The sequence below is a fragment of the Bradyrhizobium sp. genome (assembly GCF_016219575.1).
Lineage (GTDB): Bacteria > Pseudomonadota > Alphaproteobacteria > Rhizobiales > Xanthobacteraceae > Bradyrhizobium.
In genome coordinates this window covers 1-41,218 of the sequence record NZ_JACRMG010000026.1, presented here as the reverse complement: position 1 = coordinate 41,218, position 41,218 = coordinate 1, and the positions used below count along the sequence as shown (strand labels likewise).

The following is a 41,218-nucleotide window of genomic DNA, read 5'->3' as shown; positions in this document are numbered from 1 at the left end:
CGCAGCCCGTCTCGGCGGCTGGAATTGCTACTACAAGCCACCCGGGCCAAAAACCATGCGCGACGGCTGGACCCGTCTCGCCGCAACTCTCGAGGGCTATGCACTTGCCGCTCAATGCTAAAATCCGGGAATCCCCTAGCTCTCCCGAGAGAGGGACAAGGAGATCGCAAGACCCGGGCAGATCGTGCCGCGGGAACGGGAAGGTTTGCCCGGATGTGCCCTGTCCCGTGTCAAGACGTCGCAGAGCGATGAACCGGCCGCTATCGCGCCTGGCAAAACCCGCCCGATCGGGCCGGTTGCAAACGTCGAAGCCGGAACCGCTGGCTGCAGTTAACCCCTTGATGTCGATCGGTAACGCGGCAATCACGCTGGGATCACGATACCCCCACCACACTCCCCAAAACGAAGGGTGGCGCAGGACCATTTTCTTCATCTGGGGAACCCATGAGTGCCGAGTCGGTCATTTACTATCTGAAACGTCCGCCCGCGAACGATCCGGTCGACGAGGCGGAATGGCTTTTTTCCGCGCTAGGCCAGTTCACCGGCTCCGAATTGCGCGAGCTGCTCTATATCGCGCAGGAGCCCGAATTCTTCGAGACCATGCGGGCGGTGTTTGCGCTTCCGGAGCACAGCCGGTCGGTGTTGCAGGATTTTCTTGCGGATGCCGATCCGCGGCCGGTCAACGCGGTCATCGAGGCGGATGGAAGTTGCGTCCTCCGCCGCGGAGCGCCGAAGCTGCCGGAAAAGCCGCGGCTGAAGATCGTCGAATAGGGTTGTTTCGCTCTGGCGGCACAGGCCAATCACGGTCGCCCCTCCCGGGCGACCGCTGTCGTTTGAGCGCCTCAGGCGCTGACGCTCCAGATCTACGCGCTAACGCGGAGCGGCTCCCGCCGCTTCGATTCGCTGGCGGGAAAGAATTCGCCGATCCAGTTGTGCCTGATCGCTTCGATGTGCCAGGCCATCGCTTCGGCCGAGCCGGGCGCGGGATCCGGAATATCCTTGCGGATTTCCCTGCCATCCAGCCACCCGCAGCTGTGCGAATAGCGCGTCTCGCAGATCAGCCGGATGTCGTCGTGCTGCTGCAGCAACACATAGCCGTCGGCCGGAAAGAAGGTGCCGGCAAGCTCCATCTGCCGCGGCAATTGCCGCATCAGGAGGAATGTGGAGGTGTGCTGCCGTTCGGATTCCGACACCAGCACCGCGACCATGCTGTGAACGGGGCTGATCGCTTCCGGCGCAAACAGCCCGGGCGGCCCCAGCATCGGTCCGGCGGTCGCAATCGAGAGATATTCGCCCTCCGGGCCCCAGCGGCAGGCGATCAGCCATTCGTGGTCGCGGCTGCGCACCAGGGTTGGCTTGGCATAGTCCGACCGGGCAATATCGGCAACCATGGCTATGACAAAGGCTTTGGCGGGCATTGATTCCTCCGGCACGAGCGAGAACTACCCCGTGCCCGAGAATCCACTGTCCGACGTGAGAACACCGTGAACGGAGGCGATGAAAAACCTGTTTTCCAGTGCCGCTTCGTTACTGCTCGGTGAAGCGCCCGGGCCGAGCGTGATTCACGATGTTCATCGTCTGCTCGGGGAACTCGGCTATATCGGGCCGGTCGGCGCGGAAGTTGCTCACGCGGAACTTGCTCATGAGACGCAACATCGCGCGCGCCTGCTCCAGGCCGCGTCGCAATTTATTCGAATTTTCGAATTGTCTGCACCCGAGGCGCCGGCCCTGGTCGCATTCGGCGCCGAGGTCGATCCCGCGATCGCCGGCGAGCTGCATCGGGGCAGTCCCCCGGTCGGGGTCTCCGGCATCGGCGTGACGGTGCAGGAGGCGTTCCAGGGATGCGTCGGCGAAGGCATCGAATATCTCTCCCAGCTGCAGCGCGACGGCGACGTGCTGATCGCGGCCGACGGCATCCAACCGCTCGAGGCGCTCGACCGGCCCGCGCGCGAACTGGTGACGGCGTTGTTCCCGTCGCGCAACGGCGCCGGCCATTCATGGCATCGCGCCGTCCGTCTCTCCGATCGCCGCGAAATCCTGCTGCCCGCCGACCTCTGTTTGCGCCGGCCGCAGGCCGCCCGGGAATTCGCGCCGCCCTTTCCATTGAGCATCGGATCCGCCGCCGGCACGTCCTGGGAAGGCGCCGCTCTGCATGGCCTGCTCGAGTTGATCGAGCGCGATGCGGCGAGCCTGTGGTGGCGCGGCGGCAGGCGGGGCAGGGCGGTGCCATCGGATGTCGAGGCCGTCGCGCAAACCATGCTGCGCGAGCATCGCTCCGGCGCCGCGTCGGAGCGGCGCAGCTGGCTGCTCGACATCACGACCGACACCGGCATCCCCGCGGTGGCGGCGCTGTCCTGCCGGCCCGACGGGTTCGGCCTTGCCTTTGGGCTCGCCGCGCGGCGGACGTTGCAGTCAGCCGCGCGCTCGGCCGTGCTGGAAATGTGCCAGATCGAGCTCGCGCACGCGGTGGTCGAGGCCAAGCGCCGCGAGCGTGGCGAGGCCGCACTCAATGCGAAGGACTTGAGCCATCTGCAGCGCGCCACGTCCATCGATGCGTTCAGCTGCGCATTGCTGCATCCGGTCCGCGGAAGCGCGGAGCACGTCGCGCTTGATGCTGCGGCGGAAGCGCAAGCCGTGTTGCATCTGGTCGTGCGCCGGCTGGGAGAACTCGGGATCGAGACCTACGGCCTCGATTTGACACGGGCGCAGTTCGCCGTTCCCGTGGCGCGGATCATTGCGCCCGGCTTGCAGGCCGAGCCGTCTGATATCGTCACGTCACGGCTTTCCGCCATGATCGCGCAAACCGGCGGCGGGGAAACCCTGACCGGCGGCATCCCTTTGATCTAGTTGACTTTCATATGGCTTGACGCGGTTACGGCCCACGGCGACACTTTTCTCATGCGAGGCATTGCAACTGTCCAGACGGCGAGAGAGCCGGTCGCTGCGCCGCAAGGCGCGCGGCGGCTTTCGATATCGCTGGTCGGGCGCCTTGCGTTGCGCTTTGACGGCCGCCCGGTCGAACTGCGCACCCGCAAGGCAGCCGCGGTGCTCGGCTATCTCGCGCTCTCCGAGACCAAGGGCGAAAGCCGCGAGCGGCTGGTCGGACTGCTGTGGAGCCGGTCGGACGAGGAAAAGGCGCGCGCCTCGCTGCGCCAGGTGGTGCGCGAGCTGCGCCAGGTGCTCGAGGATGCCGGGTTTGGCGGCTTCAGTGCCGGGCGCCTCGCCATCGGCTTCGATCACGCGCAGGTCGAGGTCGACGTCGAGAGCATCCTGCAGCAGGCGGAAATCGCCCGGGTCCATCCGCTGCTGCTCGATATCCCGCGCCTCGATGAGCACTTGCTGGAGGGCATCGACGATCTCGATCCCTCGTTCCGTGTCTGGGTCCTTGCCAAGCGCCAGACCATCCATGAAAGGCTGATGCGGATCCTCGAAGCCGGGCTGGCGGCCGATGTCCCGGGCGAGCAGGCCAAGAAGATCGCAGCCGCCATCGTCAATCTCGATCCCACCCATGAGCAGGCCTGCTGCTGCCTGATGCGGGTGCATGCCGAAGAAGGAGACACGGCGGGCGCGCTTCGCATTTACAAGGCGCTGTGGGACCTCCTCGATCGGGACTACGGCATGGAGCCGTCGAAGGCGACGCAGGATCTGGTTGCGCAGATCAAGCTCGGCGACTTCGAGCCGACGGCCGACCGGCGCGCCCGCAACGCAAGGTCTGAGCCCGCCGCCGTCGTCCAGATCAACGATCCCGGCCACGATCGTCCGGGCCGCGCCTTGTCGTCGATGCCGGCGGCAAAACCCCGGCTCCTGCTCAGCCCGTTCGCGATGCATGGCGTCGACAGCAGCCGCGCCCACCTCGTGCAGGGATTCGGCCTGCACCTTGCGGCATCGCTGGTGCGTTTCCGCGAATGGAGCGTCATCGATCGCCCGGCCGTCGCCGTTGCGTTCCCGTTGCCGGATGCAGTGCCGCAATACTGCCTCGAGACGACCGCCTACCAGGCGGGCGCCGAGATCAACATGGTGATGGTGCTGCGGGACGAGACGACGGGCATCTTCGTCTGGAGCGAAAGCCTGCGGCTCGGCCTCGACAACTGGTTCGAGACCCAGCAGCGCATTATCCGCAGGATTGCGACGTCGCTGAACGTGCAGCTGTCGGCCGAACGGCTGCGGCGGCTGGCGGGCGAGCCCGACGTGTCGCTCGACGTCTACGACCGCTGGCTTCGCGGCCAGAGCCTGATGGCAAAGTTCGACCCGGAAAGCTGGCGCCGGGCGGTTGCCATCTTCCAGGATGCGATTCGCGACAATCCCACATTCTCGCCCTGCTACAGCAGCCTCGTGCAGATGAACAACATCGAGCACTTCGTGCATCCGGGCCTGTTTCTCGATTCCGGCAAGGCGAGGGAAACCCTCGAGCTCGCCAAGACCGCCGTCCAGCTCGACCCGGTCGATTCCAGGGCGCATCTGTGCTGCGGCTGGTCGCATGTTCTGGTGCAGCGGGAGGCCGACGCCGCGCCGCATATGGAGCTCGCCTGCGAGCTCAACGACAACGATCCCTGGACCTTGCTGTCGAGTGCCGCCTACTACGCCTTCTGCGGCTCAGTCGAGCGCGCGCGCCTGCGGGCCGATCAGGCGGCCGCGCTTTCGCCGGTGCCCTCCTATCTCGAATGGGGCTACCACAGCATCATCAGGTTTCTGTGCGGGGACTATACCGGCGCGATCGAGACCGGCGATCGGGCGCAGGGAGTCATCAAGACCCTGAGCGGATGGCGCGCCGCTGCGCTTTACCATCTCGGCTACGGGGAGTTGGCGCGGCAGGAGGCGCAACGTTTCCTGAACGGGACCCGTTCGTTCTGGGTCGGCGCCAGCGCGCCCACCGACGAGGAAATAGCGCGCTGGCTGCTGCAGGCGCATCCGATCGGCGTGACCGATCGATGGGAAGCCCTGCGCGACGGCTTGCGTGGCGCCGGGCTCCCCGTCGATGGCATCGTGCGGCCGTCCCGCTAGAGCTTTTTCAAGCGAACTGCAGGAGAGGCTCGTGTCAGGCGCAAATGCTGATCGTGTAGTCGCCGATGCGCTCGGCATGCACCCGGAGCCGCTCCTCTTCCGGAATCACCGGATCGAGGCCGTTGAACAGGCGCTTGTAGAACGGCGGAAGCGGATAGGTGGAGCCCGGCTTGTTGAGCAGCGATTCGGAGTCCTCGATCATCACCTTCGGCGGCAGGCGGACCAGGATGGTGTCCTGCTCGGAGGAAACGAATTCGATCTTGGTGAAGCGCTCCGGCACGGTGGCGAACACCTGCGCCCTGGCGAGTTGCTCCTTGAACTCTTCCATGGTCTGCGGCAGCGGATAGCTGTTCTCGTCGTCCATGTAGTTGACGCCGGTGGCCCAGGTCTTGACCAGCTTGCCCCAGCGCTCGTGGTTGGTGACTTGTAGCCTCTCGATCTGCATGACTGACACTCCTCCAGGTTGCGTGAAGCGGAACAATTTCCGTTCACAGAAAGGCAGGCACCGCCTGCCGCAGGCCGGCAATCTCGGCGGTGAATTCCGCCAGCCGGGCCATGCATTCGATGTCGGGCACTCCCTCGAAAACGTTGGCCGGGTAGTGCCTTGCGGAGAGCTCGGCCAGCGAACCGAATTCCTCTCCGGACCGGGCAGCCGCCAGCGCGCCAAAAATGACCTCGGCCACGACGATCGAGCCGAGCGGGCCGAGGTGAAAGCCTCTAGCCTCCGGCTGCTGCATGGCCTCGAACAGGACGAAGAACGGCAAGGGCGGATCGTTCGAAAGTGCTTCGATGTCCTCGGCCGTGAGGCCGCCATAGGCGGCGGAGGCCGACGACAGCCATTCGCGAAGCTGCCCGACGCGCCAGGCGCGGTCGCCAAGCAGGCGCGACAGCGCGATGAAGTCCGGCCGGCGCGCGGCAATCTCGGCAATCAGGGCATCCACCGACCACATCCCGGCAAGGGATGCGCCCAGCAGATCGCGATAGAGCAGGCCGACCCGCTCGGTGGCGTCGAAAGAGGGGAAGATGTGGTCGTTGCCGAGACCGTCGCTGAGATAGGGGCCGATGCGGCGGCTGAGGTTCGGCCGCGATCCGTCGATCTCGAAGAAGCGGGACCACTGCACCATCCACGTTTCGTCCAGCGGCATGTTGACCGGCTCGTTGATCGAGTTCTTCTCCAGCGTGTTGTTGAGGTCGTGCTCGGACAGATCGTTGATGCGATATTCCGGGCGCACCATGGCGTGCCCGAAGCGGAATGCGCCGTGCGAGAATTCGAAGGGAATCCGCCACTCGCCCGCAGCAGGCTGGTCCATGAAGCGCGGGTCCGATCCGGAATAGGCTGCATGGATCGCTGGATGCAGCACGCGCCGCATCGCGTCCTTGCGGATGACGTTGTGGTAGATCGACGTCAGCGCATCGCGTGCGCAGAGAAAGCGCCGGTAGGCGGCGCCGAAGCGCGCGCTGGCGTGGCTGACGGGCTCGCCACGGCGGACCAGGTCGACGAGGCCGTTATGCAGCAGCGCGAACATCGCGGTGAGCTGCGAGATGATGGCGTGGTCGTCGTTGCGGGCGTCGGCGACGAGCGCTTCCGTCAGCGCCGGACGCTGTCCCGCGATGCCGCGGTCAATCCCGGTGACGTTCTCGGCCTGGGCTCGCGCGATGTCGCGGAACGGGCAGCCGGCGGTGCGTGGCGTCTCCTTCCAGCGCATCCGCCCCAGCCGGAGCTTGGTGCGGCGATCGTCGCCCGGCGCATCCAGCGCATAGAGATGGGGAGAACTGACCGGGCCGCTGCCGTAGAGGCCCTCCAGCACGAGCGGCGCGCGGCGTGCGTTGCTCGTGCCCGCTCCCAGTCTGCCGGCGACCGAAAGCGGAATGGCGGAGCTCACCAGGTCGTGGGCGATGAATTGCAGCAGATAGGTGTAGCCCGACGGTATCGCCGGATTTTCCCAGCGATGCAGCGACGCGTCGCCATGCGCGGGCCAGGCAATCTCCGCGTCCATTCGCCGCGACAGGCGGTGCATCAGTCCGCGGATATTCGTCACATGCGCGGGGGATTCCAGCGGGTCGACGCCGTACGCGCGATAGCGCTGCGAAGCGCGCGGCGTGCCGAGGAAGTGACGAAAACCGGTCGCCTTATCGCCCTGCGCGGGGCATCGGGCTGGCTCGATCTCGTCAGCCCGCAGGGAGGTTGCATCGGCACCGCGTGTCGCCATCACAGTCTTCTCGCCCCTGATTGGAAAACGAGCCTGCTTGGCCTGCCGTGAAATTATCGTGATTTATTAGGGAGATTTTTACGTATTTTTGCTCGACGCAACCGTCGGATGCCTGCCGCTGCCGCACCTGCATTGTCGCTCTTTAATTGCAAACAGGGCGCGACGTCGATGTTTGATTGAGGAATCGTACCTCACGCAATCGTGCGTGACAAGTGCCGCCGATCGGTGTAAATACTTCGCATGCGAACTAAATGGAGGCGATGCTGAATTGGACCGCCGGCTGATCTTCCTGCTCACCGTGGCGCAGCGCCGCGTGCAACGCCTTGTCGCGACCCAGTCGCCAAAGGGTGTCACCGCGACGCAGGCCGGGCTGTTGTTCGTGCTGGGTCGGCGCGACGGCGTGCTGCTGGGCGAGGCGGGTGCTGCGCTCGATCTCGGCATGCCCGGCATCAGCGGCCTGGTGGAGCGGACAGTCGAGGCCGGCCTGATCGAGAAGCGCGCCGATCCCGACGACGGCCGCGCCTGGCGGCTCTGGCTGACGCCGCCGGGCCGGCGGGCGCTGGCGCGCGCGAAAGCCGGCGCCGCCGAGCTCAACGCGCGGCTGATGGAAGGCTTCACCGACGTCGAGATCGACATCGTCGCGCGCTGGCTCGCCAGCGTGCAGAAGAAATTTCCCAAAGGAGAGAACGAATGACCGAGCACATCAAGATCGAACGCAATGACGGCATCCTGACGCTCACCTTCGCGCGGCCGGACAAGAAGAACGCGCTGACCAACGCCATGTACGGCGTGCTCGCCGACTCGCTGGTTGCGGCGGAAACCGACCCGGCTGCGCGGGTGATCGTGATGCGTGGCGAGGGCGACATGTTCACGTCGGGCAACGACGTCGGTGAATTCGCGGCGATTGCCGCCGGCGCCCTCCAGGGAGAACGGCATGTCGCGCGCTTCGTGCGGGCGCTGGCGCAATCCACCCGGCCGCTGATTGCCGCCGTGCAGGGGCGCGCCGTCGGCATCGGCACCACCATGCTGCTGCATTGCGACCTGGTGGTGCTCGCGGATAATGCGCAGCTTTCGACACCGTTCGTCAACCTTGCGCTGGTGCCGGAAGCAGGCTCGACGCTGTTGATGCCGATGCGCATCGGCCATGCCCGCGCCTTCGAGATGTTCGCGCTCGGCGACACCATGGATGCGCAGGCGGCGCTCAATCTCGGCATTGCCAACCGCGTGGTGCCGCTTGACAGGCTGCATGCCGAAGCAGCCCAGATCGCCGCGCGGCTCGCCAAATTGCCGGCCGGCTCGCTCGCCGCCACCAAGCAACTGATGCGCAACCCGGCCGCACTCACGGCTCAGATCGATGCCGAGAGCGAGCGCTTTGCCGCCCGGCTGAATACCGCCGAGGCGCGCGAAGCCTTCATGGCCTTCGCCGAACGCCGTCAACCTGACTTCATGAAGGTCGCCTGAGTTCCCGATGCTCGCTGTTCGTTGCTCCGTGACGTGCTAGAAGTGGCTCGCTTGACGGGAGCCTCTCCGTGTCACCCTGGACCTGCGAACAATGCGGCGCGCAATTTCCGGACAGCGCTGCACCGCCGGCGGCCTGCCGGATCTGCGAAGACGACCGGCAATTCGTCAACTGGAACGGCCAGACCTGGTTGTCGCGCGAACAGCTGGGCGCAAGCCACAGGCTCATCCGGCGGGATGACCTCGGTCTGACCGGCTTCGCCGTCGAGCCGGGCTTTGCAATCGGCCAGCGCGCGCTGCTGATCCCTGAACCGGATGGCTGCGTGCTCTGGGATTGCGTGCCGCTGGTCACGCCGGAGGCTGTCGAGCACATCCGGTCGCTCGGCGGGCTGAAGGCGATCGCGGTGTCGCATCCGCATTTCTATGGCGCGGTCGCGGACTGGAGCGCGGCCTTCGGCGGCGTGCCCGTCTATCTGCACGGCGATGACCGGGAGTGGATCACGCGGCCTCATCGCTCGATCGTGGCATGGCCGGGGGAGAGCCGGCGCATCTCCGACGATATCCTACTTGTCCGCGCCGGCGGGCATTTTCCCGGCGGCACCGTCATGCACTGGCGGGCAGGGGCCGAAGGCCGCGGGGCGCTGCTGACCGGCGATATCGCCATGGCGACGATGGACCGTCGCTGGGTGAGCTTCATGTACAGCTTTCCGAATTACATCCCGCTCAACGCCGCCGCCGTCGCCGCGATCTGGCGGGCGGTCGAGCCGCTGGCTTTCGATCGCCTCTATGGCGCCTGGTGGGGCCGCAACATCGAGACCGGCGCCAGGGCGGCGTTCGAGGCGTCCGTCCGCCGCTATCTGGCCGCGATCGCGGGGTGACAAGGCGGCCTTGCCACTGCAGATAGCGGGGCTATATCAGGGCTTTCCCGACACCTTCATTTCGACCGAGCCCGCATGACCACCACCACTGCCGCCCCCGAATCCCAGCCGTTCCAGGCCGAAGTCGCAGAGCTCCTGCACCTGATGGTGCATTCGGTCTATTCGGAGACCGACATTTTCCTGCGCGAGCTGATCTCCAATGCGTCCGATGCCTGCGACAAGCTGCGCTACGAGGCGATCGCCACGCCCGGGCTGATCGCCGACGGTGCGCCGCCGGAAATCAGGATCGTTCCCGACAAGAAGGCGAACACGCTTGCCGTGGTCGACGGCGGGATCGGCATGGACCGCCAGGAACTGATCGACAATCTCGGCACCATTGCGCGCTCCGGCACCAAATCCTTTGTCGCCCGCCTGACCGAGGCCAAGGACGGCGCCAATCTGATCGGCCAGTTCGGCGTCGGTTTCTATGCCGCCTTCATGGTGGCGGAGCGCATCGTCGTCACCAGCCGCCGCGCGGGATCGGACCAGGTCTGGGTCTGGTCCTCCTCCGGCGGCAGCGGGTTCGAGATCGCGCCCGCGGATGACGAAGCCGAAAGGCGCATTGTCCGCGGCACCGAGATCGTGTTGCACCTGAAGAAGGATGCGGAAAAATATCTCGAAGCATACGAGATCGAGCGCATCGTCCGCGCCTGGTCCGACAACATCCAGTTCCCGATCTTCCTGGTGGGCGAGGAGGGCGAGCCGCGCCAGATCAATTCGGCAAGCGCGCTGTGGCAGCGGCCGAAATCGGAATTGTCGGCGGAGGACTACAAGCAGGCCTATCAATCGATCGCCGGCGCCTTCGACGAGCCGGCCATGACGCTGCACTACCGCGCCGAGGGCCGGCAATCCTACGCCGTGCTGCTGTTTGCGCCATCGACCAAGCCGTTCGACCTGTTCGACCAGGCGCGCAAGGGCAAGGTGAAACTCTATGTCCGCCGCGTCTTCATCGCCGACGATGCGGACCTGCTGCCGGCCTACCTGCGCTTCATCCGCGGCGTGATCGACAGCGAGGATCTGCCGCTGAACATCTCGCGGGAGATGCTGCAGAACAACCCGCAGCTCGCGCAAATTCGTAAAGCAGTGACCGGCCGCGTGATAGGCGAACTGGAAAGCCTCGGCGAAAAGGAGCCGGAGGGTTTCGCGAAGATCTGGGATGCGTTCGGCGCCGTCATCAAGGAAGGCATCTGGGAAGATTTCGAGCGGCGTGAAAAACTGCTGGCGCTGTCGCGCTTCACCACCACCTCCGGCGACAAGCGCTCGCTCAAGCAGTATGTCGAGGACATCAAGCCGAACCAGACCGACATCTATTATCTCGTCGGCGACAGCATCGAACGGCTGAAGTCCAACCCCAAGCTGGAGTCCGCGAAGGCCCGCGGCATCGAGGTGCTGCTGCTGACCGATCCCGTCGATGCGTTCTGGACCGCCGCGCCACTCGATTTCGGCGGCAAGCCGCTGAAGTCGCTGAGCCAGGGTGACGTCGATTTCGGCTTGGTCCCGTTCATGGAAGAAAAGGCGGAAGACAAGGGTGATGTGTCAGCGGCGGACGAAGCCATGACGATCGCCATCGTCAAGGAGGCGCTTGGCGAACGCGTCGCCGACGTCCGCGCCTCGCAGCGGCTGACCTCGAGCGCGTCGTGCCTCGTCGCCTCGGGCGAGGCGCGCGACCGCGCGCTGGAGCGGTTGCTCGCCCAGCACGACAAGGGCGTGGCGCACAAGCCCATCCTCGAGATCAACCTGAAGCACCCGCTGGTCGCGGCGATCGCGGCTGCAAAGGATGCAGCGAGGGATATTTCCTTCCTGTTGCTGGAGCAGGCCCAGATACTCGACGGCGAATTGCCGGAAGACCCGGCGGCGTTTGCGGCCCGGCTCAACCGGCTCGTGCTGGGCGGGTTGAAGGTCTAGCCGGCGCGAACCCGGATACAGCAGGGCCCGTATCTGCTACATCCAGCGGGCACGGGGCAATTCGGACGACGATGAACACCGCCGGCGGAACCGATCTCTTCTACGGCCGCATTCCGGTCTTTCGGGGCTTTTCCAGCCTCATGGACCCGAAGCTCTATTCGCCATTGCCCGATGACTGGACCATCGGCGTCGCCGACATCGTCGAATCGACTAGGGCGATCGCCGCCCAGCGCTACAAGGCGGTCAACATGGCCGGTGCTTCCGTGATCGCGGCCGTCACCAATGCGCTGGAGGGGCGCGAATTCCCCTTCGTGTTCGGCGGGGACGGCGCGAGCTTTGCGGTGGCGCCCGCCGATCTCGATCTCGCGCGCGAGGCGCTGGCGGCAACCGCCACCTGGGTGAAGGAAGACCTCGAACTTTCGATGCGGGTCGCGCTGGTGCCGGTTTCGGCCGTGCGCGCGCAGGGACTCGACGTCCGCGTCGCGCGCTTCGGCCCGTCGGCCAATCTGTCCTATGCGATGTTTTCCGGCGGCGGGCTCGGCTGGGCCGACGCCGCGATGAAGCGCGGCGAGTTCGCGGTCGAAGCCGCACCGCCAGGCACCCAGCCCGATCTTTCCGGCCTTTCCTGCCGTTTCGAGGAAATCCCCTCGGCGCGCGGCGTCATCCTGTCGGTGCTGGTGCTCCCGGCGAGGGGCGCCGACGCAGGCGCGTTCCGAAAGTCGATCGAGGACATCATTGCGCTCGTCGAGCGCAGCCCCGATGCAGGCCGCCCGGTCCCGGCGGGCGGTCCGCCGCTGCGCTGGCCGCCGCAGGGCGTGGAGTACGAAGCCCGCGCCGCGCGCGGCGGCTCGCTGGCCAAACGCCGCGCCGTCGTGCTCGCGGTCACCCTGTGGGCCTATGTCGTGATGCGCTTCGGCATCAAGGTCGGCAACTTCGTGCCGAGGAACTACGTGCAGCAGGTGGTGGAGAATTCCGACTTCCGGAAATATGACGACGGATTGAAGATGATCCTCGACTGCACGGAGGGGCTGGAGAACGAGCTGACGCAGCGCCTGGAGGCCGCCGCTTCGGCCGGCATCCTGCGCTACGGGCTGCACCGCCAGGACGCCGCCATGATGACCTGCTTCGTGCCTTCGGTGATGCGCAGCGACCATGTGCACTTCATCGACGGCGCCCGCGGCGGCTACGCTACCGCCGCGACCGCGCTGAAGGCGATGATGGCATAGCAGATCGTGGGCGGCGCTCTCATTTCCGGAACAGCGGCTTCGCATCGTCGGGAACGATAACCTGCAACGTCTGAAACACCACCGCGCCGGCTACCGACCCCACGATCGAAACAAACTTCAGCCGGGTCAGTATGGATGCGATTTGAGCCTCGCCATCGGAAATGGCGGCCGGCGTTCTGAAGGCATGTACCAGCGCAAGATCCTCCGCCGTGTCGAATATGGCATACAGCAGCGAGCTTATCGTCATCACGACGAGCAGATATCGCAAGGCGCCGGATGGTCCGAACTGCATCAGAACCCACATCCACAGGCTTGTCGAAAAAATCCCGAGCGAGATGGCAAAAGTGACATCATTCCAGAGCAGGCCGGGTCGGCTGTAACGGTCAAGCAACGTCCCATCTAGCCCCGCTGGCTTAGTGTGAAGGAGCCTGTCGGCGATAAGCTGGAGATATGGTCGGTCGTAACCCCGAATGATCCGCTCTTCCGGGGTGTTGAACTCGGGCCCGAGTGCCGCGCGGATTTCGTTGCGAAGCGACCGATTGTTGATGAAGGCAATGGTCGCAACGGCAAGGCTGATGAAACCGATCGCAAGCAGCAAATGGCGCATGGCTGTCCCACCCCGGCAAACAGCCTGAGATTGTGATGGGACAACGCCGGCAGGTCAACCGGTTAACGCCCGACGCGGGTCCAGGTCTCGCCGCCGCAGATGATGCCCACGCAGCCCTCGACGCGCAGCGCGTCGCCGCCTGCGAAGGTGACGTGGCTGACATAGGTGCCGCCGTCGTCGGCGTTGTAGATCTGCCCCGACCATTTGCCCGGCGCCGACGCGCGCATGCCGATGAACAGCGAAATCCCGATCACCGGCCGCTTCCGCAGCGCCGGATTGGGATTCTTGTCGTCGACCTGCGGATGGCCGGTGGCGCGATCGATCGGCTCCTTGAGCCAAACGATCACGCCGCAAATGCCGTTGCCGCACTTGGTGACCTTGATCCGGGCGTCGCGCTTCTCCGTCAGCCAGACGCCGAGAGGTTCGTCACGATGCGCCGCCGCGGGAGCCACGCCGAGCACGGTGGCAACGATCAAGAAAATGAAGCTGAATCTGGCCATGCAACTCTCGCCTGAAAACGGGGCCTCAATAGCAATAAATCCGGATTCTGCAATGCCGGAAGCGGTCACGCTTTCGCGCGTATTATTTGCTCCAGCGCGTCAGGCGGATGGCCAGCGCGGTGGAGAGACCGAACACGACCATCGCGGTGCCGACCAGGGCAAACAGCGTCCATGCCGGCGCGCCCGATGTGGCGAGCCACCAGCCGCCGACGGCGACGAGGACGAGGCGGATGGTCCCGGCCAGCACGGGGCCGCCGACCCTTGCAGCGCCTTGCGAGGAGAAATAGAGGCAGACGCCGGCGCCGAAGAAGCCGAAGCCGGGGCCGGCCCAGCGGAAATAGGAATAGGCGGCTTCCGCGACGCCGGGATCGTCGGTGAACAGCGAAACCCACAGGACGGGATTGATCGCGACGATCAGGCCGATCAGCCCGACCACGACGCCTGCCACAGTCGCGGCAGTCCACGCCACGCGGCGCGCGCGCGCAACGAGGCCTGCGCCCATCGCCATGCCGACCATCGGGATCGAGGCGGTGCCGAAGGCGAATGCGATCGGAACCAGCAGGAATTCAAGCCGCGAGCCCATGCCATAGCCGGCCAGCACCACGGTGCCGAAACCAGCGAGGATCTTGGTGAAGATCACAATGCTCAGCACGGTCTGCAGCGGCGACAGACACGACATGGCGCCGACCTTCAGGATGTCGAGGAACATGTCGCGCTGGAACGCGAAGCTCCTGAAATTGAGCTTCAGGCGGCTGCGGCCGCTGACGAGATACCAGGCGAGGAACAATGCGCCGAGCGTGAAAGCTGCGAGCTGCCCGGCGGCGACGCCGCGCATGCCGAATTTCGGCAGGCCGAACAGGCCGAGCCCGAGCCCGCCGCCCACCGCGACCTGGACGATCGCAACCCCGATCAGGACCAGCGACGGCACGCGCATGTCGCCGGTGCCGCGCACGACAGAGGCGAGCGTGTTGACCAGCCAGATCGACACCGCGCCCGAGAACAGCACCTGCGAATACTGCATCGCCTGTTCGAGCACCTCGCCGCTGCCGCCGAGCAGCGAATAGAAAGACCTTCCAAGCACGAGCATCGTCGCGGTGAAGAACAACCCGCCGCCGGTGCCGATGATCGCGGCATGCAGCGCCAGATTGGCGGCGCGCTCGCGGTTGCCGCTGCCGAGCGCGCGGCTCACCGCAGACGAGACGCCGCCGCCCATCGCGCCCGCCGACATCATCTGCGTCAGCATCACGAACGGAAACACCAACGCGATGCCGGCAAGCGGCTCGACCCCGAGCCGCCCGATATAGGAGGTCTCGGCCACCGCAACCAGCGCGGTGCCGAACATGGCGATCGCATTGGGCAATGCGAGCTTCAGCAAAGTCGGCAGGATGGGAGAAGTCAGCAGGCCGGAGACCGGGGTCGCCGGCGGGCGCGCGTCAGCGGAAGCTTCCATGGTCATGCGTCACCGCGCCCCTTGAGTGACAGGGACCGGACACAAAATCGCGAAATCAACCCCATGCAAAGTAGGATGGTACCCTCCCGGCCCGCGACGTTCGCCAATAGATTATGAGCGACATATTAAGGACCGAAGCCGGCTTCAAGCCACCCCCTGCCACGCAGGGGTCACCACGGCAGGCCGCATAGGTCGATGGTGCCCTGGCGCGGGGCACGGACGATGTCGAACACGAAGGGCGTCATTGCCTCGAAGCGGATTCGCCCCTCCGGCTGCTCGCACCAGACCTCGCCGGCAAAGCGCTGCCAGCCGCGCGCCTCATAGAAGGCATGATTGTGCGGCTCGCAGAACAGGATTGCGAACTTCACGGCTTCGTTGGCGCGCATGGTCTGCACCGCGGCGTCGAGCGCAATGCTGGCATAGCCGCGGCCGCGGCAGTCTGTGCGGGTCGATACGCCGCCGATGCCGCCGGCATGCACCCTGTGGCCGTTCCAGATCACGGTGCGGAAATAGATGCCGACATGGCAGGCAAGCCCGCCACCGGGCGCGTCGATCAGCACGCGCAGATCGGCATGCGCCCATTTGACATGACCCCACGACAGCTTCTCGACCACATGGGATGGCCAGACCGCTTCCAGCAGCGGCTCGGCCTGCGGCCAGGAGGCATTCCCGTTCAGGATGTCGACTTCAATGCTCATTCGATTGCCATACCGTCAAAATTGGGTGTGTTGAAGCGCGCCGGAACATTCTATAAGGGGTGCCCGTTACCCGAAGTACCCCACCATTTTGCGGACATCACCCCATGACCTTCACGCTGCCCAACCTGCCTTACGCCCATGACGCCCTTGGACCCTACATGTCCAAGGAGACGCTGGAATATCACCACGACAAGCATCATCAGGCCTATGTCACCAATGGCAACAACGCGATCAAGGGGACCGAATTCGAAGGCAAGTCCCTCGAGGAGATCGTGAAGGGATCGTTCGGCAAGAACCCGGCCGTGTTCAACAACGCCGGCCAGCACTACAACCACCTGCACTTCTGGAACTGGATGAAGCCCAATGGCGGCGGCACCAAGTTGCCCGGCCGGCTGGAAAAGAAGATCAACGAGGATCTCGGCGGCTTCGAGAAATTCAAGACCGACTTCATCGCCGCCGGCGTGGGCCAGTTCGGCTCGGGCTGGTGCTGGCTGTCGGTCAAGGGCGGCAAGCTGGAAATCTCCAAGACGGCGAATGGCGAGAGCCCGCTGGTGCATGGCGGCGCGACGCCGATCCTCGGCTGCGACGTCTGGGAGCACTCCTACTACATCGACTATCGCAACCGCCGCCCGGATTACCTGAAGGCGTTCGTCGAGAACCTCGTGAACTGGGATTATGTCGATCAGCTGTTCTCGAAGGCTTGATCTCGACTGAGCGCCGTCATTGCGAGCAAAGCGAAGCAATCCACCTCACCGCATCGGGGCAAATGGATTGCTTCGTCGCTGTCGCTCCTCGCAATGACGCGCTTGCATCGCTCCGTGGGGCCTAGGGCAGGTGAGCTACATCCTCGTATTCGTCGGCGGCGGACTGGGCGCGACGCTGCGCCATCTCGTCAACGTCTTCTGCGCGCGCTGCATGGGCACCGGCTTTCCCTGGGGCACCTTCATCATCAACATCACGGGCTCGACCGTGATGGGCCTGATCGCCGGCTACCTCGCCTTCAAGGGCGAGGCTTCGCAGGCCTGGCGGCTGTTCCTGATGACGGGGATACTCGGCGGCTACACCACCTTCTCGGCCTATTCGCTGGATGCGGCGCTGCTCTATGAGCGCGGCGAACTCTGGCTTGCCGCACTCTACGTGGCCGGCTCGGTGGTGCTGTCGATCGCCGGGCTGTTCGCCGGGCTGGCGCTGATCCGGCATCTGACCTGACCCGCTGCCGCATGGGCATCCCGGCGATGCGCATGGGTCGCGCCCTCGTTCCGTTTGCCTCACCGCGCCGCCGGGACTAAGCAGGACGGGACATTTTCACCTCCCGATCCGATTCACTTGGCAGACGCCCCCAAAGACCCGGCCGACGACTCAGCCGAGACCGAAGCGCCGCGCAAGAAGCGCAAGCCGATCGGCTGGTCGATGATCTTCATTGCCGTGCTGGTGGCGATCAGCGTCGTGCTGGTCTGGCGGCGCGACGGCGTGCACGGCGTGACGGAGATTCTCTACGGCGATCTGGCGCTGTTCGGCGAGATCCTGCCGCGCGTGCTCGCAGGCTGTCTGCTCGGCGCTTTCGTCGCGGAAATCCTGCCGCATGAAAAAGTCTCGCGCGCGCTCGGGCCGGAGTCCGGACTGAAGGGCCTTTTGATCGGCACGGCGTTCGGTGCGATCCTGCCCGGCGGCCCGTTCACCGCTTATCCGGTGGCGGCGGCCTTGCTGACGGTGGGTGCGGATTTCGGCGCGACGATCGCAATGGTGGTGAGCTGGACCCTGATCGGCTACGGCCGCGCGATTGCCTGGGAGTTGCCGATCCTCGGTACCGATTTCACCATCTGGCGCATTTTGCTCTCGGTGCCGATTCCGATTTTGGCCGGTGCGCTCGGCCGCATCGTCTATGACCGCCTCTATCCGAAGAAGGGCGAGGCGGAATGAGCGCGACGCTCTTCATCGACATCACGCTGTGGGGCTCGGTCGCCGTACTCGGCTTCATGGTCTGGCGGCGCGGTCGCGCGGTGGCGCTTTCTTCCGCGCGCGAGGGCGCGATGGACTTCATCAACATCGTGCCGCGGATTGCGCTCGGCGTGATCGGCTCGGGCTATATCGCCGCAGTGATCCCGCCGGAAGTCATCACGGGCTGGCTCGGGCCGGATAGTGGCTGGATGGGCGTGCTGGCGGCCACCATCGCCGGTGCAGTGACGCCAGGGGGACCGGTGGTCGGCTTCTCGATCGCCGCGGTGGCGCTGAAGGTCGGCGGCGGGACGCCGCAGGTGATCGCCTATGTGATCTCCTGGGCGCTGTTCGCCTTCCAGCGCCTCATCCTGTGGGAAATCCCGTTCATGCCGGCCAAGTTCGTCTGGTTCCGGGCGGCGGTGTCGCTGCCGTTCCCCTTCCTGGCGGCGGCGCTGTCAATGGCCATCGGCAAGCCCTGAGGTTCTGCTCGTAGGACATTAAGTCACTGAAAATACGGAAACTTTATTCCGGTTGGCACGGAGCAAAAGGGCGCGGTGTTTGGACTGCCGGGAAGTAACGGGTTCTGGTAGAATGCAGATCATGGAAAAGCAGGACATCCTTGCGAGGTTGCGCGAGCACGAAGCCGCCCTGAAGGCCCAGGGCGTGAGCCATGCCGCCCTGTTCGGCTCGCGCGCTCGCGGCGACGCTCGCCACGACAGCGACATAGATATCCTGGTCGAAATCGCGCCGGACGTTCGGATGGACGTTTTCAGATATGTCGGAATCGTTCACTGCATCGAAGATCTGTTTCCGCTGCGTGTGGATGTTTCAAACCGGATTGCGCTCAAACCCCATGTGAAGCCGATCGCCGAGCGCGAAGCCATTTATGCATTCTGAGTCCGTCAAGCTGGCCTTGTACGACATTCGCGAAAACGTGCTGCTTGCCAGAGAGTTTGTCGAAGGTCTTTCCTGCGAAGGGTTCAGCGAGTCGCGTTTGCATGTTTATGCCGTGACGCGCGCGCTGGAAATCATCTCGGAAGCGAGCCGCCGGTTGCCCGATGACCTGCGCGATAGACATCCTGAATTGCCTTGGCGTTCCATCCGGGATGTTGGAAACTTCTACCGGCATCAATACGACAACGTCGCCGCATCCTATGTCTGGGAAACCGTGACGGTGCATCTTCCGCCCCTGCTTGCGGCCGTTGTCGCAGAGATCGAGGGGTTGGAAGGCGACGCCTGATCCCGGGAAATCCCGTTCATGCCGGCCAAATTCGTCTGGTTCCGGGCGGCCTTGTCGCTGCCGTTCCGTTCCCCTTCCTGGCGGCGGCGTTGTCCATGGCCATCCCCTGAGGCCCGCCGTTAGGTGGACTTAAGTAATGTTATAATATAACATTTTCTGATGGCACACTCCCACGGCCACGACCACCACCATGGTCACGCCCATCAGCACAGCCACGATCCGGCGACGCCGCATCCGGCGCAGGCCGCGCCGTGGTCGATCCTGCGCATGACGGTGGCCGCGCGCCTTGCCGCCGCGGTTGCGGTCAGCGCCGGGCTGTGGGGCATCGTCTGGCTGGCGATGAGGTGAGGATGACAGCCCGGATCACCCTTCGCGACGTCACGCTCGGCTATGACCGGCATCCTGCCGTGCACCATCTCTCGGGCGAAGTCGCCTCCGGCGCGCTGCTGGCCGTGGTCGGCCCCAACGGCGCCGGCAAGTCGACGCTGTTTCGCGGGCTCGCCGGCATTCTGAAGCCGCTGTCGGGCACGATCGATCTCGGCGGGCTCGATATCAGGGACATCGCCTATCTGCCGCAGAGCGTCGACATCGACCGCAGCTTTCCGATCTCGGTGTTCGATTTCGTCGGCACCGGGCTGTGGCGGGCGACCGGCTTCTTCGGCGGCATGGGCAGCCGCGAGCGCGAGCGGATCGCGCAGGCGCTCGCGGCCGTCGGCCTCAACGGCTTCGAGAACCGCAACATCGGCACGCTTTCCGGCGGGCAGATGCAGCGCATGCTTTTCGCGCGCGTGCTGCTGCAGGATGCGCGGCTGATCGTGCTCGACGAGGCCTTCAACGCGATCGATGCCAAGACCTCGGCCGACCTGCTGGTGCTGGTGAAGCGCTGGCACGAGGAGGGCCGCACGGTGCTGGCGGCGCTGCACGACATGGACCTCGTGCACCGGAATTTTCCGGAAACGCTGCTGCTGGCGCGCGGGCTTGTTGCCTGGGGGCCGACCGCGCAGGTGCTGACATCCGACAATCTCGCCGAGGCCCGCCGCATGTGCGAGGCCTTCGACGACGGCGCTGCGGCCTGCGCCGTGGACGCAAGGCCCTCGCAAGCTGCCTGACATGACCGACGCGCTGATCACGCCCTTCATCGAATTCGAGTTCATGCGCCGCGCGCTCGCTGCCGTGATCGCGCTGTCGCTCGGCGCGGCGCCGATCGGCGTGTTCCTGATGCTGCGGCGGATGAGCCTCGTCGGCGACGCCATGGCGCACGCCATCCTGCCCGGCGCTGCCGTCGGCTTTCTCGTTTCGGGCCTCAGTCTGTTCGCGATGACGGCCGGCGGCCTGATCGCGGGCTTTGCGATCGCCATCCTTGCCGGCCTCGTCGCGCGCAACACGGAGCTGAAGGAGGACGCATCGCTGGCGACCTTCTACCTCGTGTCGCTGGCGCTCGGCGTCACCATCGTCTCGGTCAAGGGCACCAATATCGATCTGCTGCACGTGCTGTTCGGCAATATTCTGGCGATGGACAACCAGACCCTGTTCGTCATTGCCTTCAACGCCACCATCACGCTCCTGGTGCTCGCGGTGATCTACCGGCCGCTGGTGATCGAATGCGTCGATCCCGTTTTCCTGCGCACCGTCAGCCGCGCCGGTGCGCCTGCGCATCTCGCTTTCCTCGCGCTCGTCGTGGTCAACCTCGTCAACGGCTTTCATGCACTCGGTACGCTGCTCGGCGTCGGCTTGATGATCCTGCCCGCCGGCATCGCCCGCTTCTGGTCGCGCGATATCACAGGCATGATCTGCATTGCGGTGGCGAGCGCGATCGTGTCGGGCTATGCGGGACTGGTGCTGTCGTTCCAGATCGGGATTCCCTCGGGTCCGGCGATCATCCTGGTCGCCGCGGTGTTCTATATCGTCTCGCTCCTGTTCGGCAGTTGCGGCGGCCTGGTGCGGCAGGCCTTCCCCGGCCGCCATCTCGAAGCCTGACCATGCGCCGTTTTGCCCGGTTCCTGATTTGCATCGCGCTGCTCGCAGGCGCGCTACCCGCCCGAGCCGAGCCGCTCAAGGTCGTCGCGACCTTCTCGATCCTCGGCGATCTCGTACGCAATGTCGGCGGCGACAATGTCGATGTCACCACCCTTGTCGGCCCCGACAGCGACGCGCATGTCTATTCGCCGACGCCGGCGGACGCCAGGAAGATCGCCGATGCCAAATTGATCGTCGTCAACGGTCTCGGTTTCGAGGGCTGGCTGCCGCGGCTGGTGCAATCCTCCGGCAGCAAGGCGAAGATCGTCACTGCGAGCGGCGGCATCTCGCCGCTGCGGCTGGGTTCGGCTGCCGATCCGCATGCCTGGCAATCGGTCACCAATGCGAAGATCTACGTCGCCAATATCAGCGCCGCGCTCGCGGCTGCCGATCCTGCTGCCGCCGGTCAAATCGTGAAGAATACGCAGGCCTATCTTGCCAGGCTCGATGCGCTCGACCGCGAGGTCCGCGAGGCGGTCGAAAAGCTCCCGCCGGCGGGGCGCAAGGTGATCTCGACCCACAATGCCTTCGGCTATTTCGCATCCGCCTACGGCATCGAATTCGTCGCCCCGCTCGGGGTTTCCACGGAATCCGAGCCCAGCGCGCGGGACATCGCGAAAATCATCACCCAGGTCAAACAGGCGAAAATTCCGGCGGTATTTCTGGAAAATGTCACCGATCCCCGCCTGATGCAGCGGATCGCCGCCGAGACCGGGGCCAGGGTCGGCGGAACGCTCTATTCCGACGGTTTGACGGGCGAAAAGGGCGATGCCCCCACTTACATTGACATGGTCAGGCACAATATAAAGGTCCTGACGCGCGCGCTCGGCAACTAGTGCGGGGGCCACCCCGCAAGGCCTGAGCGCCCCAAATCCCGCTTTCCGGAGCTGTTATGGCAGAGGCTGCACCTTCCCCCAAAATTCCCGTGACCGTGCTGACGGGCTATCTCGGCGCCGGCAAGACCACGCTGCTGAACCGCATCCTGTCGGAGAATCACGGCAAGAAATACGCCGTCATCGTCAACGAATTCGGCGAGATCGGCATCGACAACGACCTCATCATCGGCGCCGACGAGGAAGTGTTCGAGATGAACAACGGCTGCGTCTGCTGCACCGTGCGCGGCGACCTCGTCCGCATCATGGAAGGCCTGATGAAGCGCAAGGGCAAGTTCGACGCCATCATCGTCGAGACCACGGGCCTTGCCGATCCCGCCCCGGTGGCGCAGACCTTCTTCGTCGACGAGGACGTGCAGAGGAATGCGCGGCTCGACGCCGTCGTCACCGTGGCGGACGCCAAATGGCTGAGCGACCGCCTGAAGGACGCGCCGGAAGCCAAGAACCAGATCGCCTTCGCCGACGTCATCGTGCTCAACAAGACCGATCTCGTTTCCCGGCCCGAGCTCGCCGAAGTCGAGGCCCGCATCCGCGGCATCAACCCCTATGCCAAGCTGCACCGCACCGAGCGCTGCCAGGTGGCGCTGGCGGACGTGCTGGAGCGCGGCGCGTTCGACCTGGACCGCATTCTCGAAATCGAGCCGGCGTTCCTCGAGGCCGACGATCATGACCATGACCACGATCACCACCATCACGGCCATGACCATCACCACCACGATCACGGCCACAGCCATGGCGGGTTGAAGCATTATCACGACGAGGAAATGCAATCGCTGTCGCTGCGCACGGACAAGCCGCTCGACCCGACGAAGTTCATGCCGTGGCTGCAGCAGCTCGTCGCCAGCGAGGGCCAGAAGATCCTGCGATCGAAGGGCATCCTGGCCTTCAGCGACGATGACGACCGCTATGTCTTCCAGGGCGTCCACATGATGCTGGAAGGCGATCACCAGCGGAAATGGAAGGACGGCGAGCGGCGCGAGAGCCGGGTCGTCTTCATCGGCCGCGAATTGCCGGAGCAGATGATCCGCGACGGCTTTGAGAGCTGCATCGTCACGTGATGAAAGAGTTCGACGCAGGCGAATCCGCCTCCATCGTTTCGGTGACCGACAAGGTGCGGCCGCTGCCGCTCGGCATGGCCGTGTCGTCGGTGCATTTTCTAGGCGACAGCGCCTGCTTCGTCGGTACCGAGGAGAAGATCGCGGTCGCAAACGCCGCAGGCGAAATCTCGCCCGTCGAGGTTCATTTCGGCGCCATCCTCTGCGCGGCATCGGATGGCGCGCGCATGGTCACCGGCGGCGACGACGGCAAGGTCGTTGCGTTGAATGCCAAGGGCGAGACCTCGGTACTGGCCACCGATGCCAAGCGGCGCTGGATCGACTGCGTCGCGCTGCATCCGGATGGCGCCTTTGCCTGGTCGGCCGGCAAGACGGCGTATGTGCGCAGCGGCAAGGCGGAGGAAAAATCCTTCGACGCACCTTCGACCGTCGGCGGGCTCGCCTTTGCACCGAAGGGCCTGCGGGTCGCGATCGCGCACTACAACGGCGTGACGCTGTGGTTTCCCAATATGGCGGCCAAGCCCGAATTCCTGGAATGGGCCGGCTCGCATCTCGGCGTCGTCTTCAGCCCCGACAACAAGTTTTTGGTCACCGCGATGCACGAGCCGGCGCTGCATGGCTGGCGGCTCGCCGACAACAGGCACATGCGCATGAGCGGCTATCCCGGTCGCGTCCGCTCGATGTCGTGGAGCGCGGGCGGCAAGGGGCTCGCGACCTCGGGCGCCGACACCGTCATCATCTGGCCCTTCACCAGCAAGGACGGCCCGATGGGCAAGGAGCCGGCGATGCTGGCGCCTTTGCAGGCGCGCGTCACCGCGGTCGCCTGCCATCCGAAGCAGGACATCATGGCCGCCGGCTACAGCGACGGCACCGTGCTGATGATCCGCCTCGATGACGGCGCGGAAATCCTCGTGCGTCGCAACAAGGGCGCTGCCGTCGCCGCCTTGGCCTGGAACGCCAGGGGAACGCTGCTTGCCTTCGCCGACGAAGAGGGTGACGGCGGGCTTCTCGAACTATAATAGGTCGCGTCGCGTATCCCGGGGGTGAGGCGATGAAGTTTCTCACGACCTTCCAGACCGCCGATTTCCTCGACACGCTGGTCAGCCTGGCCGTGGCCTTCGTGCTGGGCACGCTGATCGGCGCCGAGCGGCAATACCGCCAGCGCACCGCGGGCCTGCGCACCAACGTGCTGGTCGCGGTCGGTGCGGCGGCCTTCGTCGATCTCGCCATGCATCTTGCCGGCGCCGACGGCGGCGTGCGGGTGATCGCCTATGTCGTGTCCGGCATCGGCTTTCTCGGCGCCGGCGTCATCATGAAGCAGGGCATGGACGTGCGCGGGCTCAACACCGCGGCGACGCTGTGGGCTTCCGCCGCGGTCGGCTCCTGCGCCGGCGCCGACATGATCGCGCAGGCGGTGGCGCTGACGATCTTCGTGCTTGCCGGCAACACGCTGCTGCGGCCGCTGGTCAATGCCATCAACCGCATCCCGCTGGACGAGAAGACGTCCGAGGCCACCTACTATTTCAAGCTGGCGGTGACGCCGCATGCACTCCCCACGATGCGCGACCGCCTGGTCGAGCAGCTCGAGGCGGCTCACTATCCGGTCGGCGACGTCGAAGTGGTCGAGATCGGCGACGGCCAGCTCGAGATCGTCGCCACCTTGGTTCCCACTGCCGTCGATCCCAACGAGCTCAACGCCGTCGCGCTCGACCTGCAGAAGCAGAGCGGAGTGCGTCACGCGACGTGGGAGGTCAGCACCACCGACTAGCGGATATCGACCGCAACAGCCGCTGTTCGGGGGCCTGAATTGCGCCCCCGATTCTGAAATTTCTGAAATTTGCTTCAGATTGCCGGGAATCTGCGCACTGTTGCTTCCCCGTAATAGGCATCATTTCCGTGCCTTGCCTAGGATCGGCCACAACCAAAAAACTGGGGTCAGGCAATGAGAATAACCATCGCTGCCGCCGGCTGTGTCCGGTGGCCTTCTCCTCCATAGACACATCCGCCAATTCACTCCGGTTCCCCCGAACCGGTCATCCATTCGCTCGGATTCGCGAAGGGCGCAGTTGCGCGCGCTTCCGGCGACCGATTTCGCACGACTTCTCCCGGCTTCAAGCAAAGGAATGGGCCTTGCCATGAATGTATCCACCAGAACATCCGGACTTGGTTGTCTTGCGTTCGCCGCCGCAATTGCGGCGGCGAGCACGGCACTTTCGCCGCCGGCTCTTGCCGGCGAACCGCCGCTTCCAGCCCGCTCCTGGACCGGCTTCTATGTCGGCGTTCACGGCGGCTGGGGGTGGGGCACGACGGAGATCCAGGATCCCATCTTCCAACCGGTCTTCAACCCGACCGTCGTGAAATATGACGGGCCGCTTGCAGGCGGCCAGGCCGGCTTCAACTGGCAGCAGGGCAACTTCGTGCTGGGTGCCGAAGTCGACGGCTCCTGGGCCTTCGTGCGCGGCAATAGCAGCACCAACGGGGTCATCACCCCCAGCACCAACAATGGCTTCGGCTACAAGTCGCTGGCGACCGGAGCGGGAAGGGTCGGCTACACGATGGGTCAATGGCTCGCCTACGCAAAGGGCGGCGCAGCCTGGGCCGACGTGGAAGTCACAACCCGGATCGCTCCGCTTCCCGTCACCTATCAGAGCAGCCTGACCGGCGCCGTCGGCGGAGCCGGCTTCGAAGTGGCCTTCCTGCGCAACGTCTCCGCCAAGGCCGAATACAACTACATCTGGCTCCCGGTCGATCATCTCCGCTACGCGAGCCCGAACACGATCTCCAGCCTCGAGCACCGCATCCACGTGGTGAAGTTCGGCGTCAACGTGCGGCTGGGCCCGGACAGCTTCCGCTGATTTCCCGGCACAACAAGCCATCCTCAAACAACATGATCGAGAGAACCAACATGTCGATTTCCATCAAGCGCCACATCTCACCCCGCCGCGTTTCGATCCTTGCCGCAGCTGTTGCGGGCCTTGCCGCGATGTCCGCAACGCCAGGCAACGCCGCACCGGTCGAATACGTCAAGATCTGCTCGCTGTACGGCGCCGGCTTCTTCTACATCCCCGGCACCGACACGTGCGTCAACGCGAACCAGATCCTGCAGAACGAGTACGACATTGCGCGGGCGCGCACCCGTAGCGCCACCGGGACGGCGATGTCGGCCTCTCTGGTTGCGCCGTGGCTGCCGACCGGCACGAACTACGCCATCTCGAACCACTGGGCCGGCTTCGACGGCCGGCACGCGTTCGGCTCGTCGGGTCTCGTCCGCATCTCCGGCAATCTGGTTTTCTCGGCGGGATTTGCCGTGGGCCTCGACCAGGGGCGCCTGAGCACCCTGACCAACCGGACGGCAACGGAATTCGGCGTGGCGGTGCCGGCGCAATCCTGGAGCGACGTACGCAGCCTCGGCCGCGCGGGCTTCATGTACGCGTGGTGATGCAGCAGGCGCTCAGTCAACCATTCCCTCATTTTCGAAAGATCGTTCCATGACACTCTCAGTTTCACACATGATGCGCCAGTTGGTTCGCGCCGCCGCCGCCATCGCACTTCTCACCACGACCTCGGCGAGGTCAGCCGATCTGCCGGTCAAGGCAGCCCCGCTGCCGGTTGCGGCGCCGCTCTGGACCGCCTTCTACATCGGCGCCCACGGCGGCTGGGGGCAGGGACGCAGCCGTCTCGAAGATCCGGGCCTGGTCGCATTCGGACCGAATCCGGTCTTCGTCGAATCCCGCGGCTCGCTCGCAGGCGTTCAGGTCGGCGCCGACTGGCAGTTCGGCAATCTGGTGGTCGGCGGCGAGATCGACGCCTCCTGGTCATCGATCAAGGGCAGCCTGACCGATCCGGCGGCGTTCGTGGCCTTCTTCTCGTCTGGCCTCTCGGCGGAGTACAAGGCGCTCGCAACAGCCACCGGCCGCGTCGGTTATGCCTACGGCAATCTGCTGGGTTACGCCAAGAGCGGCGTTGCCTGGGCCAACATCGACTACAGGAGCGGGATCAACACGCCGTTCCCGACGATCGTCGACCACCAGCGGACCGGATTGACCGCCGGGGCCGGTCTGGAATTCCTGGTGATGAGCAATCTTTCGGTTCGGGCCGAATACGACTTCATGTATTTCGGCGCCACCGCGACGTCGGCCGGATGCTTCCGCATGCCCTGCAATATCGATCATGAACTGCATCTCGTGAAGCTCGGCCTCAACTGGCGCTTCACGGGCGATTACCTGACCGCGCGCTACTGAGCGCTGCGTCCGGGAGATCACACATGAGGAAATTCATGACATCAGGACCGCAAGTCCTGCGGCGCAGATTGCGGGCAGTGCTCGCAGCCGCTGCGCTCACACTCCTGACCTCGGCGCCCGGGCACGCCGCGGTGGAATACGTCAAGGTCTGTTCGTTGTACGGAGCCGGCTTCTTCTACATTCCCGGCACCGACACCTGCATGAACGCGAACCAGATCGTGGCGGACCAGTTCGCCCTCGCACGCGAACTGACCCGCGCCGCCACCGGCGCGGCCATGGCGACGGCGCTGGTCAATCCATGGCTGCCCAACGGCACCAACTACGCGATCTCGACCCACTGGGCCGTCTTTGACGGGCAGCATGCGGTGGGGGTCGCGGGATTGGTGCGGCTGCAGGGCAATCTGGCGCTGTCGGCGGGCGTGGCCGTCGGCCTCGACCAGGGACGGCTGCTTTCCCTGTCCAATCGAACGCAGACCGAATTCGGCACCTCGGTGCCGGCGCAGTCCTGGAGCGAGATACGCGTGCTCGGCCGGGTCGGCCTGCAATATTCGTGGTGAGAGCGGATTACGGTACGACGCGAGCCAACAAGGCGTTATCCGGGTGGAGCGAAGCAAATCCGGGTAACGTCGCCTCCAGCTCGGGCGCATCGGGCTGTCTGGTTCCCCGGAACCATGTTCCCGGCCGACCGTTGATCTCTGCGAACGATGTGCGGTGATCGACATGCCTGCCGATGACGAGTGGAAACGCGCCACCAAGGGCGAATGGCTGGTTGCCGTCGCGTTGATCGCGGCGGGAATGACGATCTCGGCCCTCGCCATTGGCGAGATTAGGGTGAGCCAGCATCAGCAGCTGGCGCAGGCAACGCAATCACCGCCATCTTCGCCGCCCGAGGTTGAGAAAAAGGACGAGCCAACCGAGTCAAAGTCCGGCGGCACGCGCCCAACCACCCCGGCGCCCGAACCCGCACGACCCGATCCCGACGCACAGAAGGCCGGCGCGCAGCCCGCGCTGCCACCGGCGCCGGCCGAGAAGATCGCGCCGCCGATCAGGGAAAGATAGGCCGCGCTCTGGGCGGGCTCAGTTCAGCGAATGGCGTTGGCTTCACCGCACCAGGATATTGCGGAACTGCCAGGGATCCGACGTGTCGATGTCTTCCGGGAACAGCCCGGGCCGATCGTTGAGCGGCGTCCAGTCGGTGTAGAATCCCTTCACCGGGCCGAGATAGGGCATCTGGATCTCCAGGCAGCGGCGGAAATCCATCTCGTCGGCTTCGACGATGCCGGCCTGCGGATTTTCCAGCGCCCACACCATGCCGGCGAGCACGGCGGAGGACACCTGCATGCCGGTGGCGTTCTGGTAGGGGCAGACCATGCGCGTTTCCTCGATCGAGAGCTGCGAGCCGTACCAGTAGGCGTTCTTGCCGTGGCCATAGAGGAGGACGCCGAGCTCGTCGATGCCGTCGACGATCTCGTGCTCGTCGAGAATGTGCCAGCTCGGCTGCATCTTGCCGGTGGCGCCGAAAATCTCGTGCAGCGACAACACCGCGTCGTTGGCGGGGTGATAGGCATAGTGGCAGGTCGGGCGATAGATCACCTTGTCGCCGTCGCGCACCGTGAAATAGTCCGCAATCGAGATCGACTCGTTGTGGGTGACGAGGAAGCCGTATTGCGGCCCCGGCGTCGGGCACCAGGAGCGCACACGGGTGTTGGCGCCGGGCTGCATAAGATAGATCGCGGCCCCGCAGCCTTCGGTGTGCCGGCGGCCATTGTCGGGCATCCATTTCTCATGCGTGCCCCAGCCGAGCTCGGCCGGCTGCATGCCCTCGGACACGAAGCCTTCCACCGACCAGGTGTTGACGAACACGTTCATCGGCTTCGGATTCCTCGCGCGCTGGGTGTCGCGCTCGGCAATATGGATGCCCTTGACGCCGAGCTTATGCGCGAGCTGGCCCCAGCCTTCGCGGCTCTTCGGCTCGTTGAACGGCGTGTTGGTGTCGCGGGCGATGTCGAGCATCGCCCGCTTGACGAACCAGGACACCATGCCGGGATTGGCGCCGCAGGTGGAGACTGCCGTGGTGCCGCCGGGGCTCCTGTGCTTGGCGGCGAGCAGGGTCTCGCGCAGCGCGTAGTTGGAGCGCTTTTCGGGGCCGATATTCTTGTCGAAATAGAAGCCCGCCCAAGGCTCGACGACGGTGTCGATATAGAGCGCGCCGATCTCCCGGCACATGGTCATGATGTCGACCGAGGAGGTGTCGACCGAGAGGTTGACGCAGAAGCCCTGGCCGCCGCCCTCGGTGAGCAGCGGAATCAGCAATTCGCGATAATTGTCCCTGGTCACGCCCTGCTTGATGAAGCGCACGCCGTGCTTCCTGGCGAGTTCGCCGTTCTCATGCGGGTCGAGGATGACGAAGCGCTTCTCGTCATAGTCGAAATGGCGTTCGATCAGAGGCAGCGTGCCCTTGCCGATCGAGCCGAAGCCGATCATGACAATGGGGCCGGAGATCTTCGCATGGATCTGCGAGGCGGGGCTCATCAATGTTCTCCCGTGGATTGGGTGGGCGCAGCAGAAGGGGTCAGCTGCGCCGTTTTGCGGTGACTTCGATCTCGATCTTCATTTCGGGCTTGTAGAGGCCCGCGACCACCAGCAGCGTGGCGGCCGGGCGGATCTCGCCCAGGACTTCGCCGCAGACTTCGAACAGGGCCTCCGCATCCCTGGCGTCGGTGATGTAGTAGGTCGCGCGGACGATGTCGGCCATCGCGAAGCCGGCCTCCTTCAGCGCGGCCTCGATGGTCCTGAAGCAGTTGCGTGACTGGCTCGTGACATCGGCCGGCATGGTCATGGTGGCGTAGTCGTAGCCGGTGGTGCCCGCGACAAAGGCAAAGTCGCCGTCGATGACGGCGCGGCTGTAGCCGGCGGCCTTCTCGAAAGGGGAGCCGGTGGAAATCAGGCGGCGTGGCATCTGGACCTCTGTTTTCAGCGCATGATCCGGAAGGGGGCTTCGGCGCGGGGTTTAAGGGGTTTTCGGCGGCTGACGCAACCCCTGCCAGTCAGGGGAGGCGGCGCGTCACGTCGGAGGACGGCAGCGGCGCGGAGCTCCACCGGCGCACCAGGACATCCCGCACGATCATGGCCGCGAGCAGGATCATCAGCGCGGTGGTGATGGCACCGCGAAGGCGCGGTCGCGCAGGATTGCGCCGGACGGGGAGGCTCCGCGACATGATGCTGCCTCAGGCCGCCAGCACGGCGTGCTGCGCCTTCCCGGCGCGCGAGCCTTTCGCCTTTGGTGCAGGCGCTCCCGTGGCCGCAATCATGCCCCAGGCGCCGTCGAGCGCGCCCTCGGCCAATTCGAGCGACAGCAACCGCTCGCGCTCGAACGGACCGGGCAGCGACAGCTCGCCGGTTTTTTGGGCAGAGAAGCCGAAGCGGGCGTAGTAGGGCGCATCGCCCAGCAGGATCACCGCGCGATGGCCACGCGCCTTCGCCGCCGCGAGCGCGTGGTCCATCAGCGCGGTCCCGACCCCGAGCTTGCGGGAGGAAACCTCAACCGCGAGCGGGCCGAGCATGAGCGCCGGGCAACCCCCGGCGCTGACGTGCCACAACCGCAGCGTCCCGACCAGGCGGCCCTCGGCGATCGCCGAGAAGGCAAGGCCTTCGGCGGGCGCACGTCCGTCGCGCAGGCGCTGGCAGGTGCGCAGATGGCGGTTCTCGCCAAAGCAGGCATCGAGCAGCGCTTCACGGGCGACGACGTCCGAGGCTCGCTCCGCGCGGATCGCGAACGGAGCGGCTTTCGGGGCGGGGGCGAGTTTGGTCTTGCGCAAGGCAGTCATGGCACGTCAGTCCCAGCGGCCAACGGCGCAGGCGCGCCGAGGGCAGCGTTGTCAAATCAGGCAATGTCAGGGGGAGGGAGCCGGCGGACCGGCTCCCGACTAGTCGGGCCTCAGAGCGAGGCTGATCAGATGTGGTAAGTCTTCAGCGGCGGGATGCCGTTGAACGCCACCGACGAGTAGGTGGACGTATAGGCCCCGGTGCCTTCGATCAGCAGCTTGTCGCCGATCTCGAGCGTCACCGGAAGCGGATACGGCATCTTCTCGTACAGCACGTCGGCCGAGTCGCAGGTGGGCCCCGCGAGCACGCACGGCGTCATCTCCGCCCCGTCATGCGGGGTGCGGATCGCGTAGCGGATCGACTCGTCCATCGTCTCGGCGAGGCCGCCGAACTTGCCGATGTCGAGGTAAACCCAGCGCACCTCGTCCTCGTCGCTCTTCCTGGAGATCAGGACGACTTCGGTCTCGATGACGCCAGCATTGCCGACCATGCCGCGTCCCGGCTCGATGATGGTCTCCGGGATCTGGTTGCCGAAATGCTTGCGCAGCGCACGGAAGATCGACCGGCCGTACTGCACGACCGGAGGAACGTCCTTGAGGTACCTGGTCGGGAAGCCGCCGCCCATGTTGACCATGGTCAGGTTGATCCCGCGCTCGGCGCAGTCACGGAACACGGTCGACGCCATGGCGAGCGCCCGGTCCCACGCCTTCACCTTGCGCTGCTGCGAGCCGACATGGAAGGAGATGCCGCAGGGCTCCAGCCCCAGCCGCTTGGCGAGGTCGAGCACCTCGACCGCCATCTCCGGGTCGCAGCCGAACTTACGCGACAGCGGCCATTCGGCGCCGGCGCAGTCATAGAGGATGCGGCAGAACACGCGTGCGCCGGGGGCGGCACGTGCGATCTTCTCGACCTCTGCGGAGCAGTCCACGGCGAACAGGCGGATGCCGAGCGCGTAGGCGCGCGCGACGTCGCGCTCCTTCTTGATCGTGTTGCCATAGGAGATGCGGTCCGGCGTCGCGCCTGCGGCCAGCGCCATTTCGATCTCCGCGACGGTCGCGGTATCGAAGCAGGAGCCGAGCGAGGCGAGCAGCGACAGCACTTCGGGCGCCGGGTTGGCCTTCACCGCGTAGAACACGCGGCTGTCCGGCAACGCCTTCGCGAAGGTCTGGTAGTTGTCGCGCACAACCTCGAGGTCGACGACGAGGCACGGCTCGGTGTCGAGGCCATCCTTGCGGCGGTTGCGCAGGAATTCCTGGATGCGTTCAGTCATTGCACTCTCCCAAACGGCCCTAGCGACAGGGCCGGTAGCAAGGGTTCTCGGTCGTGAGTGCTGTGGCGTGGTCGCACGATGGAGACGCGACTATGCCTCGAACTCGAAACCGACTTTTGCTGCCGTGGATTGGTTGGGAGAGTTTCCCGCCCGCTCACCTGGCAATGAAGGACAAGCCTTTTCAGTAGCCCGGGCCGGCGTTGGACTGCCGGTAGAGACCAAAAAAGCCCGATCCGTCGTTGCTTTAAGTCGCGTCCCCCGTTGAGAGCGGGGTGCGCCGGTTCGCCTCCGGCTGCCAGTCACGGTTGCAAGGGGTGGAGAGACCTTCAACGGCATCACTTGAGAGAGATGCTGGCCGCTCGAACGGGAGACGACCCTCGGTTCTTCATCCCTTGGCGGCTGTCCGGCCTCTTGTCCGGATACCTACCGACTGACACACGACCACAGGCACGTGCGAAATTGGGCAAGCGTGGAAATAAGACTTTTGAGTCTGCTTCGCAACAATTTTTTTAGGCTGTGCGGAAATTTCCCTAACACAAGCTTTCGATGTCGCGCACGGCGCGCGCACCGCGCGCCGAAGATGAACAGCCGTTAAGAATTTGGCGACGGAGCGGAAGCGAAGTTGTGCCTGCGGCACAGTGCTTTCTCGGAAAGCGTTCCTCAGCCGCGCCGCGTGAACGGCTCGACGCGCTGGGCTCCGCGGATGAACGCCACCATGATGACGACGCCGATGCCGAACAGCACCGCCTGGACGATGTGGGCCCACGTCTCCTGGGTGAAGGGCAGGAAGAGCGCCTCCGGCGGCACGAGAATCGCCAGCGCCCAGCCGCCGGCAAACGCCGCGCCGAACACCTCGGCGCCGATCAGGATCGCGGCGCTGATGACCGTGATGACGCTCTGCCAGGCGATCTGGCGGGAGGCGGTCGAGGGGGCTTGCGTGCTCATCGTTTGTTCCTCTGTGCGGGCCGCAATCTCTCCGAAAAGGCCCCTTCTTACAAGCGCAAAAGGCGCAAAAATGCCGCATCGCGTGCTATAGATTCCCCCGTAAATTTGCGGCGAAAAACGGGATTCTGTGATGTCGGAGACCAACGTGAAAACGGCGCGCTCGAATGCGCAGGACAACCCACTGCTGCGGCCCTGGCAGACGCCGTTCGAGACGCCGCCCTTCGACGAGATCAGGCCCGAGCACTTCCTGCCGGCCTTCGAGCAGGCTTTCGCCGACCACTCCGCCGAGGTCGCCGCCATCACCCACGATCCCGCGGTGCCCGACTTCGCCAACACCGTCACGGCGCTGGAGCGCTCGGGCAGGCTGCTCTCCAAGGTCTCGGCCGTTTTCTACGACCTGGTCTCGGCCCACTCCAATCCGGCGATCCTGGAGATCGACAAGGAGGTCTCGCCCCGGATGGCGCGGCACTGGAATCCGATCATGATGAACGCGGTGCTGTTCGGCCGCATCGCCCAGCTGCACGAGAACCGCAAGCAGCTCGCCCTGACCGGCGAGCAGATGCGGCTCCTGGAGCGGACCTATACCCGCTTCCACCGCGCCGGCGCCGGCCTCGACGAGGCCGCCAAGGCACGGATGGCCGAGATCAACGAGAGGCTCGCCCAGCTCGGCACGGGCTTCAGCCACCATCTGCTCGCCGACGAGCAGGAGTGGTTCATGGAGCTCGGCGAGGGCGATCTGGCGGGCCTGCCGGACAGCTTCGTCGCCTCGGCACGGGCCGCCGCGGAGGAGCGCGGCATGGCCGGCAAGGCGATCGTGACACTGGCGCGCTCGGCGGTCGAGACGTTCCTGAAGACCTCCGCCCGCCGCGACCTGCGCGAAAAGGTCTTCAGGGCCTTCGCGGCCCGCGGCGACAATGGCAACGCCAACGACAACAATGCGACCATCGTCGAAATCCTGGCGCTGCGCGAGGAGACTGCCCGCCTCCTCGGCTTCCCGACCTACGCCGCCTACCGGCTCGAGGATTCCATGGCCAAGACGCCGGATGCGGTGCGCAGCCTGCTGGAGCGGGTGTGGAAGCCGGCCCGGGCGCGGGCACTGGCCGACCGCGACGCGCTGCAGGCGCTGGTCGCGGAGGAGGGCGGCAATTTTGCCCTCGCCCCCTGGGACTGGCGCTACTACGCCGAGAAGCTGCGGCAGGCCAGGGCCAATTTCGACGACGCCGCGATCAAGCCCTATCTCGTGCTCGACCACATGATCGAGGCCGCCTTCGATTGCGCCAGGCGCCTGTTCGGCATCACCTTCACCGAGCGCAAGGACATCCCGGTCTGGCATCCCGATGTCCGGGTCTGGGAGGTGAAGGACCGCGACGGAAACCACAAGGCGCTGTTCTATGGCGACTACTTCGCGCGTCCCTCGAAACGCTCCGGCGCGTGGATGACCTCGCTGCGCGACCAGCAGAAGCTCGACGGCGCCATCGCGCCGCTCATCATCAATGTCTGCAATTTCGCCAAGGGCGCCGACGGCGCGCCCTCGCTGCTTTCGCCGGACGACGCCCGCACCCTGTTCCACGAGCTCGGCCACGGCCTGCACGGCATGCTGTCGAACGTCACCTATCCGTCGCTGTCGGGCACCTCGGTGTTCACCGATTTCGTCGAGCTGCCCTCGCAGCTCTACGAGCACTGGCAGGAGCGGCCCGAGGTGCTGCAGCGTTTCGCGAAGCACTACCAGACCGGCGAGCCGCTGCCGGAGGATCTGTTGAAGCGCTTCCTCGCCGCGCGAAAATTCAACCAGGGTTTTGCCACCGTGGAGTTCGTCTCCTCGGCGCTGATCGACCTCGAGTTCCACACCCAGCCGGCATCAGCCAGCCGCGACGTGCGCGGCTTCGAGCAGGCGGAACTGGAAAAGATCGGCATGCCTGCCGAGATCGTGCTGCGGCACCGGCCGACCCAGTTCGGCCATATCTTCTCCGGCGACCACTATGCGTCGGGCTATTACAGCTACATGTGGTCGGAAGTGATGGATGCGGACGCTTTCGGCGCCTTCGAGGAGGCCGGCGACATCTTCGACCCTGCCACTGCGAAGCGGTTGCATGACGATATTTATTCCTCCGGCGGCTCGCGCGACCCGGAGGAAGCATATATTGCCTTCCGTGGCCGCGAGCCGGAGCCCGACGCGTTGTTGCGCCGGCGCGGTCTTCTGGAAACATCCGAGGCAGCTTGACTTGAAAACGATGATCTATCGATTGTTGGCGCTGTTCGCTCTCGCGGGCGGCACAGGGTTTGGCACGACGGCGGCGCAGGCGCATCCGCATGTCTGGATCACGGCCGCGAGCGAGCTGCTCTATGCCGCCGACGGCACGATTACCGGGGTGCGCCACGCCTGGACCTTCGACGACATGTTCTCGACCTATGCGCTGCAGGGCCTCGAGACCAAGACCAAGGGCGTCTACAGCCGCGAGCAGCTCGCGCCGCTCGCCAAGGACAATGTCGAGAACCTCAGGGAATTCGGCTTCTTCACCTTCGCCAAGGCGGACGGCAAGAAGCAGAAATTCGAGGAGCCCGTCGACTATTTCCTCGAATACAAGGACTCCGCGCTGACGCTGCACTTCACGCTTCCGCTGAAGGCGCCGGTGAAGCCGAAGCAGCTCGCGCTCGACGTGTTCGATCCCGCCTTCTTCATCGATTTCAAGTTCGAGGAGAAGGACCCGATCAAGCTGGTCGGCGCGCCCGCGGCCTGCCAGCTGAAGGTGCAGCGTCCCGGCGAGGCTGATGTGAAGAAGCTCACCGAGGAGATGGTGGCGAGCGGCGACAACGCCAATTACGGCGCGATATACGCCAACAAGATCCTAGTGAATTGCCCGTGAACGCGCGGTCCAGCCTCGCGCGCCATCTCGCGATCTTTGCCGCTGCGCTCGCCGCCCTGGTGACGCTCGACGGCCTCGTCCATGCGGTGATGGCGCAGAATCCGTTCGGCGGCCCGCGGCCGCCGGCCCAGCCGCAGGTCGGCGGCATCGTCGGCTGGATTCTGGCCAAGCAGTCCGAGTTCTACCGCGACATGTCCGCCACCATCCGCGCCGCAAAGTCCGACGGCTCGGCGGTGTGGACGCTGCTTGCGATTTCCTTTGCCTACGGGATTTTCCACGCCGCCGGCCCCGGCCACGGCAAGGCGGTGATCTCGTCCTATCTGGTCGCCAACCAGGAAACCGCCCGGCGCGGCATTGCGCTGTCGTTCGTCTCTGCGCTGCTGCAGGCGCTCGTCGCCGTCGTGCTGGTCGGTATCTGCGCCTGGCTGCTCAACGCCACTGCGCAGACCATGTGCGGCGCGGAGAAGGCGATCGAGATCGCGAGCTACGGCCTGATCGCCGCCTTCGGCGCCCGCCTGGTGTGGACCAAGGGCGGCGCCTTCATAGGTGCGCTGCAGGCCCCGCGCGCCGAACCGGCGCCGGCGGCCGCGCATCACCACCATGACCACGATCATGGCCATCACCATGGCCACGACCACCATCATCACGACCATGACCCCGACCACGTCCATGACGAGCATTGCGGCCATTCCCACGGGCCGACACCGGACCAACTCGCCGGTCCCGGCGGCTGGCGGCGCGGGCTGGGCGCCATCGTCGCGGTGGGCTTGCGGCCCTGCTCGGGCGCGATCCTGGTGCTGGTGTTCTCGCTGGCGCAGGGCCTGTTCTGGGCCGGCATCGTCGCCACCTTCGTCATGGGGCTCGGCACCGCCATCACGGTTGCGACCATCGCGGTCGTCGCCGTCTCCGCCAAGGATATCGCGCGTCGCCTGTCCGCCGGGCGCGAAGGCGGCGGCGCGCTGATCATGCGCGGCATCGAGTTCGGCGCCGCCGGGCTGGTGCTGCTGTTCGGGCTGGGCCTGCTGCTCGGCTATCTCGCCGCCGAGCGGGTGACGTGCCTGTGACCCTCTTCACCTCGCCCCGCTTGCGGGGAGAGGTCGGATCGCATCGTGAGATGCGATCCGGGTGAGGGGATACAGGTCTATCGATAGATAGTGCTCGCGGAGAGAAGCCCCTCACCCCAACCCTCTCCCCGTAAGAACGGGGAGAGGGAGTCTATCACGCTGGCAGCCAATGCCGGATCGCAGGCATGAAGAAGATGGCGATGTTGATGGCAAAGCCGAGGCTCCAGAGGATCGAGCGCAGCGTCGGGCGGTTGCCGAGATAGGTGAAGACGTAGGCGATCCGCACGATCAGGAACAGCACGGCGAGCTCGTCGATCAGCCGCTGCGGCCCGAGGCGGAATTCGGCGAGCAGCACGGCCACGGCAAAGAACGGAAACGCCTCGATGCCGTTCTGGTGTGCACCGAGCGCGCGGGCCCGGATCGGGTCGTGATAGAAATCGGGATCGCGCGGCTTCGCATTGTCGAACATGCGGCCCCCGGCCCATTTGGTGCCGGCGATCGTCACCAAGTACAGCAATAACGTTGCGAAAACGCACCATTCGGCGATCGTCATGGTTCCCCCGGACGCGCGGCAATGCTGCGACAGTAGCGAAGGCCTGCTTGCCTTGACAAGGTTGGCGCAACGCGCGAATCCCTGAGCCATGAGCGTGGTCGTACCCCTCGGAAATGCCAACGCGGCGCCGGCCATCAAGCCGGAGCGCGTCGGCGTGCTGCTGGTCAATCTCGGCACGCCCGATGCCTGCGACGCCAAGAGCGTGCGCGTCTATCTGAAGGAATTCCTGTCCGATGCCCGCGTGATCGAGGACCAGGGGCTGGTCTGGAAGGCGATCCTCAACGGCATCATCCTGCGCGTCCGCCCGGCGCGGAAGGCGCTCGACTACCGGAAGATCTGGAATTTCGAGAAGAATGAATCGCCGCTGAAGACCATCACGCGCTCGCAGGCGGAAAAGCTTGCGGCCGACATCGCCGACCACGCCCATGTCACGGTCGACTGGGCGATGCGCTACGGCAACCCGTCGATCCGCGCGCGCATCGACGCGCTGGCGGCGCAAGGCTGCAGCCGGCTTCTCGTGGTGCCGCTCTATCCGCAATATTCCGCGGCGACCTCGGCGACCGTTTGCGACGAGGTGTTTCGCGTGCTGTCGGACATGCGGGCGCAGCCGATCCTGCGCGTTTCTCCGCCCTATTACGACGACCCTGATTATATCGAGGCGCTCGCGGTCTCGATCAACGCGCATCTTGCGACGCTGGATTTCCAGCCGGAGCTGATCCTCGCCTCCTTCCACGGCATGCCGCAGAAATACGTCGATGCCGGCGATCCCTATCGCGAGCAGTGCGTCGCGACCACGGAGGCGCTGCGCAGGCGCCTCGGGCTCGACGCGTCAAAGCTGCTGCTCACCTTCCAGTCGCGGTTCGGCAATGACGAGTGGCTGCAGCCCTACACCGACAAGACCATCGAGGAGCTGGCGAAGAAGGGCGTGAAACGGCTCGCCGTGGTCACGCCCGGTTTTGCCGCCGATTGCCTGGAGACGCTGGAGGAGATCGCGCAGGAGAATGCCGAGATCTTCCGCCACAATGGCGGCAAGCAATTTTCCGCCATCCCCTGCCTGAACGACAGCGACGCCGGCATGGACGTCATCCGCCAGCTCGTGCTGCGCGAACTGCAGGGCTGGATCTGAGCGGCTGGATCTGAGCGGCTGGATTTGATGCAGCTGCATCAAGCGGCGCTTGCGCCGGCGGCCAGGCTGCGATTAACGATTTACACGGCGAGTTGAGGCAGCCATTTTCCTCAGGCGGATTGCCTACTTGGCCGGTTCACGATCGGTGCCATCTGGCGAGATCGAAAACCTTCCATACCTATGGAAGCAACAAGGGCCGGCTGAACCGGCGCGGCTGTCCGGCAGACAAAAAGCAACGGCTTTCGTTGCACAGCGATTGACGGGGAAATGGTGCGGGCCAGGGCTTCCCGCGTTGGAGGACTTATGAGCGGTTTCGAAATTTTCGCTATTGCACTCGCGCTTCTCGTCATCGTCACCCTTTTCGCCGGCGTGAAGACCGTGCCGCAGGGCTATGACTGGACCATCGAGCGCTTCGGCAAGTACACCCGCACGCTCTCGCCGGGCCTCAACCTGATCACGCCCTATTTCGACCGCGTCGGGCGCAAGATGAACATGATGGAGCAGGTGATCTCGATCCCCGAGCAGGAAGTGATCACCAAGGACAACGCCACCGTGACGGTGGACGGCGTCGCCTTCTTCCAGGTGTTCGACGCCGCCAAAGCAAGCTACGAGGTCGCCAACCTCGAACAGGCGATCATCGTGCTTACCATGACCAACATCCGTTCGGTGATGGGCGCGATGGATCTCGACCAGGTGCTGTCGCACCGCGACGAGATCAACGAGCGCCTGTTGCGCGTGGTCGATGCCGCGGTCTCGCCTTGGGGCCTGAAGGTCAACCGCATCGAGATCAAGGACATCGTGCCGCCGGCCGATCTCGTCGAGGCGATGGGCCGGCAGATGAAGGCCGAACGCGTCAAGCGCGCCGACATCCTGCAGGCGGAAGGAGCGCGGCAGTCGGAAATCCTTCGTGCGGAAGGCGCCAAGCAGGGCCAGATATTGCAGGCAGAAGGCCGGCGCGAAGCTGCCTTCCGTGACGCCGAGGCGCGCGAGCGTCTTGCCGAAGCCGAAGCCAGGGCAACGCAGATGGTCAGCGAGGCCATTGCCAAGGGCGACGTCGCCGCGCTGAACTATTTCATCGCCGACAAGTACATCAAGGCGTTCGGCCAGCTCGCGGAGTCGCCGAACCAGAAGGTCATCATGCTGCCGGTCGAGGCGATGAGCATGCTCGGTTCGCTCGCGGGCATCGGCGAGATCGCGCGGGCCACCTTCGGCGAGAGCGCGGCATCGGCAACCGCGGCTGCGCGCCGCGGCGGCTCGGTGCCGAGCACCGGGGCGACCCCGCCGCCTCCGCCGCAACGCTGAGCGCTGCGATGACAAAGGTGAGAGCGCATGTGCTGCACCTCTCCCCGTCGGGGAGAGGTCGGATTGCATCGTCAGATGCAATCCGGGTGAGGGGTGTCGCTTCGCGCCGATCTCTCCCAAAGGGAGAGGTGAATCGCGCGAGCGGTGATACCGAAAGTATTCGATAGAGGCATATCATGGCCCAGATGTTCACCACCCTCGGCAACTGGAACTGGCTGATCTTCGGCTTCATCCTGATGGCGCTGGAGTTGCTTGCGCCGGGCGTGTTCATGTTCTGGCTCGGCCTTGCGGCGCTGCTGGTCGGATTGCTGTCGTTCGTGGTCAATCCGTCCTGGCAGGCGCAGCTCATCATGTTCTCGGTGTTCGCGGTCGCCGCGGTGCCGCTGTGGCGGCGCTTCGCGCTGAAGTCGGGCGCGGCGAGCGAGAGCAACCCGTTCCTCAACCGCCGCACCGACGCGCTGGTGGGCCGCGAATTCACGCTGGAAAAGCCGATCGTCGACGGGTCCGGCACGGTGCGCATCGACGACACCATCTGGCGCGTCGCCGGCCCCGACGCGCCGGCCGGCAGCCGCGTCCGCGTCGTCCGCGCCGATGGCGCCAGCCTGACGGTGGCGATGGCCTGAGAGGTACCCTCTCCCCTTGTACAAGGGGAGAGGGTGGCGCGCGGAGCGCGCCGGGTGAGGGGTCTGTCTCCGCAGATTGATTTCCTCGTTGGGCGCCTGTGCTCGAGGAGGCAGACCCCTCATCCGTCGCGGACTTCGTCCGCGCCACCTTCTCCCACAAGGGGCCTGTTGCGTAATTGGACTTATTGGCCGTGAGAGGGAAGAGGGACGTCTTTCGGATTGGGGCTGAAGGCTAGGTGGCTGTGTTCGGGGTGAAGCTTATGCTGCGATTGTGGCCCATCGGCGCATGTT

At 65.3% G+C, this 41,218-nt stretch carries 45 protein-coding genes and 1 pseudogene; 32 read left to right on the top strand and 14 right to left on the bottom strand.

Annotated elements, in window-relative coordinates; genetic code table 11:
• The first annotated feature begins 444 nt into the window (after nucleotides 1-444).
• Entirely contained in the window at nucleotides 445-771 is a 327-nt protein-coding gene (locus tag HZB49_RS20555; protein ID WP_291614724.1) for a hypothetical protein, read from the top strand.
• Nucleotides 772-863: 92 nt separating this feature from the next.
• Here HZB49_RS20555 and HZB49_RS20550 read toward each other — a convergent pair whose 3' ends face one another.
• Both HZB49_RS20550 and HZB49_RS20545 read right to left on the bottom strand, forming a co-directional pair.
• Nucleotides 864-1,418: a hypothetical protein gene (locus tag HZB49_RS20550; RefSeq protein ID WP_291614722.1), complete on the bottom strand. Its 555-nt coding sequence runs from the start codon at nucleotides 1,416-1,418 to the stop codon at nucleotides 864-866.
• Nucleotides 1,419-1,527: 109 nt separating this feature from the next.
• Nucleotides 1,528-1,920: a hypothetical protein gene (locus HZB49_RS20545; RefSeq protein WP_291614731.1), complete on the bottom strand. Its 393-nt coding sequence runs from the start codon at nucleotides 1,918-1,920 to the stop codon at nucleotides 1,528-1,530.
• Here HZB49_RS20545 and HZB49_RS20540 point away from each other — a divergent pair.
• Both HZB49_RS20540 and HZB49_RS20535 read left to right on the top strand, forming a co-directional pair.
• Nucleotides 1,816-2,847: a YcaO-like family protein gene (locus HZB49_RS20540; RefSeq protein WP_291614729.1), complete on the top strand. Its 1,032-nt coding sequence runs from the start codon at nucleotides 1,816-1,818 to the stop codon at nucleotides 2,845-2,847. The two genes, HZB49_RS20545 and HZB49_RS20540, sit on opposite strands and share 105 nt — an antisense overlap.
• Before the next feature lie 51 nt (nucleotides 2,848-2,898).
• Entirely contained in the window at nucleotides 2,899-5,001 is a 2,103-nt protein-coding gene (locus tag HZB49_RS20535; RefSeq protein ID WP_291614720.1) for a BTAD domain-containing putative transcriptional regulator, read from the top strand.
• A gap of 34 nt (nucleotides 5,002-5,035) precedes the next feature.
• Here HZB49_RS20535 and HZB49_RS20530 read toward each other — a convergent pair whose 3' ends face one another.
• A complete protein-coding gene (locus tag HZB49_RS20530; RefSeq protein WP_291614718.1) occupies nucleotides 5,036-5,446 on the bottom strand; it encodes a hypothetical protein in 411 nt (136 codons plus the stop codon).
• Between the two features lie 43 nt (nucleotides 5,447-5,489).
• Entirely contained in the window at nucleotides 5,490-7,211 is a 1,722-nt protein-coding gene (locus HZB49_RS20525) for a hypothetical protein (protein WP_291614717.1), read from the bottom strand.
• 268 nt (nucleotides 7,212-7,479) lie between these two features.
• Between HZB49_RS20525 and HZB49_RS20520 the strand changes: the two genes are divergently transcribed.
• The 5 genes from HZB49_RS20520 (at nucleotide 7,480) to HZB49_RS20500 (ending at nucleotide 12,717) form a co-directional block, all read left to right on the top strand.
• Entirely contained in the window at nucleotides 7,480-7,905 is a 426-nt protein-coding gene (locus HZB49_RS20520) for a MarR family winged helix-turn-helix transcriptional regulator (RefSeq protein WP_291614714.1), read from the top strand.
• The gene (locus HZB49_RS20515; protein ID WP_291614712.1) at nucleotides 7,902-8,672 is read left to right on the top strand and encodes an enoyl-CoA hydratase; all 771 of its coding nucleotides are present in this window, start codon (nucleotides 7,902-7,904) and stop codon (nucleotides 8,670-8,672) included. Before HZB49_RS20520 ends, HZB49_RS20515 begins: the two co-directional genes overlap by 4 nt.
• A gap of 68 nt (nucleotides 8,673-8,740) precedes the next feature.
• Entirely contained in the window at nucleotides 8,741-9,547 is an 807-nt protein-coding gene (locus HZB49_RS20510) for an MBL fold metallo-hydrolase (protein WP_291614711.1), read from the top strand.
• 75 nt (nucleotides 9,548-9,622) lie between these two features.
• The gene (htpG, locus tag HZB49_RS20505; protein ID WP_291614709.1) at nucleotides 9,623-11,491 is read left to right on the top strand and encodes a molecular chaperone HtpG; all 1,869 of its coding nucleotides are present in this window, start codon (nucleotides 9,623-9,625) and stop codon (nucleotides 11,489-11,491) included.
• Nucleotides 11,492-11,562: 71 nt separating this feature from the next.
• Nucleotides 11,563-12,717, top strand: a complete 1,155-nt coding sequence (locus HZB49_RS20500) for a DUF3095 domain-containing protein (RefSeq protein WP_291614707.1) — start codon at nucleotides 11,563-11,565, stop codon at nucleotides 12,715-12,717.
• A 19-nt stretch (nucleotides 12,718-12,736) separates the two neighbouring features.
• On the opposite strand, the gene HZB49_RS20495 is transcribed toward HZB49_RS20500, so the two are convergent.
• The 4 genes from HZB49_RS20495 to HZB49_RS20480 form a co-directional block, all read right to left on the bottom strand.
• Complete coding sequence (locus HZB49_RS20495; RefSeq protein WP_291614705.1) at nucleotides 12,737-13,324, bottom strand: hypothetical protein; 588 nt, start codon at nucleotides 13,322-13,324, stop codon at nucleotides 12,737-12,739.
• 62 nt (nucleotides 13,325-13,386) lie between these two features.
• The gene (locus HZB49_RS20490) at nucleotides 13,387-13,824 is read right to left on the bottom strand and encodes a DUF2147 domain-containing protein (RefSeq protein WP_291614703.1); all 438 of its coding nucleotides are present in this window, start codon (nucleotides 13,822-13,824) and stop codon (nucleotides 13,387-13,389) included.
• Nucleotides 13,825-13,906: 82 nt separating this feature from the next.
• The gene (locus HZB49_RS20485) at nucleotides 13,907-15,280 is read right to left on the bottom strand and encodes an MATE family efflux transporter (RefSeq protein ID WP_291614701.1); all 1,374 of its coding nucleotides are present in this window, start codon (nucleotides 15,278-15,280) and stop codon (nucleotides 13,907-13,909) included.
• Between the two features lie 164 nt (nucleotides 15,281-15,444).
• Nucleotides 15,445-15,972, bottom strand: a complete 528-nt coding sequence (locus HZB49_RS20480) for a GNAT family N-acetyltransferase (RefSeq protein WP_291614699.1) — start codon at nucleotides 15,970-15,972, stop codon at nucleotides 15,445-15,447.
• Between the two features lie 104 nt (nucleotides 15,973-16,076).
• On the opposite strand from HZB49_RS20480, the gene HZB49_RS20475 reads away from it, so the two are divergent.
• From HZB49_RS20475 to HZB49_RS20390, 18 genes and pseudogenes are all read left to right on the top strand, one after another.
• A complete protein-coding gene (locus HZB49_RS20475; RefSeq protein ID WP_291614697.1) occupies nucleotides 16,077-16,676 on the top strand; it encodes a superoxide dismutase in 600 nt (199 codons plus the stop codon).
• 130 nt (nucleotides 16,677-16,806) lie between these two features.
• Entirely contained in the window at nucleotides 16,807-17,181 is a 375-nt protein-coding gene (gene crcB / locus HZB49_RS20470) for a fluoride efflux transporter CrcB (protein WP_291614695.1), read from the top strand.
• A 117-nt stretch (nucleotides 17,182-17,298) separates the two neighbouring features.
• Nucleotides 17,299-17,892, top strand: coding sequence for a permease (locus tag HZB49_RS20465; protein WP_291614693.1), 594 nt, complete (start codon nucleotides 17,299-17,301; stop codon nucleotides 17,890-17,892).
• Nucleotides 17,889-18,389: a hypothetical protein gene (locus HZB49_RS20460; protein ID WP_291614691.1), complete on the top strand. Its 501-nt coding sequence runs from the start codon at nucleotides 17,889-17,891 to the stop codon at nucleotides 18,387-18,389. Before HZB49_RS20465 ends, HZB49_RS20460 begins: the two co-directional genes overlap by 4 nt.
• Nucleotides 18,390-18,510: 121 nt before the next feature.
• Nucleotides 18,511-18,807, top strand: a complete 297-nt coding sequence (locus HZB49_RS20455; protein ID WP_291614689.1) for a nucleotidyltransferase domain-containing protein — start codon at nucleotides 18,511-18,513, stop codon at nucleotides 18,805-18,807.
• A gap of 16 nt (nucleotides 18,808-18,823) precedes the next feature.
• Nucleotides 18,824-19,150 (top strand): HepT-like ribonuclease domain-containing protein, encoded by a 327-nt coding sequence (locus HZB49_RS20450; RefSeq protein WP_291614687.1) that lies wholly within the window; start codon nucleotides 18,824-18,826, stop codon nucleotides 19,148-19,150.
• Nucleotides 19,151-19,309: 159 nt separating this feature from the next.
• Nucleotides 19,310-19,498 carry a hypothetical protein gene (locus tag HZB49_RS20445; protein WP_291614685.1) on the top strand — a complete coding sequence of 63 codons (189 nt, stop codon included), beginning with the start codon at nucleotides 19,310-19,312 and terminating at the stop codon, nucleotides 19,496-19,498.
• A gap of 2 nt (nucleotides 19,499-19,500) precedes the next feature.
• Complete coding sequence (locus HZB49_RS20440) at nucleotides 19,501-20,259, top strand: ABC transporter ATP-binding protein (RefSeq protein ID WP_291614683.1); 759 nt, start codon at nucleotides 19,501-19,503, stop codon at nucleotides 20,257-20,259.
• Between the two features lies 1 nt (nucleotide 20,260).
• Nucleotides 20,261-21,127 (top strand): metal ABC transporter permease, encoded by an 867-nt coding sequence (locus HZB49_RS20435; RefSeq protein WP_291614681.1) that lies wholly within the window; start codon nucleotides 20,261-20,263, stop codon nucleotides 21,125-21,127.
• 2 nt (nucleotides 21,128-21,129) lie between these two features.
• Nucleotides 21,130-22,002, top strand: a complete 873-nt coding sequence (locus HZB49_RS20430) for a metal ABC transporter substrate-binding protein (protein ID WP_291614678.1) — start codon at nucleotides 21,130-21,132, stop codon at nucleotides 22,000-22,002.
• 56 nt (nucleotides 22,003-22,058) lie between these two features.
• Nucleotides 22,059-23,117, top strand: a complete 1,059-nt coding sequence (locus HZB49_RS20425) for a GTP-binding protein (protein WP_291614676.1) — start codon at nucleotides 22,059-22,061, stop codon at nucleotides 23,115-23,117.
• Nucleotides 23,117-24,133 carry a WD40 repeat domain-containing protein gene (locus tag HZB49_RS20420; protein ID WP_291614674.1) on the top strand — a complete coding sequence of 339 codons (1,017 nt, stop codon included), beginning with the start codon at nucleotides 23,117-23,119 and terminating at the stop codon, nucleotides 24,131-24,133. The genes HZB49_RS20425 and HZB49_RS20420 overlap by 1 nt, the downstream gene beginning before the upstream one ends.
• Nucleotides 24,134-24,165: 32 nt before the next feature.
• The gene (locus HZB49_RS20415) at nucleotides 24,166-24,882 is read left to right on the top strand and encodes an MgtC/SapB family protein (protein ID WP_291614672.1); all 717 of its coding nucleotides are present in this window, start codon (nucleotides 24,166-24,168) and stop codon (nucleotides 24,880-24,882) included.
• Nucleotides 24,883-25,249: 367 nt separating this feature from the next.
• A complete protein-coding gene (locus HZB49_RS20410) occupies nucleotides 25,250-25,969 on the top strand; it encodes an outer membrane beta-barrel protein (RefSeq protein ID WP_291614670.1) in 720 nt (239 codons plus the stop codon).
• 50 nt (nucleotides 25,970-26,019) lie between these two features.
• Nucleotides 26,020-26,553: a porin gene (locus HZB49_RS20405; protein WP_291614668.1), complete on the top strand. Its 534-nt coding sequence runs from the start codon at nucleotides 26,020-26,022 to the stop codon at nucleotides 26,551-26,553.
• A gap of 49 nt (nucleotides 26,554-26,602) precedes the next feature.
• Nucleotides 26,603-27,355 (top strand): outer membrane beta-barrel protein, encoded by a 753-nt coding sequence (locus HZB49_RS20400; RefSeq protein ID WP_291614666.1) that lies wholly within the window; start codon nucleotides 26,603-26,605, stop codon nucleotides 27,353-27,355.
• 128 nt (nucleotides 27,356-27,483) lie between these two features.
• Nucleotides 27,484-27,912: pseudogene (locus HZB49_RS20395) on the top strand (porin); the annotation flags it as partial.
• 163 nt (nucleotides 27,913-28,075) lie between these two features.
• On the top strand, nucleotides 28,076-28,414 hold the full coding sequence (locus tag HZB49_RS20390) for a hypothetical protein (protein WP_291614664.1): 339 nt from the start codon (nucleotides 28,076-28,078) through the stop codon (nucleotides 28,412-28,414).
• Nucleotides 28,415-28,456: 42 nt separating this feature from the next.
• On the opposite strand, the gene HZB49_RS20385 is transcribed toward HZB49_RS20390, so the two are convergent.
• The 5 genes from HZB49_RS20385 to HZB49_RS20365 all read right to left on the bottom strand — a co-directional run bounded on the left by HZB49_RS20385 (nucleotide 28,457) and on the right by HZB49_RS20365 (nucleotide 33,395).
• Complete coding sequence (locus HZB49_RS20385) at nucleotides 28,457-29,887, bottom strand: homospermidine synthase (RefSeq protein ID WP_291614662.1); 1,431 nt, start codon at nucleotides 29,885-29,887, stop codon at nucleotides 28,457-28,459.
• Nucleotides 29,888-29,927: 40 nt separating this feature from the next.
• Complete coding sequence (locus tag HZB49_RS20380) at nucleotides 29,928-30,314, bottom strand: RidA family protein (protein WP_291614660.1); 387 nt, start codon at nucleotides 30,312-30,314, stop codon at nucleotides 29,928-29,930.
• A 268-nt stretch (nucleotides 30,315-30,582) separates the two neighbouring features.
• A complete protein-coding gene (locus HZB49_RS20375; protein ID WP_291614658.1) occupies nucleotides 30,583-31,182 on the bottom strand; it encodes an N-acetyltransferase in 600 nt (199 codons plus the stop codon).
• A 125-nt stretch (nucleotides 31,183-31,307) separates the two neighbouring features.
• Nucleotides 31,308-32,450 (bottom strand): type III PLP-dependent enzyme, encoded by a 1,143-nt coding sequence (locus HZB49_RS20370; RefSeq protein WP_291614656.1) that lies wholly within the window; start codon nucleotides 32,448-32,450, stop codon nucleotides 31,308-31,310.
• 660 nt (nucleotides 32,451-33,110) lie between these two features.
• Complete coding sequence (locus tag HZB49_RS20365) at nucleotides 33,111-33,395, bottom strand: hypothetical protein (protein ID WP_291614654.1); 285 nt, start codon at nucleotides 33,393-33,395, stop codon at nucleotides 33,111-33,113.
• A gap of 130 nt (nucleotides 33,396-33,525) precedes the next feature.
• Here HZB49_RS20365 and HZB49_RS20360 point away from each other — a divergent pair, with 130 nt between their 5' ends.
• The 3 genes from HZB49_RS20360 (at nucleotide 33,526) to HZB49_RS20350 (ending at nucleotide 37,323) form a co-directional block, all read left to right on the top strand.
• The gene (locus HZB49_RS20360) at nucleotides 33,526-35,616 is read left to right on the top strand and encodes a M3 family metallopeptidase (protein ID WP_291614652.1); all 2,091 of its coding nucleotides are present in this window, start codon (nucleotides 33,526-33,528) and stop codon (nucleotides 35,614-35,616) included.
• Between the two features lie 10 nt (nucleotides 35,617-35,626).
• On the top strand, nucleotides 35,627-36,259 hold the full coding sequence (locus HZB49_RS20355) for a DUF1007 family protein (protein ID WP_291614728.1): 633 nt from the start codon (nucleotides 35,627-35,629) through the stop codon (nucleotides 36,257-36,259).
• Nucleotides 36,260-36,348: 89 nt separating this feature from the next.
• A complete protein-coding gene (locus HZB49_RS20350; RefSeq protein WP_291614726.1) occupies nucleotides 36,349-37,323 on the top strand; it encodes a nickel/cobalt transporter in 975 nt (324 codons plus the stop codon).
• Between the two features lie 154 nt (nucleotides 37,324-37,477).
• Here HZB49_RS20350 and HZB49_RS20345 read toward each other — a convergent pair whose 3' ends face one another.
• Complete coding sequence (locus HZB49_RS20345; protein WP_291614649.1) at nucleotides 37,478-37,876, bottom strand: MAPEG family protein; 399 nt, start codon at nucleotides 37,874-37,876, stop codon at nucleotides 37,478-37,480.
• Between the two features lie 88 nt (nucleotides 37,877-37,964).
• On the opposite strand from HZB49_RS20345, the gene hemH reads away from it, so the two are divergent.
• From hemH to HZB49_RS20330, 3 genes are all read left to right on the top strand, one after another.
• Nucleotides 37,965-39,002, top strand: a complete 1,038-nt coding sequence (hemH, locus tag HZB49_RS20340) for a ferrochelatase (RefSeq protein ID WP_291614647.1) — start codon at nucleotides 37,965-37,967, stop codon at nucleotides 39,000-39,002.
• A gap of 303 nt (nucleotides 39,003-39,305) precedes the next feature.
• Nucleotides 39,306-40,304 (top strand): SPFH domain-containing protein, encoded by a 999-nt coding sequence (locus tag HZB49_RS20335; RefSeq protein WP_291614645.1) that lies wholly within the window; start codon nucleotides 39,306-39,308, stop codon nucleotides 40,302-40,304.
• A gap of 176 nt (nucleotides 40,305-40,480) precedes the next feature.
• Nucleotides 40,481-40,927 carry an NfeD family protein gene (locus HZB49_RS20330; RefSeq protein WP_291614643.1) on the top strand — a complete coding sequence of 149 codons (447 nt, stop codon included), beginning with the start codon at nucleotides 40,481-40,483 and terminating at the stop codon, nucleotides 40,925-40,927.
• Nucleotides 40,928-41,218: the final 291 nt, after the last annotated feature.

Coding starts and splice junctions, on each gene's coding strand:
- HZB49_RS20490 (WP_291614703.1), bottom strand. CDS start 13,824: ATGGCCAGATTCAGCTTCATTTTCTTGATCGTTGCCACCGTGCTCGGC.
- HZB49_RS20430 (WP_291614678.1), top strand. CDS start 21,130: ATGCGCCGTTTTGCCCGGTTCCTGATTTGCATCGCGCTGCTCGCAGGC.
- HZB49_RS20355 (WP_291614728.1), top strand. CDS start 35,627: ATGATCTATCGATTGTTGGCGCTGTTCGCTCTCGCGGGCGGCACAGGG.
- HZB49_RS20365 (WP_291614654.1), bottom strand. CDS start 33,395: ATGAGCACGCAAGCCCCCTCGACCGCCTCCCGCCAGATCGCCTGGCAG.
- HZB49_RS20500 (WP_291614707.1), top strand. CDS start 11,563: ATGAACACCGCCGGCGGAACCGATCTCTTCTACGGCCGCATTCCGGTC.
- HZB49_RS20415 (WP_291614672.1), top strand. CDS start 24,166: ATGAAGTTTCTCACGACCTTCCAGACCGCCGATTTCCTCGACACGCTG.
- HZB49_RS20525 (WP_291614717.1), bottom strand. CDS start 7,211: ATGGCGACACGCGGTGCCGATGCAACCTCCCTGCGGGCTGACGAGATC.
- HZB49_RS20555 (WP_291614724.1), top strand. CDS start 445: ATGAGTGCCGAGTCGGTCATTTACTATCTGAAACGTCCGCCCGCGAAC.
- HZB49_RS20445 (WP_291614685.1), top strand. CDS start 19,310: ATGGCACACTCCCACGGCCACGACCACCACCATGGTCACGCCCATCAG.
- htpG (WP_291614709.1), top strand. CDS start 9,623: ATGACCACCACCACTGCCGCCCCCGAATCCCAGCCGTTCCAGGCCGAA.
- HZB49_RS20530 (WP_291614718.1), bottom strand. CDS start 5,446: ATGCAGATCGAGAGGCTACAAGTCACCAACCACGAGCGCTGGGGCAAG.
- HZB49_RS20455 (WP_291614689.1), top strand. CDS start 18,511: ATGGAAAAGCAGGACATCCTTGCGAGGTTGCGCGAGCACGAAGCCGCC.
- HZB49_RS20480 (WP_291614699.1), bottom strand. CDS start 15,972: ATGAGCATTGAAGTCGACATCCTGAACGGGAATGCCTCCTGGCCGCAG.
- HZB49_RS20550 (WP_291614722.1), bottom strand. CDS start 1,418: ATGCCCGCCAAAGCCTTTGTCATAGCCATGGTTGCCGATATTGCCCGG.
- HZB49_RS20425 (WP_291614676.1), top strand. CDS start 22,059: ATGGCAGAGGCTGCACCTTCCCCCAAAATTCCCGTGACCGTGCTGACG.
- HZB49_RS20515 (WP_291614712.1), top strand. CDS start 7,902: ATGACCGAGCACATCAAGATCGAACGCAATGACGGCATCCTGACGCTC.
- HZB49_RS20435 (WP_291614681.1), top strand. CDS start 20,261: ATGACCGACGCGCTGATCACGCCCTTCATCGAATTCGAGTTCATGCGC.
- HZB49_RS20330 (WP_291614643.1), top strand. CDS start 40,481: ATGGCCCAGATGTTCACCACCCTCGGCAACTGGAACTGGCTGATCTTC.
- HZB49_RS20390 (WP_291614664.1), top strand. CDS start 28,076: ATGCCTGCCGATGACGAGTGGAAACGCGCCACCAAGGGCGAATGGCTG.
- HZB49_RS20350 (WP_291614726.1), top strand. CDS start 36,349: ATGGCGCAGAATCCGTTCGGCGGCCCGCGGCCGCCGGCCCAGCCGCAG.
- HZB49_RS20420 (WP_291614674.1), top strand. CDS start 23,117: ATGAAAGAGTTCGACGCAGGCGAATCCGCCTCCATCGTTTCGGTGACC.
- HZB49_RS20410 (WP_291614670.1), top strand. CDS start 25,250: ATGAATGTATCCACCAGAACATCCGGACTTGGTTGTCTTGCGTTCGCC.
- HZB49_RS20385 (WP_291614662.1), bottom strand. CDS start 29,887: ATGAGCCCCGCCTCGCAGATCCATGCGAAGATCTCCGGCCCCATTGTC.
- HZB49_RS20345 (WP_291614649.1), bottom strand. CDS start 37,876: ATGACGATCGCCGAATGGTGCGTTTTCGCAACGTTATTGCTGTACTTG.
- HZB49_RS20440 (WP_291614683.1), top strand. CDS start 19,501: ATGACAGCCCGGATCACCCTTCGCGACGTCACGCTCGGCTATGACCGG.
- HZB49_RS20400 (WP_291614666.1), top strand. CDS start 26,603: ATGACACTCTCAGTTTCACACATGATGCGCCAGTTGGTTCGCGCCGCC.
- hemH (WP_291614647.1), top strand. CDS start 37,965: ATGAGCGTGGTCGTACCCCTCGGAAATGCCAACGCGGCGCCGGCCATC.
- HZB49_RS20460 (WP_291614691.1), top strand. CDS start 17,889: ATGAGCGCGACGCTCTTCATCGACATCACGCTGTGGGGCTCGGTCGCC.
- HZB49_RS20360 (WP_291614652.1), top strand. CDS start 33,526: ATGTCGGAGACCAACGTGAAAACGGCGCGCTCGAATGCGCAGGACAAC.
- HZB49_RS20405 (WP_291614668.1), top strand. CDS start 26,020: ATGTCGATTTCCATCAAGCGCCACATCTCACCCCGCCGCGTTTCGATC.
- HZB49_RS20495 (WP_291614705.1), bottom strand. CDS start 13,324: ATGCGCCATTTGCTGCTTGCGATCGGTTTCATCAGCCTTGCCGTTGCG.
- HZB49_RS20380 (WP_291614660.1), bottom strand. CDS start 30,314: ATGCCACGCCGCCTGATTTCCACCGGCTCCCCTTTCGAGAAGGCCGCC.
- HZB49_RS20375 (WP_291614658.1), bottom strand. CDS start 31,182: ATGACTGCCTTGCGCAAGACCAAACTCGCCCCCGCCCCGAAAGCCGCT.
- HZB49_RS20335 (WP_291614645.1), top strand. CDS start 39,306: ATGAGCGGTTTCGAAATTTTCGCTATTGCACTCGCGCTTCTCGTCATC.
- HZB49_RS20370 (WP_291614656.1), bottom strand. CDS start 32,450: ATGACTGAACGCATCCAGGAATTCCTGCGCAACCGCCGCAAGGATGGC.
- HZB49_RS20475 (WP_291614697.1), top strand. CDS start 16,077: ATGACCTTCACGCTGCCCAACCTGCCTTACGCCCATGACGCCCTTGGA.
- HZB49_RS20535 (WP_291614720.1), top strand. CDS start 2,899: ATGCGAGGCATTGCAACTGTCCAGACGGCGAGAGAGCCGGTCGCTGCG.
- HZB49_RS20485 (WP_291614701.1), bottom strand. CDS start 15,280: ATGACCATGGAAGCTTCCGCTGACGCGCGCCCGCCGGCGACCCCGGTC.